Raw genomic sequence first — 57,671 nt, forward strand, 5'->3', positions numbered from 1 at the left:
AAAACATCCCAAGAACTGAAGACTGTTAATGAGGAGCTTACCCGAAAATCTCGCGAACTAGAAGCTTTGACGCATCAACTCAAAGAGGCCAATGACAAACTTAGGGTATCAGAGCAGCAAAAGGATGATTTTTTAGCTACCGTAACCCACGAAATCCGCACTCCGCTGACGTCGATTCGGGCTTTGTCCGAAATAATCCACGATAATCCTGACATGGAGCTTGCGCAACAGCAACATTTTCTGAATACTATCATCAAAGAATCTGATAGACTCACCCGACTCGTCAATCAGGTGTTGGATTTGGAAAGGTACGAAACAGGTCGCTATCAGCTTTCTAAAGAAGTTTTTTCGATTCAGAGCCTTATCTCCGAATCTATCAACTCAATTGAGCAGTTAGCCAAAGAAAAAGAAATCATTATCAAAACATCTTATGACGGTTCGTTGGGCAATATCTACAGCGATTACGACCGATTGATGCAAGTTTTGATTAATCTTCTATCAAATGCTATTAAGTTTTGCCCTGCCCAAAACGGTTTAATTGAAGTAGGGGCAAAAGTAGAAAATGGTATTTTACTAATAAGCGTCAAAGACAATGGCACCGGCATCAGTCCTGAACAGCAAGCCCTCATCTTCGATAAATTCTATCAAGCAGAGTCCAAACGAACTCGCAAAGTCAAAGGAAGTGGGCTTGGGCTAGCGATTTCAAAAAAAATCATCGAACTATGCGAAGGCGACATTCAAGTACAGAGCAGCTTAGGCAAAGGAGCGGTTTTTACGCTTCAAATTCCCACTAGGGTATCCTAAAAACCACCCAAAAGCACTCTGAATAAACATTTTATAAAATATTAATCCAAAGGAATCAGCATCTATACCACTTTTGCAACTTAATTTTATTTTCAAAAAATTAATTTTCTACTTTACACCATTATTGACACTGAAGCGATTGTAGGTTTTTACCGAAAATGTGATTAGCATGACACGCCAGCATATAAAAATATTAATAGTAGACGATGAACCCAATATTTTGATGTCGTTAGAGTTTTTGATGAAAAAAGAAGGGTATCGCGTATTTATTGCTCGCGATGGTGAAGAGGCTTTTGACATCATTCGTAGCGAAGTTCCCGATGTGGTTTTGTTAGACATCATGATGCCCAAAGTCAACGGTTATGAGGTATGCACTTTTATCAAAACTAGTCCAGCGTACCAGCACATCAAAGTTGTTTTTATGAGTTCAAAAAGTCGAGAAATCGATTTGCAAAAAGGATATGAGTTGGGGGCAGACTTGTATATACCCAAGCCGTTTTCGACCCGTGACATGGTAGCCAAGGTAAATTCGCTTGCGACAAGCACCTTGTAATAAGCACTTTATATTTCATAAATCATGAAATCGTCAATACAATCGTATGCTGACTTCTATGAGGCCAGTCTAGCTAGTCCTGTGGCTTTTTGGAGCCAACAAGCGGCTAAAATTGCTTGGTATGAGTCCCCCACTCAAATCCTCACCACCAATGCCCGAGGCTTTTATCGGTGGTTTGAGGGAGGCAAACTCAATACTTGCTACTTAGCAATAGACTATCATGTACAAAATGGCCGCGCTGACCAAGTAGCCCTTATTTACGATTCGCCCGTCACTCAGCAAATTCAAAAATATACTTATCGTGAGCTTCAAACTCAAGTAGCAAAACTGGCGGGAGCATTGCGCAATTTGGGAGTAACCAAGGGCGACTGCGTGATTATATATATGCCTATGGTACCAGAAGCTGCTTTTACGATGCTGGCTTGTGCCAGATTGGGGGCAGTTCATTCGGTGGTGTTTGGCGGTTTTGCGCCTCATGAATTAGCAATCCGAATCGACGATACCCGCCCTAAAGTCGTGGTATCGGCTTCGTGTGGTATTGAATTTGACCGAGTTGTACCCTACAAACCACTCCTTGATGAAGCTATCCGCCAAGCTAACTTCAAACCAACGCATTGTCTTATTCTACAACGTCCCATGACTACCGCAAGCATGGAAACCGACCGAGACATAGATTTTGAGCAAGCACTACAACAAGCCTCTCCTGCCGAATGTGCCGTATTGAATGCCCTCGACCCTCTGTATGTTTTATACACCTCCGGTACTACAGGCAAGCCCAAAGGAATCGTAAGAGACAATGGCGGTCATGCAGTAGCTATGAAATTTTCGATGGAATATGTGTATGACATAGCCCCGGGCGATATATACTGGGCGGCATCAGACTTAGGCTGGGCAGTAGGCCACTCGTATATCATATATGGGCCTCTTATTCAGGGCTGTACTACCATTTTGTTTGAAGGCAAACCTGTTCGCACTCCCGACGCTGGCACGTTTTGGCGCATCATAGCCGCGCATAAAGTCAACGTTTTTTTTACTGCGCCTACGGCTTTTAGAGCAATCAAAAAAGAAGACCCTACCGCCGAGCATCTCCAAAAATATGACCTTAGTTCTCTAAAACAAATATTTGTGGCAGGAGAGCGCTGCGACCCACCTACTTTAGAATGGCTCCAACAAATCACCAAGGTTCCTATCATCGACCATTGGTGGCAAACCGAGTCAGGCTGGCCTATGATTGCAAATATGACAGGAGTTGAAATGTCAGCAGTAAAAGCAGGCTCTGCTACCAAGCCCGTTTGTGGATTTGATGTGCAGATTTTGGACGAAGAGGGGCATCCCCTTCCTCCCAAACACGAAGGATATGTCTGTATTAAGCTTCCGCTTCCGCCAGGCTGCCTACCTACGTTGTGGAACGACGACCACCGCTTTCAGCAGTCTTATTTATCTAAATTTCCGGGCTACTACCTTTCGGGCGATGGTGGGTATAAAGATGAAGACGGGTATGTATATATCATGGGGCGCGTCGATGATGTCATCAATGTGGCAGGGCATCGCCTCTCGACAGGCGAAATGGAGGAATTTGTAGCATCACACCCAGCCGTAGCCGAATGTGCTGTGGTAGGAATTGCCGACGAGTTGCGGGGTCAACGTCCCGTGGGGTTTGTGGTACTCAAAGACAAAGTGGCAATTGAAGAAAAAACTCTTGAAACAGAGCTAGTGACCATTGTACGAGAGCAAATCGGTGCGGTAGCATTTTTTAGAAATGCACTCATCGTAAAACGTCTTCCCAAAACGCGTTCGGGCAAAATCTTGAGGAAAGTAATGCGTCAAATTGCTGATGGCGAACCATATACAATTCCCTCTACCATCGATGACCCTGCGATTTTGAGCGAAATCACCGAAGCCCTCCAAAAACGGAAGATAGGAAAAGGCTTTAGAGAATAAAAATCTCAATAGGTTTCATAATTTTCTATACTTGTTTAGCAATTTTGTGATATTTTTTTCACTCAATCGGGAAAATGTTTTGCTATTTTTAGACCCACATTTCATCACCACTCGTTCCTTACATTAACCTTAATCAATCCAAAACATCAATAAATCATGCGTATACGTACTTTTGAAGACTATCAAGCTGCCTATCAACATAGTGTGGAAGACCCTGAAGGCTTTTGGGCAGAAGTAGCACAAGAATTCAAATGGCATAAACCTTGGAAGCGGGTATTAGACTGGAATTTTGAAGAGCCTAATGTGAAGTGGTTTGTAGGTGGCAAAACCAATATTACCGAAAATGCGCTCGATAGACATCTCAGAGAATTAGGAAATCATCCTGCTATTATTTGGGAGCCCAACGACCCCTCTGATCCAAGCGTAACGCTTACTTATAAAATGCTCCATGACCAAGTGTGTCGATTTGCGAATGTACTCAAACGCAATGGAGTTCAGAAAGGAGACCGTGTGTGTATTTACCTTCCGATGGTGCCCGAAGCCGCCATAGCGATTTTGGCTTGTGCCCGCATTGGTGCCATACATTCAGTGGTTTTTGGTGGATTTTCGGCCCAATCTCTTACCGACCGTATCAATGACTCCAATTGTAAGGTCATCGTTACGTCAGACGGAGCAGCGCGGGGCAATAAAAACATCCCGATGAAAGATACTGTCGATGATGCCCTCATCGCTTGTCCTTCAGTCCAAAAAGTAATTGTACTCACCCACACTCGTACCCCTATCTCTATGATTAAAGGGCGCGACGTATGGTGGGAGAGTGAAATGAAGCAAGTCACTTCCGACTGCCCTGCTCAAGTGATGGACTCAGAAGATCCTCTCTTTATTCTTTACACTTCAGGTTCCACTGGTAAGCCCAAAGGGGTAGTTCATACCACGGGTGGCTACATGGTTTATACGGCTTATACATTCCAAAATGTATTCCAATACGAACCCGGTCAAATCCACTTTTGTACTGCCGATGTGGGCTGGATTACAGGGCATAGTTATATTGTTTATGGCCCATTGTTGAGCGGTGCTACCACGGTGATGTTTGAGGGGGTGCCTACCTATCCTGACGCAGGACGTTTTTGGGATATTGTGGATAAACACAAAGTGGATATTCTTTATACCGCCCCCACGGCCATTAGATCATTGATGGGCTTTGGCCTCAAATATGTTGAAGAAAAAGACTTAAGTTCATTGAAAGTTTTGGGTTCGGTGGGTGAGCCTATCAATGAAGAAGCGTGGAATTGGTATAACGAAAACATCGGTAAAGGCCGCTGCCCCATCGTTGATACTTGGTGGCAAACCGAGAATGGTGGTATTTTGATTTCGCCTATTGCAGGTGTTACCAAAACCAAACCTACTTATGCCACATTACCACTTCCGGGTGTACAACCTGTATTGGTAGATGAGGCCGGCAATGAAATTGAAGGAAATGGCGTGAGCGGCAACTTATGCATTAAATTCCCGTGGCCGTCTATCATTCGTACCACTTGGGGCGACCACGAGCGTTGCCGCCAAACTTACTTCTCTACTTATCCTGGAAAGTATTTTACGGGCGACGGGTGTCTCCGCGACGAAGATGGCTACTATCGCATCACAGGACGGGTAGATGATGTCCTGAACGTATCGGGACACCGTATCGGGACAGCTGAGGTCGAAAACGCCATCAATATGCACTCTGATGTGATTGAAAGTGCGGTAGTAGGTTATCCACATGATATTAAAGGACAAGGGATTTATGCTTTTGTGATTAGCGAAAATCTACTCGACGACGAGGACTTGTCAAGACGCGATATTTTGGCAACTGTAACACGTATTATTGGGCCGATTGCCAAGCCTGACAAAATTCAGTTTGTGAGGGGATTGCCCAAGACTCGCTCAGGTAAAATCATGCGCCGAATCCTGCGTAAAATAGCCGAAGGAGATACTTCCAACTTAGGCGATACTACCACCCTACTCGACCCTAGTGTAGTAGAAGACATCAAAGATGGAGCTCTGTAAAGCATTGGCAAATCACTCTTAGTATCAAAAAAGCTGCTTTTAAAAAGCAGCTTTTTTGTAAAACGCCAAACTTATGACATCTTTTTTTTATAGAAAAAATACTATTTTGTAACCCTACTTATTCAACATCAAAAACACTATACATATTCTCAAAAATTTGTCAAAACTCAGTTTTTTAGTTTAAAAAAAGAGCTATTAAAACCAAAACAACAAGATATACAAAAACATACCATTTGGATAAATAAATAAACTTTACTTTCAAAAAGCTCAAAAACAAACCAAAAAATAAATTTTTATATAAAAAAACAAACAATAAATTTAACATAACAAATAATTTTGAAAATTATTTGTTATAACACATATTTTTGTATTAGCTTTGAAACACAATAGTAATTCTAGTACGTACTTTATTACTTTTATTATACTTCATCAACAACAAAGTAAGTTTCTTTAAGTCCCTTCTTTCTGCTAAAGAAGGGACTATCTTTGAGTAACTATTCCTAAACCCTGCTTTCTGGGAGCGACATCACAGTTCCACCATTTTATGATTTTGGCAAGAAATGACGTAGCCCCCCCTCTGCAAGTATTTCTGAAGAGGGAGATGGTTATTAGCGACACTTAGGAGCAGCTCTAAAAATCGGCGCACATTATTGCCGCAGTTATGGAGTTGTTTGCCAGTTGAGTCGTATTGAATCGATCTGAGCCAAACAACCCAGTCAAATTGCTAAAATGTCATCGTATCGGACGCGGCTGCGATGCAGTAGAGACAGGTTATTAGCTCTGATTGAAAACTATCCTAATTGCCTTGACTGATCATATCTCCTCTTTGGTTGGCACTATTTTTTTGTACAATTTCTGCCGACAAACGATAATTAGCTACTTTTTCAGCCAAACCATTCCCGTCTTCAAACACTCTTGCCTGATTGATAGGGATAAGTTTTGTGTTAGTCTCGTCTCCATTTTTTTGAGTAATTGTAAAGACATACTGAAAATTTTTAATACCCGTACCCGAAATTTCACCAGAAATCACCACAAGCTGTTTAATGCTAATACCGCTTGATACCCCTGTTGTTTCTGAAAATAAGGTAAATTTGTTCCCATTTCCTGATAGGAAGGACGCCGTACCGGATTGGCTACCTGTCATATTATCTTCTTTTTCCTCATAAAATACATCCCCGTTTTTCTGGTTAGTGAGTCGAATCCGAAAGTCTCTTACTACTTTGCCTTTTTTGTAGGAGTCATTTGGTCCGTAAGGAGCTAACAACACCGTTGGATTTACCTGAAAAGCCCCTTCTACGATGGGGGGAGTATTTCCCTCATTAATAATCATTCCTTTTTCCTTCATATCGCTTAGAGCTGCTTGCGAAACAATATTTTGGATTTTTTGTGACAAACCGGGAGCCGGATCATCTTTCTTTTTGCACCCATTGAGCCATAAGGTATTGATAGCCAATAGAAACATGGCTAAAACAGAAGTGAAGATTGTTTTCATGCGTTTTCTGATTTTGTATTGAAAGAGGATTTTTTATAGTCTCCAACTGTAATTTTATTTGTCCGGATTAAATTATCCATGCTTTACGCCCTTGCTCAAAGGCATCTTTACTAAGTTCACCTGCTATGTTCCGGAGAGTAGTAGCAAGAATTTTATCGAAGCTTTTTTCACCACGGCCAGATGATTTCACAACCATTGAGCGTCCCAATTGGCGTAGTTGCTCTGCCAGTTTAGGCTGTTTTAATACACCGGCGATGTCGCGGAGTAAAAAACCTTGTGCTCGCATTAACAAAGGTTCGATTGGACTCGGACAACCAGGACATCCATCAACCCAATCAGGGTGAAAAGTGAGCAACTGAATTGCGCGATTATAAATAATCAGATTTGCCATAGTAATAAATGTTTAAAGGGGGGGATATTGTTTAAAAGGTGAAGCGAAATTCATACTGCCTGAATTACTTCTGCTCAATTGTCGAAATAATAACCCCAAATCGGCTCGACATTGTAGCTTTAATTGTATTACTGAATTGTATCTCGCCCGTTGGTAGTGATAAACTGAGTAATGGTATGCCTGTAGATGAGATAGCTAAAAAGGGCGAACCCGGTCCACCGATTCCTGTAACACTTTTGTTTCGGATGGCCCACAGCCATTTGTTTTGCATAGGGTTGTATTTCGCTACAACCATATAATATTGCGTTTCTGGGGTTTGGGCAGGCAGGGTTATATCACCGATTGTAAAAGGGTTGTTTCTAGGGCCGTCATGAACCGTATAGAGATTTCCCGAATTATCGAATGTTGCACCGTTAAGGTAGCTACCCGGCATAGTAGTTGCCCATTTAGTAGAGCCATCCTGACGAAAAACTGCCCATATAACGGGGTTAGTAGAGGTAGTAGTAGCTCCGCCAATTGAAATACCGGACAAAGCAGCTGAGTGTACCACAAACTCACCTGTTGAATAACAGGATATGTCAGTTATGTGGGGGGTTTTAGTAGTAGTGATGTTTTTGCTCCATTCTAACGAACCGCCGGAAGAGAGTTTTAAGAGAAACTCACCGGATGATGAGAGTGCTGTACCCCCGACCGATGGTACGCCATCGAATGATCGTAAACCGACATAAACATCCCCATTAGGATCCACATCGAAATAGACATCCTGCTGCCCTATCCCCGAAAATAACCGACTCCAAAGCAGTTTACCGGATGGGTCGAAACGTGCTATCACATGATCCCAACCTTCGGTACCATTGTTGAGTACCCAAGCCGGATCAGACCCAGTAACGGTGGATGTACCAATCGTAGCTTTTTGATTCCCCAAGAGTCTTTCTATGACATAACAATTACCTTGAGCATCAACATGAGTAGCTCCTAAAGAGAGGGTACTACTGCCCGCTCTTAAACCAAAGCTACGTACCCACTCTACCTTACCATCGGGGGTGATTTTTGCCATATAGGCACCAGAGTTAGACAATGTAAAAGAGCCAAATGTCGTATTACGTGTACCCGCACTTAAGGCTGCATACAAATTTCCTGCTGCATCCATATCAAGATCATACACTTCATTGCTCGAAGTACTGGTAAGTTCGATAACCCAAAGGGGTTCACCTGTAGCGTCAAGTTTGGCGACGAAGCCGCCATAGCCGGAGCCTGTCGAAAACTTCCCTATTTTCCCTGCTTTGTTGTAAGAACCTGATATGTAAAAGTTTCCGTTGGCATCGGCAAGCAGGTCTCTGGTCTGGGTAAAGTCAAAACCTTCGCCCAAAGAACGGGCTGTTTTCCATTCGGCTGCGCTCACCACCGGCGTTCCTGTCTGCGCCGTCTTCACCTGCACCGCCGTACCATAAGTCGTGCCCTTATCGTTAGTCGCATAAGCCCTTACGTTATAGGTCGTATTGGCTTTGAGGCTTTTAAGCTCCGAGGTAAACTTCAACGGAAACGGCCCGCTTGCAGCACCGAGTTCGGTTTTGGCATCGGCGGTGGTTGGAGCCGCGTTGGTTTCCGACCATACATGCCCGTGCTGACTGATAGCCGCCCCACCGTTGGCCGAGAGGGTACTGCTCACTTTGGCACTCGTAGCGGTGATATCGCTGCTGCCGGTGGCATTGGCCGCATTGTCGAGTGTAGGAGCTGTGGTAGTAACGGGATTTGTTGGTTTAGAAGGTGCAGGGTCTTCTTTTTTCTTACAGTTTAAAATCCCTACTGTCAACAAAGAAAAAAGGCTTAGAGATAGAATGAGTTGTTTTTTCATAATATTGGAAAATTTGTAAATAAGTAGCGAATCTCAAATGAGTCAAAACACCTATGAATCAATGCTTTTGAGGTTTTAGCTTCCAGCGTTTGACCAAAAAATCCTTAAATGTCCAGATAGGCCAATAAATAATGATAGCTACGACATTGCCAAAAACAATCGTCAACGGCAGTGCCCATACCCAATTTGAGGGGTTTATTAGCATGAACCAGAAAGGTGGCCATACCAATAAAAACACACCCGCAATCGCATTCCTCAGTTGTGCTTCGGAGGTAAAGCCTACCCGAATCTGTACCTGTGTATGTGTCTCAAACTGCTGAGTAGAGCCTGTTATTTGTGACCAAAAAACAGTACTCCAACGAGTAGCACGGGCTTTTTGAATCCGAAATCTAGGGTATTTGGTTTCTACTGCAAACCGAGGTTCGGGAGAGCGAAACACCGCTAGTACTTCTTTTTCTTGGGCCAAACGCTCAAGATCTTGCCAAAGAAAAGCCTCCGACTGAAGAGTTATGTAGAGTTTCATATTCGACTTTATCGTTTATTCTTTCGCTTTCTAATCCGCCGTTTTTTGGTGTTCCAAATCATTTCAAAGCGAAGTTTTTACAGTACCGTTTTTGGCTATACGTATCAATTTTACATCCGCTGTTTTGATACAGCGACTAAATGTTTTAGGGGCTTGGATTGTATTTCAAAAAAACAAGAAAATAATGCCGTGTATTTGTCCCAATACTTGTCTCATTTCTTGTATGGAAACTTCTTAGCGGCTCTTTCCTTCAACTTACCAGCAAGCTCTTCGGGCAAACGGTAGCTACTATTCCAATCATCGTTTTGATAAGTCAACACCACCCGTTTTTCGAAAGCGTTATAGAGCGCGTTAGGCTCAGCGTAGCTTCACCTTGTTTGGGGCTTAAAGAAAAATTTTCGGTTTGTCGAGCAAGTATATCTAGACCACGAGAAAGATTTGTGTTATTTGGTTGCATTGATAATAAACGCCCCATAAGACGCATCCGTAGCTGACGTAATGCGGGGAAAAGTAGTAGTTCCAAAGCCAAAAATAGCCGCCCAACCTAATGCCTCTTGTGCTCTGTCACGAGCTGTAGCACCCACGATGATGTTGTCGGACGTAAGCGTAAGGGCGTTGTTGTTGAGGGTATATGTGAAACTCACTACGTCTTCCTTGGTGCTTTGGTCGATAAATACGACTTTCTTTATGCCGTTTACTTTTTCGTTGCGATAGTTGTAGGTGGCATTGCCCATCGTAACGGTACCTGTACTAAAATCCAGTAAATCATTAGGAAAACGAGTAGTAGTACCCTTCTGATTATAGGCACCATTGGCTGTATATCTCAATTCCAGTTGGATATTGTTCATTTTGTAAGTACCCAACAAAGGCCAAGCGGCTTCCACTGCGCTCTGAAATAGACCGCAACTTGTGAGAAATGTAGTGAGGAAAATAGCCGCTAAAGCAGTGCTATAAAAGGGACGAATTTGAGATTTCATGGCCATTCGATGTTTTGATGGACTATCTTGAATTATCTTTTCTTGGACAGTTAAGAGCATGGCATTCCCATGACGCGCTTTGATGTAGCGTGTAAGTTTGGATAATGTTTTACACCTAAAAACTGAGGACTATACCTTTAATCAGGCAAATTGTAGTAAGCTTTTACCTCTTCGTATTTGGAATAATCAACGGCAGCTTTACGGCCATTACGCAAGTCGGAGGCGGGAATGATAATAATTCTTGTTGCATTGAATGTCTGACTTACGGTAGTGTTGTCCGTTCTTCTTATTGCTACTACTGAATTCGCACTAGGCCGAATAATAGTCCGGTACTCATAAGAACCATCAAAAACACCTGGTATAGGATACCAATACCCTAACGAATTTTGCAAATACAAAAGAAGGACTGACTTCCCAATCATATCCGCTGTTATACCTGTTAGTGTGTAAGTAACTTCATTATTAGCGAGTGGATTAAATACCCGTGAGCCATAGGTGAATTGTACCACATTGGCATTGCCATTCTGCCCCGCAGGACCTTGAGTACCAGTATCGCCCTTAGGCCCTTGTGGACCAGCGGGCCCTGGTTCTCCCTGTGACCCTGGGCAAGCAGTCAACAAAAATACCATAGAAACACTTATAAGTGCTAGCGAAAGGAAGCGTAGTTTTTTCATTATGAGTACGTATTGTTTACCGCCGTCGCGGTGAGATATTGAGTTTTAAAACATTTCAAAGGTCGGGCATAAATAGTCGCTACGAAATCCCCAATTTTGGTGAGCGGATATTTAGAAAAATTATTACTTTATATCTATAGATATAGATTTTTATATAAACAAACCAATCCCTTGCCACTTCTAGCTAGAAGAAGCGAATCAGGGTTTCGGTCAATCAATTCATCTACTTATAAAATACTCGTAAACGTTTATCCCTAGCTGTTGCGTGGAATAGTCTGAAAGCTTTTTGGGGAAAGGTCAAAAGAGTATTTCATAAGTAGTTAGCATCCTTTCAAGCGCCAGCTAGGCCGATTTTTGATAATTCTTGAATATATTTTTCACTTCTGTGTATCGTCGCCTTGCAATCGGCAACCTCATACCGTTGGTAAGCAGGAGCATTTTTTGGCGAGCTAGTATCTTTGCCAAATACTGCACATTGATGACGTAGGATTTATGAATCCGTATAAACTGAGGCGGAAGATTTTGATGTAGTAGCTGGATATTTTGGGTCACTACCGCAAAACGTCCATTGAGCATCACCACCCGACTATAGTTACCGTCTCCTTCAATATGGACGATTTCTTCTGTCACGGTTTTTTCTACCAGTTTTTGTGGTTTCAAAGAGGGTAAATAGGTTTCCATAAAAGATACAAGTTTAGTCTAAACTTGATACTAAGGTAGAAGCAATAGAAAACGAGTTCCATCCAACTCGGGTGAGTTGTGCGTTTTTTTGGGTGAATGAACTTGTTTAGTAGGCGAACGACCATTTTTATTTTTTATAAAAGAAGCCCTTATCCTGAGGAGGTCTATGTCTCTCCCTCACAAATCCGACCATTCGCCCTAGAGATTCAGCATTTGGGGTTCCTATTTTTTGACATCCTCTTTTTACTATCTAAATTAGAATTTGAAAAAATATTACATGTTGGCTCAACGATTCGTTTACACTGCTTTTATTTTTATTTGGACTTTCATCTATGCTAAAGCCCAACGTGTTGAGACTATATTCCTAGCTCCTTCTAAAGTGATTGTGGGAGAGCCTTATTTGAGATTTGACCCTTTTACCGTCGAAAATGATATTTTAAAGCAAGCTTTTTCCAAAGAAATGAGAATGCAAGACCGGGAAGGGTATCTGTGGTTTGTAGCCGACAATCAGACCTTGATACGCTACGACGGGCATTATTCTAAAGTTTATGATTCTCTGTCTTATTATGGTATCAATATCACACCCAAAGGTCAGGTATGGTCGCTTACCGATAAGGGCGTGGCGCTGTATTCTCCTATCAATGAAAAATTTGAGTTTTTCCACACGCCTCTCGTCCAAAATTATCAGGTGTGGGGAAGTACGTCGGCGGCCGACGGTAAAATCTATTTTTTGTTTCCTGCTACCACCAACAACGTCCGTGCTCCTGTATTTGAATTTAATCCTCAAAACAAGAAATTTAGACATATTAAGCTTCCTGCTATTCTCAATGGCTACACCCAACAATATGATTCTGATACCTCATTGGTACTCTTGAAACCTTTACATACAGATGCCAAAGGCAGGATTTGGGGGGTGGTATATACCGCATCCGACAAGCACCGTCCTCACTCTTGTCTTGGATATTATCACCCTAGCAGCAATGTACTCACCCGCTATCCATTAGGAAATGCCCATGACCCAGATTCCAAAAGCAAAACGCAAGCTTTTCAAGAGCTTGACATCAATAGTGTATTGACCGATTCGAGCGCCCAAAACGTGTGGGTAGGCGCATGGGGGCATTATGGACTCCTCCGCTTCCACCTCCCAAGCGGCACTTGGAAGCAGTATCATTTCCCCAATTTAGATGCCAACCAGATTTATCAACTTAACCCTTTCACTGACCACAAACTACTTCTTATCACTAAGCAAGGGGTGCATATATTTGATACTGTTTCTGAAACGCTCCATCTTTATCCCCACATTCCAGGAGACAAATATTCTCCACCAACTCACCCAAATTCTTCATTTATAGGCCTTCATCATACCGTGTGGATAGGCAAAGCAATCGCCAACGGCGATGCTTCGGTCGCTTATCTCAATCTCGAAAATCAGCTCTTCAAAAGAATTCCCCTCAAAATACAATATGATAAAGTACGAATACTGTGTCAACACCAAGGGTATTTGTATTTTACATACGAAACCCCACAAGGATTTGTACTCGCCCGCTACAACGAAAAAAGCGAGCAAATAACCTCCCTTTTGAAACAACCTATTCCGAAAAAACCAGAACAAATCATCAATCAGGCATATGCAGATAGTATCAATCAGGTCATTTGGTTTGTGGGTAAAATAGAGGGAGGCAGTATATGGCAGTGGGATTTAAGACAGCAACGAATGCTCAATATCAAAGTGCCTATCCAAAACACCCTATTGCATACCCATGAACTTTATCAAGTCATGAGTATTACACCCGATAAAGCAGGAAATATATGGATACCCGTCACCTACGCTACTCCCAGCACCGAAGGGTTGCTCATCAAATACAATGCTACCTCTCGTACTTTTACCAATATAAAAAGTATAGAAAAGGAAATAAATAATCAACGCCTCAGGTGCGCTATGGTCGACCACAGAGGGATAGTATGGATGGGGAGCTGGGACGACAACCTGATACGGTGGTATGACCCTAAAACCGATAAATTAATTCTCAAAGATGCTATTTACAAAAGTTCGCCTGTTACCAATATTTCTATTAATAAAATAGTAGAAGACCCCAAAAGAGGAGTAGTTTGGATTGCGGCTACTGATCACGGACTTTGGAAGTATGATTTTTCGACGGATCAGTGGAAACGTGTCGCTCTCGATCCCAAAGATGTTGTTATCAATATTCACCTTACCGATGATGGCTCCGTATGGTTAAAAAGTGCCAATGCACTCATACACTATATTCCCGAAACGGGTCAAATTAAGTATTTAGGTGCCGAATATGATTTACGGATTTTTCAGTTTGGAACGTTTGTAAAGGGAGATAAAGGTGAACTTTTTTTTGACAAGTTTAGATTTTACCCCTCCGATATTCGTCGTACAAAACAAACCCCTAAAGTCGTGTTCAGTTTTCTAAAGGTATTTGACCAACAACTACCTCTGGCAAAAAATCTTAATTTAACATCTCAAATTACCCTAGATTATAACCAAAACTTCTTTACGATTGGCTTCTCTGCTTTCTCCTACACCCAAAACCATAAAAATCAGTACGCTTATCGACTCATAGGCTTCAACAAAGAATGGGTGATGTGTGGCAACATCCCTTTGGCTACCTTCACCAATGTACCGCCAGGAAAATACACCCTCCAAATCAAAGGAGCCAATTTTGAGGGGACTTGGGGAGACATTCGCACTATTAGTATCATCATTGAGCCCCCTTTTTGGAAAACTTGGTGGTTTATATCCCTTTTAGCGGTAGCAGCAGCGGCCATTGTTTATACTCTTTATCGATATAGGCTAGCCCAACAAACCCTCAAGAGCCGCCTTGAAGCCCAAGAAGCGCTGCGTCAACAACGAGAGGCGCAATACCAACAGCACATCGCCCAAACAGAAATCGCGGCATTGAGGGCCCAGATGAACCCTCACTTTATTTTCAATTGCCTTAATTCCATTCAGTATTTTGCGGCTCGCAACGATGCCGATACGGCTTCCGAATACCTGAGCAAGTTTTCGAGACTCATCAGACTTGTGTTAGAAAATTCTCGTTCCGAAAAAGTTACTTTATTGAATGAGCTCGAAACCCTCAAGCTTTATATTGAAATGGAAGCCATGAGGTTTCAACAAAAAGTAAGGTATCAATTTGAGGTAGATGCTTCGGTAGATACCGAAAATATTCAAATTCCCCCTCTTTTGATTCAGCCGTTTGTAGAAAATGCCATTTGGCATGGGCTAATGCACAAACCCGAAGGAGGCATGGTATCTATAAATGTACAACAGCCCCACGACAACCTTCTTCGAGTGATGGTGATAGATGACGGCGTAGGAAGAGCGCAAGCTGCACAATTTAAGAGCAAGTCGGCGACTAAGCAAAAATCATTTGGCATGAAAGTAACTGCTGAGCGTATCGACCTTATCAACCAATTTTATAAGACTCACTCCAAAATTCAAATTGTGGATTTGAAAGATGCTTTTGACAAAGCACAAGGGACAAAAATCATCATCGAAATTCCGCTCTAATTTCCATTTACTCAAAATCGACACCATTCGTGTGCTATTTTAGACAATCTACCCGACCTTAATGGTAGATGCTTTTTTTCTGGTTTAACTTGCCCAACTGTTTTTTACTTACAAACACTTGAAAAATATTGCCCAAAATATCTTCTGGTCTCTACTGTTTGCGGCAGGCTTTACGAATATTATGGCGCAAGGAGTAAGCAGCCCTCGTTTGCTCAATGTAGATAAACGGTTCAATCTGAGTTATGTCGATTCTATCAAAAAGGAGCATCTCTATTACTTGACTCAGCTCCCAAAAATCCCTAGGGCCATCACGCGTGATACTTTGAAATTAAAAACGTATGTGTATTTGGCCTATTTATACACTTATACTGCTATCACCCAAAGAGACAGCTCGCTCTACTGGGCCAATCAAACTATCGAAGAAGCCTCACGTCTCAAAAACAATTTTTATAAGGCTGAAGGAATTATAAAAAAAGCGGAATTTTTGGAGAGATTTCGTTCCAATTATCAAGAATCCGTTGAGATCCTAAACAACGTCCTTTTTATTCCAAACATTACTTCTAAGCAGCGCTTTTTTGTGCGTCGTCTCATTGGGGTGATTTATGCAAAAACCGACAACCCCAACGCGACCTCTTACATCGAAACCCTCATAAATGACATAAAAAAAACGTTTGTCAATGAAAAGCAGCGCGCTCCCGACCTTTATAATTTGTACATCGCCCTGGCCGAAACCAACGAAAGGAAAAAACATTTTGCGGTTTCGTTGGAGGCTTATCTCAATGCGCTCGAAGAAGTCAAAAAATTTAACCAAGGAATTGGGCTGGCTTATTTGTATGCTTCTATTGCCCAATCTTACATTGAGCTAGAGCGATATACTGAAGCCGAAAACTCTATCAATCAAGCCAAAGCACTTTTTGATAGGCTTAAGATTCCGCTCGATGAAAGTATCAATTTTACCACTGCCCGAATGCACCTTAAAAAAAAGGAATATGACAAAGCCGCTATCAAAGGAGAAACGATCTTAGTCAATGTCGTAGCTCGGAAGTTTAAGAAATATTCTAATGTTTACAAAGAAGCTTCCAAGATTTTGTATGATTCTTACCTAGGATTGGGGAATTATGAAAAAGCCCTGTTTCATTATCAAAACTACATTTTAATCAAAGATTCGCTCGAAATTGTCAAAAAAAGCAAAGAAATAGATGAGCTTATCAAAAAGTATGACATTCAGCAAGTAAAATCTGATAACGAAAAACAAATACTCGCCAAAAACAATCAAATCCAGCGACTATCGCTTTCTCAATACAAAAATGAAATCGAGAACCAACGCCTCAAAGAAGTACTTCTGAAAGAAAAACTCGAAAAAGAACGCGTCATCAGCCAAGACCAAGCCAAAAACCTAGAACGACTCACCGAAAAACGCCGCTACGAAGACCGACTCGAAAAATTGACGATTCAGCAATTAGAAGAAAAACTCTCATTTCAAGAACAAAACCGCAATTTGTGGTTTGGGCTCACGGTGATTACCTTACTTCTTGTAGGAGCAGGTATGATAGTAATGGTGTATCAATCCAAACAAAAATATAAATTTAAACAACGAGAAGCCGAATACCAACAGCGCATTGCCCAAACCGAAATTTCGGCATTGAGAGCGCAAATGAATCCTCACTTTATCTTTAACTGCCTCAATTCCATTCAGTACTATGCCGCTCGCAATGAGGCTGATACCGCCTCCGATTATCTTACTAAGTTTTCGCGACTTATCAGGCTTGTCTTAGAAAATTCTCGTTCCGAAAAAGTAACCCTTACCAACGAACTCGAAACGCTACGTTTGTATATCGAAATGGAAGCCATGAGATTTCAGCAAAAAGTACGCTATCAAATTCAAATCGCCCCCTCAATCGACACCGACGTCATTCAGATTCCGCCGCTGTTGCTACAGCCTTTTGTCGAAAATGCTATTTGGCATGGTCTGATGCACAAAGAAGAAGGCGGCAATGTATCAATCACCGTCACCCAACCTTACGACAACCACCTTCAGGTCATTATTTGTGATGATGGCGTAGGCCGTGCCAAAGCTGCCGAATTTAAAAGCAAATCGGCCACCAAACAGAAGTCTTTTGGGATGAAAGTAACCGCCCAGCGCATCGAACTCATCAATCAAATTTACCATACCCATACCCATATCAAAATAGAAGATATTATTAATGCACAAGGTGAGGCCAAAGGCACCAAAGTAATTGTAAATATTCCTTTATAAGACACAACACCGATGAAGGAGGGTTCATGAATACAAATTCTTAATTTATCATATTTTAAAACTAACTTATGTGCCCATAACCTTACCTACTTTGAAAAAGCTTTACTTACATATCATTCTTGTTTTTGGCTTGTTCTTAAACCATCACGACGCCAAAGCTTCGGCACAAAAACTTTGGCAAAAAGTAAAGAGTCTTCAAAAACAAGCAGCTTCTTATCAGCGAGATACGAGTCTGGTAGGGGTGTATTGCCAAATTGCCCATTATTATCAATTCAAAAATGTAGATACAGTTTCAATATATGCCCGCAAAGCCCTGGAGCTTTCTCAACAAATAAAATGGGTAGAAGGCCAAATAAGAGCTTTACATGAGCAAAGCAATTATCTGGTATTTGACGGTCGATACGCCAATGTAATGGATATTTCAAAGCAGGGGCTTACGCTATCAACCTCCCTCGGGTTGCCTTTGTACGAAGCTCATGCGTTGCGATTTATGGGCGATTGTCATGCAGAGTTTAAGCAGTGGGACTCGGCCAAAGTATATTACAACAAAGCTATTTTGATTTTTAAAAAACTCAAGAACGATAGCATGGTGGTACGTTGTAAAGTAAACTTTGGAGATATATACCGAGGTCAGCAGGATTTTGCGCAGGCAACGTATTATTATCAATCTGCTTTAAAAGATTATCAACGTACCAAGTCTGACTTCGGGATAGGTCTTGTCAACTGGAGTTTGGGCTATCAAAAAGTAATGCAGAATGATTTGGACTCCGCCATTATTCATTTTCAGAAAGTAAAAGTCATTGCTGATAAATTAGAAAATGTATTTGCCCAAGGGGCGATTTTAAATGAGCTGGCAGGGCTTTATCTACGACGTGATCAATTCAAAGAAGCCATTTACTATGCCCAAGAAGCATTAAAATATTCCCAAAAATACCATTCGAGCCAACAGATTTTTTGGTCTTACTACCTATCTACTCATACCTACCGAGCATTGGGCGATTATCAAAAAGCACTAGAGTACTCTTTACTTTCTTTGGACCAAAAAGACTCTATGTTTTATGAAAACTTCGAAAGTCGTATCGAGCTTTACAAAGCCCAGTACGAAAAAGATAGGCTACTCCAAAAACAAGCCTCCGAAGCGCAAGACATCAGCCGTCTGTTTTTGATTATTGCCTTTTTTTTGGTGGCTTTTGTCATTATTTTATTATACAGAAATAGCCTGTTGACCCAAAAAAAAGAAAAACAAGAAGCCGAATATCAGCAGCGTATCGCTCAGACCGAAATCGCCGCTCTGCGCGCTCAAATGAATCCGCATTTTATTTTTAATTGTCTTAACTCCATACAATACTACGCCGCCCACAACAACTCCGATACCGCCTCCTCTTATCTGAGCAAATTTGCCAAGCTCATCAGGCTAGTTTTAGAAAACTCCCGCTCCGAAAAAGTAACCCTTTCTAATGAGCTTGAAACGCTACAGCTATACATTGAAATGGAAGCAATGAGATTCCAACAAAAATTTAGTTATAAAATCAACGTTGCCCCTTCTGTCGATACTGACACCATCCAAATCCCTCCTTTATTGATTCAGCCTTTTGTCGAAAACGCTATTTGGCATGGCCTGATGCACAAAGAAGAAGGCGGCACCGTCATAATTGATGTACAGCACCCAAGCGACCACTTACTTACCGTCACCGTGACAGATGATGGAGTAGGACGCGCCAAAGCCGCTGAGTTTAGAAGTAAATCGGCGACCAAGCATAAGTCTTTTGGGCTGAAAGTCACCGCCGAACGTATAGAGCTTATCAATCAAATTTATCATACCAATACCAACATCCAAATCGAAGATTTGATGGATACACATGGCAACGCCCTTGGTACCAAAATCGTTGTCCAAATCCCTATCTAGTATCTCTAAACCGTCTTTGTTATGTTACGAGCCGTTATTATTGATGATGAACCAAACGCTGTAAATCTACTAGCACTTAGATTATCACAACATTGCCCACATATCGAGATTGTAGCGACTTGTACCAGTAGTTTATTGGGGATAGAAGCTATCAAAACTCACCGTCCTGAGATTTTGTTTTTGGATATCGAAATGCCCCAAATGAACGGATTTCAGGTACTAGAAGAAGTGGTGGACATTCCTTTTTCGTTAGTTTTTGTAACTGCCTACGATCGTTTCGCCCTCAAGGCATTCAAATACAGTGCCCTTGACTATCTACTCAAACCCATTGATACCCAAGAGTTGATAGAGGCCATCAACAAAATTGAGAAGCAACGTCAGACCGACCCTCTCCAAATTCAGCATCTCAAACAACAAATGGCACCTAGCGCCAAAACATTGCCTGAGCGCATCGCCTTGCCTTATCAAAATGGCGTAACATTTGCTTCCATTCAAGACATACTGTATTGCGAAGCCGACGACAACTACACTCGTTTTCATCTCAAAGACGGGCAGCAATATTTAGTCACCAAAACCCTCAGGGATGTACAAGAGCTGCTCGAAGAACGTGATTTTTTGAGGGTACATCGCCAGTACCTTATCAATCTTAATCACATCAAAAAATTTGTAAAAGGCGAAGGAAGCTACATCATCATGGACAACGATCTCAGCATACCAGTGTCGAGAGGACAAAAAGATAGGCTTATGGAGCGTTTTGGGTGGTTTTAAATGCTAAAGTTGATATTTGGCCAAGCCAATTTTTAGCCTTAGGATTTTTTATTGCATTTTGAATCATTTTGATGTTTTCCAACAACCATGATTTTACGACTAAGTAGGATAGAAACATTTACTATCCTACTATCATGCAAACACTCCTGCTCCCTTTTCCAAAACAACGACTCGATGTTCCGCTAGATGATATCATTCGCTTAGAAGGTGCCCGAAATTATACAAAAGTAACATTAACTGACGGCAACGAAATCATTGTATCCAAAACCCTCAAAGCTTTAGAGCCTTTTTTGTCGGTACATTTTATCCGTATCCACCGTTCTTATGTTATCAACACTCGTCATCTTATCAAAAAAGGGCCAACGGGTTTTTTATATATGAGCGATGGTGTCAGACTTAAACCTTCGCGCCGCAAAAAGAAAGAAATCAAAAAGGCTTTAGAAAGCATTGCGCCTTCTCCACAAAATACCAATTACTATCGCTACGAGCAATCCCCCCAACCAATACCAAAGCTGCTGCGATGGTAAAGCAGCGGCACTGCCTACGAGCAGCACTCCCGCCCACTGCGAGGGGAGCTTATCAGCGGCACTGCCTTGTGCTAGCCATTCGAGTTTTGCTTTTTGGAGCGCCTCATCTTTGGGCAAGCCTTCTTGAAGAAACTTATAAAAAGACTCGGTCAGGGCATAAGTAGGGTTATCTTCGACTTGCCACAAGGTAGTAACAGTACTCAAAATACCCAATGCCGCAAATCCCCGGGCAAGGCTATAAACGCCCTCGCCGCGTTGATTATGACCAACGCCCGTCTTACAAGCAGAAAGCACCAACAAGTCGGTATTAAATCGCTCTAAGCGGCTAAGTTCGGAGAGAACCAAAGTAGAATCAACAAAATAAATTTTGGGTTCGATAGCTTCGGCACTGTCGGCATCAGCATGGGTAAAAAGCTGAATGATGCGTGATTTAGGAGCGTAGGTTAGGAAATTGGCTTTCGTAGCATCTTTGACCGAAAATAGTCTACTTCTCCAAAAATCAGCTCCAATGGCTTGTAGCGATTCTTCAGAGCCTTTCAAGGTAGCCTGTTTGTTGGAAAACGATACCGGAGCGACCCCCAAAAAGCTCTGTGTGGTCAGTACTCCTTGCCAATAAGAATGAAATTTATCAAGGATAGAAGAAGTATTTTCTATTTTTATCTCCCCCGTTTTTGCCAAAAAACGCGCCGAATAAGTATAACTTAAGGCATGATAATTCACCAAAAAATCATCTGATGAACTGGACTCCGACAATGTCTCAAATGGCAAAAATTCACCATCGGACGATACAATCACCCGACGAGTAGCTATCGAAAGGGGTTTCCAAAGCGCATTGTATAATTCAAAAGACAAAGCTCGAAAGTGTTTATATTGTACGTTGAGAGCTGTTTTGTCGGCACAAAGGCTCAAAAACGAATGGGCTTTCAAATAGTACTCCTGAGGTTTTATACTAAGTTTTAGAAGATTTGTTTTTTCCTCAAAAACAGTCAATGCATAAACCGCGCTATCGCCCACAAAATAAGACACAAACGACTGCCCTCCTTTCAATATGTCTTCTTTAAGGTCTTTTAGAGAAAGAGTACTATTATCATACTTGTAGCGATAGTAAGCTGGGTTTGTTTTTTCCAATGATTTTATAAACTCTTCCCATTCAGCTTGGTATTGGTCAAGCTGGGTTTGTGCTTTAGTATAAGCTTCAGTTTCTTTTTCCAAACTCGCTACTTTGGTCTGGAAGTCGGCAATTTGTTGCCGCAGTCTCGCTTCTTTTTCTCTTTGCTCCACACTAAGCTGCTGATTTGCTCCTAATTCATTCAACTTATCTGCTAAAAGTACCGCTTTCGATTTTTCAAAAAACCGAAAGGCTTGTTCAGTATCTTTGGCTAAAAAACAGGCTTCAATGGCTCGTTCGTAAATTGCACGCGTTTTACGACGCCAAAACAACTTTGATTGTGCTCCAGAGTGCTCCCAACGCATATAATCAATGACATTGTCGGCCAGAGCATAAGTTTTGATGGCTTGGGCAAGTTTAGAAGGATTGTTGTTGGTAGTTTTTGCATATTCAAGCCAAGCTTCGGCTTGAATCCTAACAATATCTAATAAATACGTTTTTTGAGGAATATCTTTCAAAAAAAGAGGTTCTGAGGAAGACAATTTTTCAACACCTAGCATTTGCAGCGCTTGTTGATAGGCCTCTAAACATTTGCCATATTTCTTTTGGAGCAAATAGGTGTATCCTAAATTGTCGTAAAGTCTGGCGGTTAGTTCTTTGTTTTTTGCAAACTTTAGACCTAATAAAATCCTTTTCTCGGCTTCGTTATATTGCTTCATATAATCGGCTAAACTATACCCCCAATCATTACTTACTACGGCTATTTTGTTAGAGTCTTGTTGGGCTACATACAATTGATACGCTTTTTCAAAATAGTGATTCATCTGCTCATATTTACCCCTTACGCGGTACAAGCTCGCCATTTTGGAATAAACAGAACCTAAATTTTCGTTATGCTCCGACACCTCAATCACCCTAATTTGGCTTTGAAGAGCTTGTTGGCCTTCTTCATATTTTCCTAAAGCATACAGGGATTGGTATTTTTCGTTGAGAGCCCAAATCTGCCAATAAGTATTATTAGCCTTTTTTGCTAACGCTAAAGCTTCAGAAGCCCACTGACCTGCTTGGAGATAATCGCCACTTTGACGATAACAAGCAGACAGCTGAACACTGGCTTCAGCTGCTTGAGCATATTTAGTGGGGTATTTTTTTCCAATTTCTACCGAGGACTTAAAGCTACTTATCGCTTCTTTGTATCTGCCAAGATGCTTCATGTACAGTAGCCCAAGATTCAAGTAGCTCCCCACCAGATTAGCCTCTTTGGTTTGACTATGATGGCGTTCGTTGATTTTGATTGACGTTTTTGTATAATACTCCGCTTTTGCAATCGCATCTTTAGCCTCACTCGACTGCTGTCCTAAATGCCAATAATACCTTCCAAGCAAATGCAACACACGCGCATAGGTAGAGTCTTCGGAATATCCACACGCTTTCCACTGCTTTTGAATTTGTAAAAGTTTTTGAATGTCTTCCTGACTTTGAGTAGCCTCTACTTGTTGCAAAAAAAACGAGCGACTAGGGCATTGGCCCCAGCCGCTCGTTAGAATAAAAAAGGATAATCCGAAAATTCTCAGTATACTCGTCATCGATAAATTCGATAAGTGATGCGTTTGCTCTTTAATTTGGTTGGTAAAACGTTGGGTGGGCTTACTAAAGTAGTATTAAATAACCAATTATACAAATAGTCTTTATCATAATAGTTATTTGTAAAAGTACCTTGCACTACTCTTGCTGTCATGATAGGTGTTGCAAACGACGAACCTTCTAACCAACATCTATACCTTGGCGCATTGGTAGGATAAGGCACAAAAAAATGACATAAACTATCTCCTAATACTCCAATGTCTACGTACTTTTTCCCGTAGTTTTGTCCACCACAAGCTGAGATGTCGGTTGGCGCAGGCCAGTACATAATTTTTTCATTGGCTCTAGGTCGGTCATTTTTGGGGTGACTTACGGTAGTGACCGAAAAAACGTTAGAAAGATTGCGCTCTGCCGTAAAACTAGCCGGGTAAAATTTCCAAATACGAGCATCCAGATTACGATCATCGTTACTTCCCGAATCACATTCATCCGACTTAGCCTCGTCGTTGCCGGCAGCGGCTACTACCACAATTTTATAATCTTCTAAGCGTTTTATCATTTTTTTGAGAATGATAGAAGGTGCTCCATAATATCCCCAACTTAAGTTGACAACATCTGTACGACAAGATTTTGCAGTTCTTGCTTTCACCATTTGCTGACGCGCGTATTCCATGGCACAGGCGGCATCGAAGAGCTTCCCGTTCAAATCTTTATCCAATACTTTCAGCGGCATGATTTGGTACGGCACTTGTGCCCCTTCAAGTTCTTTGGCAATAAAAGCCGTAACTGCTGACCCATGCAATTTTGGGTCAGTTTCATAATTTGGGCTCCCCTTGGAATCTGCATGGACTGTTGAAAAATCCCAACCCCTTAGGTCATTTTTCAAGCCATTATTATCATTATCTAGGACATCTGTGATTTCATCAAGATTCGTCCAACGAGACGCATTGACTTGAGGTAGTAAGCCCCCATCCAGCACTCCCACGATTGGCAATTCCAAGATTTTCTCTTTCGGATAGGAAGGAGAAGAAAGTTTTTCAACTTTTGTCACTTCAGGAAGAGCTTCTAGGCGTTTTGGCCATTGGGGAGTATAGATTCGAACGTTGGGCGAAGCATCAAAAGCAGGCAAAATATCATTTCCTGCCCCTATTACTGGCGGCGGATCGTCGGCATTGCCTGGGCTACCAAAAATATCTGAACCTGCCCCCCACAGTTGTAGGTTCTTCATACAAGGACAGGTTGCAATTGGAAATAAAGAATCTTTGCCTGTACGAAGTTTTCTTATCTCTTCTTCACGAGTTACGGAATCTTCACTCAACCAAACAATAGTTTCCTTAAAACCTGGCTCTTTTATACACTCTGTTTCTTGTGTGGTGGTTGGGGTACAATTGTACAGGGATACACTTAGTAACCCTAAAAAAACAATTAAGATTTTTCTCATAATGAGCTTTGAGTTTAGAAGTTTAGTGGGCTCATTTCATCTCTTTCCACCCTTCCAATTTATTCTCTTTTATTTCTTTGAGCAAATTCTGAGCACGAATATTATCTAGCGGTTGTTTTCTTTTCAACAACGCAATCGCCTCATAAAATTTACCCCAATTTGAGACTAAATCGGTACGGTTTCCAAGCCGATGAAAGTAACTAATCGCTTGGTCGTAATCTCCACTTCGGAGGCAAACAATGCCTAGTAATTTTTCAAGCTCAGGATTGTTTTTATCTTTTTGGTAAAGGCTTTCCCAAATTGCCTTGGCTGTTGCCAATTCACTATCATTATAGGCACTAATTCCCAACTTAAGACTATCTTGTTTTATATCTCCCATAGCAATGGGCAGCGTGCCCAGATTTTGGCTAACATACTCGGTGGCCCATTCATCCGTGGCTATCGAAAGACTAGGGGTCGGTTCGACTCCTAACCATAGATACCAACTTATACCCAGTACCAATACAATCGAAGCGGCGGCGGTCCATCCATAATATACCCGTCGCGTACGGCGTAGAGTTTGCTGTTGGCCTAAGGCGGTTAGTTCGGCCAATCTTCGCTGTCGGGCTTCTTTTTGAGCGGCCTGTTTTGCCTGAACATAAAAGGCCACTTCAGATGCAAAATGTGGATCTTGTTGGAGGCTTTTTTCAAAAACTATCTTTGCCTCATCCGAAAGTTGATTGTTATAATAATTATCAATAAGTTCTAGGTTTGTCATTTCTTTCTGATTTATTCTCAATGCTTTCCAATACGATTGAAATCGTGAGATGCTCTATGATACGGATGCAGGTCTATTATCTTAGGTTGTACTTTTCCTTGAGCCTTTCCAAGCACCTCAATCGGCTAGTTTTAGCGACGGCGGCGGTATTGTATCCCATTTGTTGAGCAATTTCTCCATCCGAAAACCCTTCTCCCCACGCCAATATTATTCCACGGCATTTTTCTCCAATGCTACGCAAGTGCTGCTGCAATAACGCTACTTCATTTTCCGAAATGAGTTTCTGAACAATCGTCCGAGATTCGTCAGGAATCCATAGCAAAGCATCCTCCAAGCCCTCCGTATGATGAACGCCTGCCTTGTTAGTCGTATTTTTTCGAATTGTGTCAACACATTTGTTCGTAAATATTTGATACAGATAGGTTTTCACTTCCGAACGTCCCTCAAATCGCCCATTCACGACATGGTCTATGACGGTCAGTATTGCATCCGAATAAGCACTCTCGGCATCATCATATGATATTTTGTGTTTAAATTGTGCTTCTCTGACTAAGTAGTGATACTTCTCATAAAGTTTGTTTTCGTACAACTGCCTTCTCGAATCGCCCTCGCGGATGCCTTGTAAAATGTCATAATCTTTGAGAGTTTTATTAAAGAAAAACATAGAAGTAATAGAATTAATAGAGGTTTAGGGCGGTAAAATGATAAACTTAGCAAAGAAAAACAACATATTCTTGCTTTTTAAGTATAAAGTCTTTGATTTGCAGAGTGTTTACTTCTGAATCCCAAAACCTCAAACCATTTTTTTATGGAAAATTCACAACTAGCTGGTGTAGGCAATCGCCTAGTCGCTCAAATTATCGACGGTATCATTCTTACCATTGCCTTTAGTGTTATTATTATTCCTTTTGGAGGATTTGCTGCTCTATTGGGAATGAGTGCCGACAACCTCAATGACTCCGAAGCATCGGCCGCTATTGCCAGTTTTGCAGGGATTAGTATCTTGGGCTTTGTATTGTTTTCACTGGTAGCGCCCTTGCTCTATGAGGCAGTAATGCTCAGTTCTAGCAAACAAGCTACGTTGGGTAAAATTATTATGAAAGTAAAAGTGGTAAATGAGACGGGCGACCGCCTTACCTTTGGGCAAGCCCTTGGCCGTTCGCTCATCAAGTACATTAGCGTCAATGTATGTTTTTTACTGTGGTTATGGCCTTTTTTCAATCCGCAAGAACAAAGTCTGCATGATTTGGTCATTAAAGGATATGTTTTAAGAAGCAACTAATGCTAAAAAAAATCACGCTAACGGTAACGGCCCTGTCCATTACCGTTTTTTATTTTTATTACAATCCTGCTATTTCTCATTTTGGTCCCCCTTGTCTTGTTCACAAAACCACCGGCTTATACTGCTGGGGATGCGGTGGGCAGCGGGCATTACATGCCTTACTGCATGGTCATTGGAGGCAAGCATTTCGTTTCAATCTTCTGATTTTTTTAGTAATTCCTATCCTAACAATTGTATTTGTAAGTGAGATTTTTGATATACCCCACCTACGGCGCCTCCTCTGGCATCGCTACATAGTCACTTTTGTCGGGATAGTGGTTATTGTTTTTACCATTGTCCGAAATTTGAAAGGATTTGAGTTTTTGATTCCCGATTGACCTCAAAATCTTTCGTATTTTTGCGACTTTCTATATTTTCACTTACTCATCAACTCAAATGCCTATTGATCTCCGCTCCGACACCGTCACCAAACCTACTCCGTCAATGCTAGAAGCGATGTTTTCGGCGGCGGTGGGTGACGATGTTTTTGGCGACGACCCCACCGTTAATGCTTTACAAGAAAAAGCTGCCCGCCTTTTTGGGATGGAAGCAGCTCTATTTTGCCCTTCTGGCACCATGACCAATCAACTCGCGATTCGGGTTCATACCCAGCCTGGTAGTGAAGTGATTTGTGATACCCTCTCTCATATCTATCTTTATGAAGGCGGCGGAATAGCCCTCAATGCGCTCAGTTCGGTGAAGCTTCTTACAGGAGACAGAGGTCGCATCAACGCCGCTCAAATCAAAGATGCTATCAACAACCCCGACGATGTACATGCGCCGGTCTCTCGTTTGGTTTCGCTCGAAAATACCATGAACAAAGGCGGTGGGTGCTATTATGATTTGAGTGCTATTGAAGCCATCAAAGAAGTATGTACCCAACATTCCCTCGCTTTGCACCTAGACGGCGCACGTCTGTTTAATGCCTTGGTTGAGACCAACGAATCTCCCTTTGACTACGGGCAGGCGTTTGATAGCATAAGCATTTGCTTATCCAAAGGTCTTGGCTGCCCCGTAGGTTCATTGTTGATAGGGAAAACTGATTTTATAAAAAAAGCCCGCCGTTTTCGCAAAGCAATGGGCGGCGGATGGCGCCAAGCGGGCTATTTAGCGGCGGCAGGTATCTATGCTTTAGATCATCATATCCAGCGCTTGCGCGACGACCACACGAGGGCGAAGGCTATTGGCCACATGCTCCAACCACTTCCTGAGGTAGAAGAAATCTACCCGATTGATACCAACATCGTCATATTTCGTTTGCCCGATTCTATCCTTGCTACTGACTACGTAGCCAAACTCGCCCAAAAAGGGATTGCAGCAGTGACTTTTGGCAAACATTTGGTACGATTTGTGACGCACTTAGATTTTACGGATATGCAGCTCGAAGAATTGGAAAAAAGTCTGAAAAAAGTTATCTAACGGTCAAAAAACACGTATTTCTACGCACTGAAAACTCAACAAAAGTTGGCACTTTTGTTGCTGTAATTTTTGTGTATTTTTTATAAACCTTTTTAGGTGTTTTACTGTATAAATAATTAAAGATAAATAAAGTTTTCAGTCCGTTTAACCCCTTCAAAATCCAAAAGAGCCATGAAAAAAGTCGTCAAATTACTCTCAGTTGCCATAGCTGTAAGTGCCGCAGTGTATACTTACAAAAAGATTCAAGCCAAAAAAGCGTGATTCTTGGTGATGAGTACAGGTTTCCAAGCCGAAAACATTGCTAAGCATGTTTTCGGCTTTTGATTTTGGGAGTATTTTTACTCTAGCCACGTACACCTTCCTCTAGTAGGTGGCTTGCCCTACCGCTTCCCAGCATGTTAGCTTTTTTCAAGTTTGAGTTAAGCTCAATTAGCAATTGACTTATTCTAGCATTTTGTTTAGAAAGGTCATTGGTTTGAATCCATTTCACTAATGTACGTTTTAGAGCTTCTCCACTAAGGCTATCCAATAAAATAGTATTGAAAGAAGTGATAAACGAATGAACTATCACCTGATCGGGGAGACTCTCTAAGAGGGCTTCCAATTCGTATAAAGCTTCAAACTGCCAGACAGGAACTATTTCGTTGGTATTATCAGAAAGCAAAAGTTCGTGGATTTCTTGCATTACCGTTCCTAAAGAATGATTTGAGGCGGCCACCGGTTGATCCAAATTCTCTTGTGCTTTACGTTTTTCATAGTCTTCTTTTACTTTATTTTGGGCCATTTCTACGAGTTTGGCCTCCGATGTTTCGGCGGGTATTACTGCCCATTTTTTGAAGCTTTCAAAATCTTTGCACTCAAAAAAATCAATACTTACCTCCAACATACGACAAAACGTATCAAGCGTAGTAGTATTGAATCTACACTCAGAGGGTATAGAACGCATCTTACGATATGCCTTTTTCAAACTCCCTACTCTTGGTACATTTTCGTAGGGGATTTTGCCATTGGCACCAAAATGTTTTGCAAACCATGCCGCTTGCTGACTTCCTGTAGGAACAACATACGGATGATCCACCACAATAGCTAAGTCCAACAACTTAGCCAACATCCCCATGTGATAGGGAGAATGGAAAGTATTCTTTTTGCGCATATCGATGAATGGTTATTATTTACATACCAACCAAAGAAGTGCGTTTACTATAGACAACTAGTTTTTCGGGGTAATTGAGAATGTAAAAATGCCAACTCTGAAGCTAATATTCAAGTCATTTCATTTCCTTTTCAGGGAAAAATATCTTTTGCTCTTTGTATACCTCTTTGGCTTTTATTAATGGAACTTCCATTTCTGAATAGCCGTTGAATATTTATCCATAAATCGTAAGCATTACCTACCTATTGTCCGTTGTTGTAAAAAATTTTACTTTCTTTCAAAATGCTTCAGAATAGCATAGTTAAACGCCTCTTAGCTTATTTTGCAAGGGGCTTGGTGCTAGTCGCACCCACCTACTTTACATTTATCATCATCAAAGAAGGTATCCGCTATTTAGATAGTATTCTGCCTATTTATATTGATACCAACGAAAAACAGCCCCTTTATTTACCAGGTCTAGGGCTACTTATCATTCTTTCCAGTATTGTATTATTGGGTTTTATTTTTTCGAGGTTTGTGCCCCAGTCTTTCTTTTCGTTTGGGGAAGGATTACTTAAAAGAATGCCACTAGTAAGTCTCATCTACTACGCTATCAAAGATCTTATCACGGCCTTTGTAGGAGACAAAAAGAAATTTAACCAGCCTGTTTTGGTTACAATCAATGTACCTTCTAATCTCAAAAAATTAGGTTTTATTACCCAAAGTGACCTTGCAGCCCTAGGTCTTAATGATTATGTGGCAGTCTACTGCCCACATTCTTATGCTTTTTCGGGAGAGTTGTTTATTGTACCAAACGAGCAGGTAGAAGTACTTGACTTATCAAGTACTGATGTAATGAAAATGATTGTTTCGGGAGGGGTATCGGTCAAGTAAAACTATAAGCCTCTAATGAAGCGACGTGCCCAAGAATACTTTCCAGGATAACGATTACTGGCTTTCCAAATATCTGACCATCCTAGGTCTTTTTTGTTTTTCATAGCCCGCACTTTAAGAAAATAGCCAGCTACTAAATACAAGCAAAAAAGCCCTACCAACACAAAAAAGGCTTGTGTGTTGGTAATGTATTTGAAGGTAAGAAAGTACCCTACCACGTTGATGATAGTCATACTCCAAAAGGTCAAGGAAGTTTGAAAGTGCGTAAGCCCATTGTCTAGCAGTACATGGTGCATGTGATTACGGTCTGCTTTGAAAGGCGAGCGCTTATTAAGAATACGTACCAAGAATACCCGAAGTGTATCAAAAATAGGGACAATTAATAGTACAACTGCCAATACAGGTGCGTTAAAAAAGGCGTTGGTATCATGAATGTAAGTGACGTTGAGTCTGATGAATTTTACGGCAAAAAAAGCCAGTAAAAAACCTACAATCAAGGAACCTGTATCACCCATAAATATTTTGCTGGTTTTGGAAAAATTAAACCGCAAAAATCCTAGTAAGGCTCCCGACATCGAAAAAGCCATACAGGCCATCGAGAAATGATGATTCATCAAAAACCAAGTTCCGAAACTCAGTCCTGCAATAAAAGCAATCCCCCCCGCTAGCCCATCGACACCATCAATGAGATTGACGGCATTGATAAGGGCAATAAAAATAAAAATAGTAAAAGGGATACTTATAATATCTGGAATATGATACCATCCAAATATCCCAAAAAAGTTGTCTACTTTCAGTCCGCCTAAAAGAATCAAAGTAGATACAGCCAATACCTGCAACAACAACTTTTTGTTGGGGTCAAGCACCAATATATCATCTTTGAGTCCTAAGAAAAACAATATTGTTAAGCCTACAACGGCCAAACTCGTAAGGTAAGCATCCGTTTGTTCGTTGGTATGAGGCCAAAGGAAATGAGCAATTAATAAAGAAGCATAGATAGCGATTCCACCAAACTCTGGCGTTTCTTGTTGGTGAGAACTTCTAAAGTTGGGCTTTTTCTTTAGCTCTAGCAATCCGCTAATGTTGATAATCACCGGAATCGATGTAACAGCCACGGCACACGCCACCAAAAAAGAGATGAAGCACTGATATACTTCGTGCTCAAGTATATTTTGGTACTGTGTTCGTAAGACGTCTATCAGTATATCTGCATTCATAATAATTATTCCATTTGCCTCAATGTCTTCATAACTTGAAGACAAAAATTATAAAAATAAGATTGCCGAACAAAAAAGGCATTCGAAATTACGATTCAATTTATTATTCGGTACGCTTTGGTTTGTCAACAAATTGTAAAACTTTTCGAATAGGTTTGAGCCAAGTTGTAAACCAATAGGGCTGTAAGTCATTTAGGTGCCACGCAAGGCGATCACTTTTGTTGGCTTCCAAGCGGTTGTTAAGAGTACTGTTGCTCACTCCTCCTACTCTCATAAGTGTGGTTACTTCAGGTAAGTAGGCCACGCTAATAGAATGTTTATAGAGCATTCTCAGCATAAGTTCATAATCAGCAGCGCTGCCAAGGTCTGTTCTATACAAACCGTACTTCTCATAAGACGCGCGTTTCACAAAAAACGTTGGATGAGGAGGCATCCATCCATACAAGAAATTTTGCCTTTTGTAGCTCCCCGATTTCCAATATCTTTTGACTTTTGTTTTATCAATCCCATCTACGTATAATAGGTCAGCGTAGATGCTTTCAGCTTGTGTTTTTTTGAGCGTATTTACGATTTTTTCGATTACAAAAGTATCTTTGTATAAATCGTCTGCATTCAGAATTCCTATCACATCTCCCGTTGCTAGCTTGATGCCCTTGTTCATTGCATCATAAATTCCAGCATCTTTTTCGGATAAAAATACAGCAATTTTCGTGCCGTAACTTCTTATGATTTCTGGAGTAGAGTCTGTCGATTTACCATCAATAATGATATACTCAATATCTTTATATGACTGATTCACAACCGATTCTATACAGTCTCTAATGGTTTTTTCTCCGTTGAATACTACTGTAATGATACTTATTTTCAAACCTTTTGGCGACGTTTAATGACTGATGGGAAATAAAACTAGTACACAACTCCTCAACTTTCGATTTTGCGTTCTCTGACATATTGAGCTGGGTTTCCTTGATAAATTCCGTAAGCTTCTAAGTCTTTTACTGCTACCGAATTTACCGCTAAAACAGCATGTGAATAACACGTGACATTTGGGCACACAATCGCTTTAGCCCCAATCCACACACCTTCTTCCAATACTATTTTTCCCACCTTCAAATCGAATTTACTATTTTTATAATCATGATTCCCGGTAAGCAACATCGCGCCTTGTGACAAACAAACATTCTTCCCCAGTACTACTTCGACCAAATTGTCTATCCACACTTCTTCTCCTATCCAGACGTAATTTTCTACAATAAGTAACCAAGGATATTTAATATTTACTTTGGGCTTAATCATTACCTTTTCTCCTATCTTTGCACCAAACATTCTCAAAATCAACAACTTAACCCCAACAGGAACGGGAAAATATGAATTTATAAAAACAGGATTTACTAAAAACCATAATAAATTTTTTAGGAAAGGGGGCTGTTTGTACCAACTGTTATCGTACTTCGACAGGTCGGTTTTGAGCCGCTGTGAGGTCTTTTCCGTATTCATTTTTAAAGAAGTCAATGATAGCTTGTTTGTCGTGTCCTACTCTGTAATAAACTTCGTATATCTTGGCATCTACCAAAAACCGATACCATAGGCCTTGTAAAAAGTGCCACATCAGGCCCTTTGTTCCATCCAAAAAGCCTAACTTCACAAAATATCTATACAAAAAATACGCAAACGGACGAGTAAAGAGGGGTAAAGAAGCATATTTATGCTTCAAGAAGCGCTTACGTTGGTCTTGGGTACCAAACAACTTAGGTATAACGCGTTCGGCGTCTCCAAAATTATATTTTATATCTAATAAATCAATGACCTCTCTGATGGCATAATTATTGTGCTTTTGGGTCCACCAGGTAAGGTTATTGAGATTGTGATCGACGATGTCGTTCTGAAACTGCACCGTTTGCCCTTCCGAAAGTTTAATGTGCTCATCCATCCAAAGCTCTTCACAAATCCCTTGCCCTTTTCTCCAAACCCGCAACAGCCATGTGGGATAATATCCGCCACGTCTTATCCACTGATTCATAAACATTACTCGCCGCTTCACATACACTCCCGAGATAGACGAATCTAAAGAAGCGATGTTGGTCTTGATTTCGTTGGCAAGTTCGGGAGTGACATATTCATCGGCATCCATACGCATCAGCCACTTAGTATCAAAAGGGATATTTTCTATCCCAAAATTAAACTGTACCGCATACGTAATCCAAGCATTATACACTACTTTAGCGCCAAGTGACTCGGCAATGCTCACGGTACGGTCGGTAGAGCCCGAATCCACAATAAAAACCTTGTCGGTAAAAGGCATCAAACTCCGAATACACCTCTCAATGTGTTTTTCTTCGTTGTATGTCAGTATAATAACCGAAATATCATTCATGGTAGATGACATAATCAAGTTGCAAATTGTACTTTTTTATGTTGAAAAGCAAAAAAATGCCTTTAACTTTGTAAAATTATCATACGAATACCACGCTAAACGGTAAGCTGTTGACACAAGGGCTTCTGTATTTTAATTGTGTTATTTTGTGTTACCTAGCGATTCTCGTCCAAAGTCACTTTTTCATGAAATCCATTACAGTTTACCCACCTTCTCAATCCATCCGTGCTGAAATTCAGTTGGCTTCTTCCAAAAGCGAAAGCAACAGAGCATTGATTATCAACGCTCTTACTGGATTTAAAGGAAACTTAGAAAATCTTTCGTCTGCTCGCGATACCCAAACCATGCTCCGCCTTCTCCAATCTCCAGAAGCCATTGCGGATGTCTTAGACGCGGGTACCACCATGCGTTTTCTAACAGCCTATTTTGCGGTAACAGGCCAACACAAAACCATGACAGGGACTCCTCGTATGTGTGAGCGCCCTATTGGAATTTTGGTAGATGCCTTGCGCACTTTAGGGGCCGATATTAGTTATCAACAAAATGAAGGATATCCTCCTACCCTCTTGAAAGGATTCAATTATACGGGTCAAAACCGAGTGAAAGTCAGAGGCGATGTAAGTAGCCAATACATCTCCGCATTGCTAATGATCGGGCCTACTCTGCCAGAAGGAATTGTATTGGAACTCACAGGCGATATAGGCTCTCGTCCTTATATCGAAATGACGCTCCAACAGATGCGCGCTTTTGGAGTAGAATCCATCGCTGATTGGGATGCTAAAACTATTACTGTCACCGCAAAGCCTTATATTCCGTGTACTTATCAGGTAGAGTCTGACTGGTCGGGAGCAAGTTATTGGTATAGCTTGGTGGCCCTTGCGCCTGACGCTGAGGTGGAATTGCTTGGCCTTAAAGAAAACTCATTACAAGGCGACAGCGCGATTGCAGCTATCATGAAGTACATGGGGGTCAAAAGTACATTTACCAACCGAGGTGTTTTACTTTCTAAAATTCCCGCCTCTGACGCTTTTGAATGGGATTTTACCGATTGTCCTGATTTAGCCCAAACGGTAGCCGCTTGCGCTGTAGCCAAGGGAATTACGGTAACGATGACGGGTATTGAAAGCCTCAAAATCAAAGAAACCGACCGCGTCAGCGCCCTTCAAGCAGAATTGCCCAAAATCGGGGGAGAATTAGTAGAAATAAAAACCAATGAGGTGTATGAAGTACGGAGACTCAATAATATTGAAAATACAGATGCTGTACCTCAGATTGACACTTACGACGACCACCGTATGGCTATGGCTTTCGCTCCCGTCGGGATGTGTTTTCCTGTGACTATTGCGGAGTCGCATGTAGTAGCCAAATCCTATCCAAGTTTTTGGGAAGATTTACAAAAAGTGACCACCCTTCAATCAACCACTGCTTTTGCTGATTAGCATAAGTAGCTGCTTTCTTCTATCTTTCCCAAGAAGATTGTTTTTGGGAAAGATAGTCTTACATTTCATCAGCCATGCAAAATCCCTACTTCTCGTTGCTTCGCACTGCTTGGCGGTATGCACGCCAGCAAAAAGGGCGCTATTTACTGATATATAGTCTATTTGTATTAGCAAATATTGTTTTTGCACTCAATCCTCTCATTTATGGGTGGTTTATTGAAGCTATTCAAAAAGAAGGCACTGGCGTCATCAGGCATGTGTGGATGTATGCAGGAAGCTATCTATTTTTGATGCTGCTTGAATGGGCTTTTCACGGGCCCGCACGCGTCATGGAGCGAGAATTGGCATTCAATCTAAGTCGTAATTTTCTGGACGAAATGTACCATCAGGCGCTTCACTTACCCGTACGGTGGCATCAAGACCACCACAGTGGTGCTACCATCAATCGTATTCGTAAAGCCTACGAAGCCCTGAAAGATTTCTTCCAAAATGGCTTCATGTTTTTACACGCTTTTTCTAAGTTTATATTCTCCTTTGTAGCCATTCTTTATTTTTCTCCTTTTTATGGAGGAATAGGAGTATTGATAGGCGGCTTTACCGTTTGGATTATTTTTAAGTTTGATAAACCTTTTATCAAAGCTCTCGACGAAACCAACGAAAAAGAACACGTCGTATCTTCTACGCTATTTGATAGCCTTTCCAATATTATCACGGTGATTACCCTACGCCTTGAAAAAAGAATGCAGCATAGTTTGTTGGGAAAAGTAGCGGAGGTATTTCCCCCTTTTCGACGTACGGTCGTCATCAACGAGTGGAAATGGTTTGTGGCGAGCGTCTTAATTGGTGTCATTTATGTGGTGGTGGCGGTAGGTTATGTATACGAACATTACGTTCCTAATGAGGTATTTCTAGTAGGCGGTTTGGTTACGCTGTTGGGATATGTCAATCAGTTTACGAGTGTATTTCAAGATGTAGCATGGCAATACACCGAAATCATTCGCTACAACACCGACGTCCAAACGGCTCGTAGCATCGGGGAGGCATATACTCAACAGCACCGTCCCGAAACCACGGACATTCTTCCTTCAAATTGGCAAGAGATACAGATACAGAATTTGAATTTTTCGCATCAACAAACCTACGACGCCCAACATAGAGCACATAGCCTTCATGACCTTCGAATTCGTATCAAGCGCGGTCACAAAATCGCTTTTATCGGTGAAAGCGGTAGTGGAAAAAGCACATTGCTTGCCTTGCTTAGGGGGCTTTACGAGCCAGAAAAAGGTGTTTTGGTGAGTATTGACGGCCAAAATTTCAATGGTCTGGAATCGCTCACAGACACCGTGACTCTTTTTCCACAAGAACCTGAAATCTTTGAAAACACCATTGAATACAATATCACGTTAGGACTTCCTTTTGAAGAATCCGACATTATGGAAGTATGCGCTACCACGCAGTTTGCTGAGGTGGTCGGTCAGCTGCCGAGTGGCCTTCAATCCAATATCCAAGAAAAAGGAGTTAATCTCTCTGGCGGACAAAAACAGCGCCTTGCTTTGGCACGGGGTGTGTTGGCGGCTCGTAGTAGTGAGATTGTATTGCTCGACGAACCTACCAGTAGTGTTGACCCAAAAACCGAAGTCTTGATTTATGACCAACTCTTTGAGGAGTTTAAAGGAAAAGCCGTACTTTCTTCATTGCACCGCTTACACTTGCTTGCTAAGTTTGATTATGTCTATATTTTACAAAATGGGCGCATTGTAGAGGAAGGGACTTTTGAAAATTTACGTCAACAAAGCCCTATTTTTCAGGATTTGTGGCGGCATCAAGAAAAATTAAAAGCCTAAAGCCTTTCCAAGTTTAAAAAAACTTAGAAAGGCTTTAGGCTTTTTTGGAGAAAATATTACTGAAGCACTACTTTGGCTACCACAGGCTGATGATCTGAAGGATAGCGTTGGTCTTTGGCATCAGTCAAAACTCCGTATTTCAGTACCGATACTTTAGGACTGGTAAAAATATAATCGATGCGATTTTTCATAGGCGCATCAAATTTGAAGGCATTAAACGTACCTTCTGGGCCATAAGGCGCTTGTTGGGATACTTTTTTAGAATCACTAAGCAAAGTCTCTATCTCCTTGATTTGTTCGGTGTCGGGAGTAGAATTAAAATCTCCTACCAAAATTGTAGTCTCATTTTTAGCGATTTCCTTGATTTTCTGAACCATCAATTTTCCTGATTGACGACGCGCCTCTACGCCTTGGTGATCAAAGTGAACGCTGAAGAAATAAAATGTTTTTTTGGTAACAACGTCTTTGAATTTAATCCACGAACAAATACGATTGCAACAAGTAGCATCCCAGCCTTTAGATGGCTTATCGGGGGTTTCACTCAACCAAAAATTGCCAGATTCCAACACATTAAAACGGTCTTTTTTGTAAAAAATAGCCGAATGCTCACCTGCCTGCTGCCCGTCGTCACGACCAGCACCAAAAAAAGCAAACTCTTTCAGCTCGGCAATATCATCAAGCTGACCTCTAAGCCCTTCTTGGGTTCCGAAAATATCAAACTCGTGATAACGTATAAGCGCTTTAACATTTTCTTTGCGGTTGGGCCAAGCATTGACACCGTCATTGGCCGTATTGTAACGTAGGTTATAAGAAGCTACTACGATAGGTGTGTTTTTTTGAGCAAAGCTAAATTCTACAAAGAAGCTCAATACTAGAAGAAAGCAAATAGATTTGTTCATAGAAATTGGGGATTGAATGATTTTTCAAAGGTAAAAGGATGAATCCAAACCATCTACCCACCAAATGTTAACTACCTTTTATTAATTCTACATAAAACATAACAACATTTTTAAAATCCTCAACACTGATTCGCTCATTGGTACCATGTGGACGTTTGAGGTCTTCTTCATTCATACGAACTGGCATAAAACGGTACAAATTGGTACACACATTCCGGTAATAACGTGCATCTGTGGCACCCAATACCAAATAAGGTGCTACAATCGCATCAGGAAAACACCCTTTGATAGTGCGATGTAAAGCCCTAAACCCTACCGTAGCAGTATCTGAAATCGGCGAAGGCTCCGAATCAAATTGGCTGATTGTCTCTACCGAAATTTTATCATTGGCTATCGTTTTCTTGACATATTCCATCACACCCTTCACAGAATCTCCCGGTAAGATTCGGAAGTTGATTTTAGCTACGGCCTCCACTGGCAATACGTTGTCTTTGACTCCACCTTGGATAACCGTAGGCGCTATACTTGTCCGAACCATCGCATTGCCTGCATTTGTTTGAGCCAAAATATCCACAATCACGGAACTCAACAACCACCGATTAGCCATCGCTAGCTTTGTAGCAAAGGGCATTTCGGGGGCTAAATAATCTTGCAAATAACTCGCTGCTCCCCCCAATTTGGCCGGAAAAGGATTTTTTTGAAGTTTATCAATCGCTTCGGCGAGCATACCAATACTCGTTTGAGCAGGAGGCATGGATGAATGTCCCCCATCGCCAAGGGATGTCAACTTTAAAGTAGTATATCCTTTTTCCGCAATTCCAATCAAAGCCACTGGTTTTGTAATCCCTGATACACCGTCTGTTTTGATAGTGCCGCCTTCGTCCATAACGTACTCAAGCTCTACTTTTTGCTTCTCGAGCAATGCCGCAATTTGCTGCGCCCCATACCTACCCGACACCTCCTCGTCGTGCCCAAACGCCAAATAAATACTCCGCTCTGGTTGGGCACCTTCTCGAAGCATGTACTCTACGGCTTCCAATATCCCAATCACGGTTACTTTATCGTCCAAAGTACCCCGACCATACACAAACCCCTCTGCCACATCGCCCGCAAAAGGCCTATGTTTCCACATCTTTTCGGTACCTTGCACCACAGGTACTACATCATAATGCCCCATCAAAAGCGCAGGCTTTAAATTTGTATTTTTTCCCTTCCAGTAATATAAAAGCCCATAGGTATTGACCCGCTCCAAGCTAAGATGCTGATGAACTTGAGGATAGGTATAAGCCAAAAATGCTATGAACTTCTCAAATTGGGTACTATCCATCAGCGATACATCTTCGTAAGAGACCGTGCGAAATTGGATCGCTTGCGACAAATGCGTAATCACCGAATCGTTCACACTCAACGATTTCATAGGAACCACATCTGTCATTTGTTTGGAAGAAATCCGAAACGTATTGAAGAGCAAAACCACTATCAATAGCAGCAAAGCAATCCCCAGCAAGCGTACAATTTTTTTCATAAAATGTGGTACGGACAACCTGTCCGTCGTTATATTCAATTATCCCTTTCCACCCTGTCCGTTGTTATATTCAAACCTTATTACACTCTCTTAATCTGGGCTATAGTTAAAACTTATTAGCTACCTCAGCTTCAATAGCATAACGCTATTTACGAACTAATTCCACAAAATCAAACCCTACGGCATGTTTTTCATCTGGTAAATAGGAAACGCGATTTATCTCTTTCCAATCGTTTTTTTGGGGAATCTCAAAATAAGCATCACCTTCAAAATCGGCTCTTACTTCGGTCAAGTAAATTTTATGAGCATAAGGCGTAAACAAACGATAAATCTCCGCCCCACCAATGACAAAAGCCTCGTCTGCGCCTGTATTTTGAGCGGCAATGATAGCCTCTTCAACCGAACTCACCACAATGACACCCTCAAAATACCAGTCAGTATTTCTGGTAATTACGATAGAAGTTCGGTTAGGTAAAGGCTTGCCAATGGATTCAAAAGTCTTGCGACCCATCATAATCGGGTGCCCTGTTGTGAGTTTTTTAAATTGTTTGAGGTCATTGGGCAAATGCCATATCAATTGATTGTCACGACCAATCACGCCGTTTTGTGCCACGGCCACGATGAAAGAAATCTGCATAAGAAAAGTTGTAAATCTATAGAATACTACGAGTTTATTTTTGTCGCTGTTAGTCTTTTAAACCTGTTTCTCCATAATCATAATCTTTTAATAATTGTTAGTTCATTGATAAAAGCGCCAACAATGGCATAATATTTCTACTATTAAGCCCTTAGCGGTAGAGTTTATCCAGCGCAATAAACATCAACGCCCGCGATTTGCCCGAAGCAGGAGGAGCTTTCAACAGTAAGTAGGAGACATCTCAGGCGGCATAAGCTTTTTCTTGCATCTCGCGCATCCTGAGGGGATTGGTTTTGGCACTTTGGTCCGTTTGGGAATAACTGACGTGGACAATATCGGACATTTTCTATGACTCTCTGGTTTTGTATTTTTGATTGGGGTGATTGTCATGGTATAATTTAACCAAACGCTCCATTTCAATCATTCTCGGAATAATTCTATTGATTAAGTGTCGAGTTGATTTTCCAACTCTTTTAGCAATTTCCTCTAATGACATGTATTCATGTGCACACACTTGTTCAATAAAAGCGATTAATTCTTCATTTGTAAGTCGTTTTTTAGTAGAACTATCCTCATTAGAACTATCCTCACTTGAACTATCCTCATTAGAACTATCCTCACTTGAACTATCCTCACTTGAACTATCATTAGCTCTGTACTGCTTATTCAAATGATAGGTAGTCCAGCGGCCTTTGTTATCGGATACCAGTAAACCCCTCTTACAAAGATCTTGTAACAATTTTGTAATTTCTGTTTTATGTTTATCCACCAAGTATTGTAAACGCTGATTTGTAATATCACCCTCAATTTGACAGGTGGCTAACACAGTTAGTTCATCTCCTCCCAACACATCTATCTCATCTCCAAATAGAATTCTCAATTCAATAAGTGTATCATCTGGAATCGTACTCAACATAGGCAAATGCAACTCCAGTCTATCAGGTTTTGACTCAATGTACAAAAAGGGCCGTCGCCAATGAGCATTTTTCCACCCTGCCAAAATTTTACCCACTCCACTGCCTGCTTTTTCTGCACTACCTATCATCATAAACATCTTTTGGAGATTGTTATTTCTACATTCGCTGACTCCTCCCTGATAATACTGATCTAAAGACACTAATAAAGTCCCAGGATTGACAAACAAAAACGTCTCTAATCGACTCTCAATCACTATATTACCTGAGGCAGTATAGTCAGTATGGACTAAACTATTGATAAAAGCCTCACGTAGAGCTTCATGGGCTAGTGTCTCGTCTACGCGCCGACCTTCATAAAGTTGAAAAGGTTTCGGTAGTTTAGAAGAAAGTTTTGGCCAAACTTGGCGGTAAAATTGAAATAAATTTGCCTCCCATGTGCCATCGGGATATACTCGATCTGTCCATCTATCGGCAGGGTTATCAGAAAAATACTCTCGGTAATCAGGGAAAAATTTTGGGCAACAATCGTCGTCGACGATACTCAATGTTTTTCCAAACATCAACATCCCAGCTACCGTAGGGCCTTCTTTTCGAGTTTTACGGTCTATGGTATAAGCCCCTAACTGTATCAAAAACTCCTTGTCAGTCAGAGTAAGCCATGGGTGGTCTGGTTTTGAAGCTGATAAAAGTTGCTTGTATTGCCGTATAGAAGTCGCATCAAAATCTTCAAAATTATGATATGCAAGCATTCGCCCATCAGGCTTTAGAGTTAAATCAGCATCTGCCAACATTCGCCGTACTTCATCGTCTGTGCAATGATAATCGCCTTCGTGATTACGCTTATAAGTATTGCCAAATGGGTTTGTTGTCAAAAAAACAGGCTTTTGCGTTCGGGTAGCTACGGGTACATTGATAGCCAAAACCTCTTTCCCTTCTAATAAGCATACTTTAACATCTTGATTTTCGAGAATATTTTTTGAAACGGCTTTTCGATTATTGATTTGATTCCAAAAATCTCGCTGAAGTTTTTCGATGTGCTCCTTTCCTAACCCTTCAATCGTGAATACATTCTTTTTTTCGACAATACCCAAAGCAATTATACCACCTTGTGAATTAGCAAAAGCCGAATAGGTTTTCCAAAGGTCTTGTGGTAGACCTCCTAATGCCGACTTGAATTCTACCTCAAACGATTCAACCTCGGGAAATACCTCATTCTGTAGTACAAAAATTGGCTGGTTTTCAAAGTCAAAAAGGCTTAACTGTCTGTTATCTTGTACCATTTCCTTATTCTAATTAACCGAACCGTCAAAACGGCAAAAAATCACTGTATATCAGCACATTAATAAAAATTCCCTTTTTCTAATTAAGCAAAACTACCTCTCATTTCTTCCGCGCTTTTTTCTCTTTTTTAGCCGTTGTTGGTATTTTCACCACCGACCTTCTTTCAGCGTCGCAAAACACCACCAAAGACATCAACCATAATCTTTTAATAATTGTTAGTTCATTGATAAAAGCGCCAACAATGGCATAATATTTCTACCATTTCCTTTTTCTAATTAAGCAAAAACCACCTCTATATCAACATTTTAACAAATTATTCCTTTTCCTAATTAAGCAAAATAGACGTGGCAAAACGACTTTTATTCTTACCAAAGATAACAAAAAGTTCTTGTCGAAGAATCCTTTCACTATCTCTACCCCGTTCATCTACCCATACATTATCGCATCATGAATGCTTTCTTTCCTCCAAAACTAAACAAAAAATAAAAGCGTAGCCCTGTATCAAACAAGACTACGCTTTGGAAAATGATGAAAGTTCTTGCCTAAGGCTTAGGAGCCGACTTAGGCGCGAGGGAGTTGATCCAAGCCGCAATTTTGAGGGCTTCATCACGCGGCACCTGTGGCATAGGAGCCATAGGGGTAGCATAATCAGGCCAGTTTTGAGGCTTAGGATTATAGATAAGTTCTACGATTTTTTCGTTTGAATATTTGCGCTTAGCCACTTCAGTATAGGCCGGGCCTACTTGGCGTTTGTCGACCGCATGACAGGCCAAACAAGTATTTTTAGCCAACAAAGGTTTTACTTCTTCAAAAGTAGGTACTTTACCCGTAGCTGCTTTAGCGATGGTTTTAGTCTCAGTAGTTTTGGTAGGAACAGCGGTAGATTTAGTGCTTACTTCTGTCAGTTTCAGTTTCTCGCCATCTGGGATTTGATTGAGGGTGTAGTAAGCCGTAGGGTGTACCAATGACCAATACAAACCTGCCGAACGAAGTCCATCTAATTTGATTTCGTGCAAGTATGTTTCGCGGAGATTATCTACGATGATGCGTGCCTTCAACCCATCTTCTGATACTTTTACCCCTTTCACAGCGCACTTGGCTTCATTGACAGTAGGACTTCCGTACACAGGATGGTATTTGTAAGTAAAACTACGAATAGCGTATGAAGCTAAGTTTTGAGCTGATTTTTTATCAACTGGCAACGTAAATTCCACTTCAAAACCGTCGGGCATTGCTCTTACCGCCTTCATCTCAAAGGGTGTTTTACCAGTCCATACCAATCTTTGCAAGCCTTGATTGGCATCACCTGCCGAGCCCCAGCCACGGTTGGTTTCACCGATGTACAATGAGCCACCGTCGTTGGCCCAAGCCATCCGCAATACACCCGATTGGAATCCCGAACGGAAATCAAACGCCGCTCCTTGATATTCTCCTTTAACTTTTTCTAAGAAAACGCGCATTACTTTGCTTTGCCCTTGGTCTCCTACAAAAAGCTGCCCGTTGAAAGGCCCGAAGTTGCCATTGGTTTGGTCGGCAATGATTTCAGCGTTAGAAACCCCCAAGATTCCGTGAGGAAGCCATACGGCAGGTAGTTGGGTTTCGGGGTATTTCTTTTTCATATCTGCCAACGTCAAAAACTTCTCATTTTGAACGTTTTCGGGCTTGATAGCATTGCCGTTTTTATCGCGAGTTTTGCGGGGGTCAACCGTCGCATATACTTGTTCTTGGGTAATTTTGATAGGCGAGCCAGGCAGCGCATTAGCCCATTTCAAACCAGCGGGGTGGCCCATAAAAGCCCCTTTTTTGGCGTGCCAAATACCACCAGACCCAATCCAGTCGCCTTGGTTATCATCATAAAACAACTCCCCGTCAATCATCCCAAGTCCGCAGGGAGAGCGTACACCCGTAGCCCAAGGCTCCATTTGGCCTTCAGGAGAGATTTTAAAAATCCATCCACGCAAAGGCCGACGGCTTTCGCCTGCCCACCATTCTTCGTCTCCAAAGGCCACATTTCCCGATACAAAAAATGAACCATCAGGAGCGATTTTAGGCCCGAAGCTATATTCGTGATAGTGCGCCGATAGTGGCCAAGCATAGATAGTCTCATAAGTATCAGCTTTGCCATCATGGTCTTTATCAATAAGCTTTGTAAGCTCACCACGTTGGGCACAGATTAATGCACCATTTTGATAAGCCAAGCCCAAAATTTCGTGTAAGCCAGAAGCAAATTTGCGAAAGTAGGGTTTTGGGCCACTAGGATTGTCGAGCATCCATACATCACCCCGACGAGTTGCTACGGCCAAACGACCATCGGGTAGTGTCACCATTCCTCCAACTTCCAGTAACACGCCTTCGGGGACAGGTGGCGTTACAATTTTATAAAAGTCTTCTTCCGAAGGAGATTCTTGACCAAAAGCCAGCGAAAGACTCAAAGCAAGAGTGGTAAGGGTGCTAAAAACGCGTTTTTTCATTATTACTCTATTTCTAATATATTGGTTAATACTACTTCAAAATCGACAAGTACATCTTCGCCTGTTAGCTTTTCTGAGAAAGGAATGATCGTAACTGTACAGTCGGCCCGATAAACATAAGTTTGTTGCTCACTCATCGCAATCAGCCAAGCCAAACGCACTCCATTTTTTATCCAGTGTTCCATTTTATATTTTAGCTCTTGCAGATGATTCGTATCTGATTCAAGCTCTAATACAAAATCGGGTGCAAGATAAGGAAACGATTTCTTTTCTGCGGAAGAGAGTTGTTGCCATTTTTCTGATCGAATCCAAGCTACATCAGGAGCACGCATTGAGCGGTCGGCCAAAAAAAAACCACCGTTAGAATCAATCACCTTTCCAGCTTTGGTACGACGATTCCAAATTACAAATTCCGCATTGAGTTCACTATTGTTTGAACTCGTAAGAAGATGAGTTGGGGACATATCAATAAATATTTGACCATTCTCATCGCGCTCTACCCGAAGTTCTGGGTTGGCTTGGCAAAACACCACCAATTCTTCGTCGGTCAACTGCTCACGGGTCGGTATGTTTAGTGGAATTACCATCAATACACTGCTGATTGTCGAATAGTTGAACAAAGATATAGAATGATTCTGTAATTTTGCTTCATGCTTGCTTTCAGATATTTGTTCAAACACACTTTTCATACGCTACGCAGCCGAGCGGGGCGGGCCTTGTTGCTTTTGTTTTGGAAATACGGACACCGTCCTCGTTATCAGACTACTAAGGTACGTTTTGGGCGTTATGAATTTGAAGTTCCAGATGCCTTTTCGTGGCTTTGGCAATATGAAGAAATCTACGTGGAAGAATTTTACAAATTTCAATCTTCCTCCTCAACCCCCGTTATTTACGATTGTGGTGCCAATGTAGGCATGAGTGTTTTGTATTTTAAAGAACTTTATCCGCAAGCTCGTATCAAGGCCTTTGAAGCAGAACCTTCGATTGCGAATTATTTAACCCAAAATCTCAAAACAAACGGCATCACTGATGTAGAGATTATTCAAAAAGCCGTTTGGAAAGATACTCATGGCGTATGGTTTGGAGAAGGTCAAGCCGACGACGCCTCTATTTACGGCGAAGGCACAAAAAAACACATCCCTTCCGTGAGGTTGCGCGACCAGCTAGCCACCGAAACCAAAGTAGATTTCTTAAAAATCGACATCGAAGGAGCCGAAATCGAAGTCATTCCCGACTGTGCCGATGTACTCGACCGTGTACAACATCTTTTTGTCGAATTTCACGCTTATTTAGGTCAGCCTCAGGCATTGACAAAAGTAATAGAGGTAATCGAACAAGCCGGATTTCGTTATTATATTGATACCAATCAGCACCGCCGCTCGCCTTTTGTGAATCATCGCTACCGCAACAATGACGTCATGGATTTGCAACTGAATATTTCGGCTTGGCGGCCTCATGTCTAGCTTTTTATTCTAATCATCACCGCTTTGAAAGTCGTTCATGTAAGCACATATCATCGGTTTGGAGGAGCCGCTATCGCCGCTTTACGCTTGCATCACGCCCTGCGCTTAGAGGGCGTAGATTCGGCGCTACTCGTCCAAGACTCTGACCGTCCCGAAAGCCACGTAGCCGCAGTTGCTGATGGATTTTTGTCTAAAAAAATCGCTTTTGGACGCTTCGTCGCTGAGCGTCTTTACTTTTCGTTGAAAGAAAAAAACAAAAGTCTGCGTTTTCATTTCTCTCCTCTGTGGACGGGGACTGATATATCTACTCACCCTCTTATTCAAGCAGCCGACATCATCCATTTGCATTGGATTAACTTTGGATTTTTATCTCTTCGCTCCCTAGAAAAACTATTTTCTTTAGATAAACCCGTCGTTTGGACCATGCACGATATGTCCACTTTTACGGGGGGTTGCCATTATAGTCGCGAGTGTCAGCATTATCTTACGCATTGTCGTCACTGTCCTTATCTTAAGCATCCAAGTGCTACGGATTTGTCGTACCGGGTTTTTGAAAAAAAATCACAGTTATTCCAAAAAGCCAATCTTACGCTTGTGTCGCCAAGTGAATGGTTGGCGGATTTGGCACGGCACGCCGCCTCCACTCGGCATTTACCAGCATATGCTATTCCAAATCCTATTGACACCCAAATCTTTAAACCTAAAAATACGAAAGGTGAGTTGGGAGTAGCTCCTCACAAAAAATGGATTCTTTTTGCGGGAGTCAATACCCAAGACCCACGCAAAGGCTTTGCTTATTTCAAAGCGGCCACTCATCTCCTCGCTGACCGTGCGCACGAATGGGGCGTTGTGGTATTTGGCAAAACCTCACCTGAAGCCCTGAATGATTTGGGACTAGAAGTAAAATCGCTCGGAAGCTTGCCTGCCCACGAAGTTGTGAAAGTGTATCAGGCCGCCGATGTAATGGTAGTTCCTTCGCTAGAAGACAATTACCCCAATACGGTCATAGAAGCAATGGCTTGCGGCACGCCCGTGGTAGGTTTTGATACGGGTGGAATTCCAGAACAGATTCTTCATCTTCGTACGGGCTATGTGGCGCAACTTCATTCAGCAGAAGATTTAGCGCGCGGGATTCGGTTTGTGTTAGAAAACAACAACTATGCCTCTCTCAGTGAAGAGAATGTAAAAATAGTGACCCAACGCAACGCTTTTGAAGTAGTAGCACGACAGTATCAAAGGCTCTACGACAGCTGTGTCTGATGATTGATTTATCCTGTAAACTTAAAGTCAGAGACTTTATCCCTTTTTTGTCCCGACAGAATGTCGAGACTAGTAGTAGCTTGCCCCAAACTATCATTTGGGGCAAAAAATGGTGAGGCGGCTCCGACGCACAATACCTCATTTTATACCAATGTAAAGGGATTAATATTATATCTGTGCCAATTGATAACACGTCGATACAAACTCGGACTAAAATAACGATACACATTTCGAATCACTGCTTGGTCGGGCAAGATAGTATCAGGAAAAACCACTGCCGTTTCATAGATTTCTCCTCCTCTTAAACTATGCTCGTTGGTACCACTACCATCGTAGCCAATGTGCGTGATTTTGGATTTAGTGGGGTGTAAGCAGTAAGTTCCTGTTTTGTAATGATGATAAGTCCATCGTACGGCCCATGAATGTATCAAGCCTCGGCGCTGCTTGATGAGCATCGGTAGTAAGTCAGGCCCTGCTTTGGTAAATTCTCGTTTTTGGTCAGGAGACTCCAAAAAATTTGCAAAGTCCTGCACCTCCCAATCCGTTTGTTGCCAACGGTCTTTCCAAGTACCCCACCCCCAAGAACTTCCTCTCGGAATCAACAACACATCTTTGGTATAAGAAGTTGGAATCGGAAAAGGGTAAATATAGCCCGTCACGGAGCAAATGAGCGGGTCGTTGGTATAGCGTGTAAGTGCCTGATTCATAAACAATAGAAAATCAGAACTGCACAGCAAATCATCTTCCATTACGATGGCTTTATCATAACTCTCAAACACCTGCGACACCCCCGAAATCACTGATTTGGCTAGCCCCGAATTAGTCGTTGATTCATGAATAATAAGGTGTTTGAAACCCGTAATTTGTTTTACAAAATCCCTGACTGCTTGTACTTTTGGTAAGTCGTCATTAGTACTTTTAGGGCCATCTACAAACACAATCAGCGTACTATCAGCCGCCAAGGGGTTTTGTTGAAGACAAGTGACGGTCTGTTGCAGGAGCGAGAGTCGATTATAACAAAAAAGGACAACGGGTGCGAGTTCCATTAGAATACGATTGAGGCGCAAAGCCTATTGGTCGGTAGTTTTGATGGTATAGTTTTTGGTAAGCTGCCACAACAACGCCGGCGCAAAACGTTTTAGATATGTACCTAAAGTCTCCTTAAATCCTGCTATTACAATTTCGTTTTTACCTGATTTTAGGGCATTTACCATTTTGTGAGCACATACTTCTGCCGAAATTCCATTGGCCTGATTTTGATCCATTTTACCAAAAGGCTTGCCATCTTTACCAATGGCATTAATCGAAATGTTGGTTCTGATATAACCCGGACAAGCCACCGTTACTTGGATACCTTCCCGCCACACTTCGCCACGCAGCGCATCGAAAAAGCCTTGAATAGCATGTTTGGAAGCACTATAATAAGTGCGATAAGCGGTGCCGATTTTACCACTTACGCTACTTGTTACGAGAATTCCTCCTGATTTTTGGGCAAGCATATGAGGCAATACTTCCCGCGTCAGCAATACCACACTTGTAAAATTAGTATCCATCAATTTCTGAAAATCAGAAGGAGCAATGTCCAGAAATTTCTCTCTTTGGCTGATTCCGGCATTGGGTACAAGTATGTCTATTTTTCCAAAATGCTGAAGTACAAGTTGAGTATATCCTTTAAAAGTATCGGGTTGGAGCATATCTATCGGCAGAAGTAAGACCCTATCTTCGGCCAAATGAAGATCTTTTTTCACGCGTTCTAGTTCTTCTTTCCGACGAGCAGATAATACCAATTTGGCTCCTTCTTTCGCAAATTCATGCGCTAAGGCCTCCCCTATTCCCGACGAAGCACCTGTTATCCACACTACTTTGTGGGTAAGGTCATTTATTTTGCTCATTATTCGATTGACTTGTTGGGTGTTTGAATAATTTTTGTGCAATATCGCGCATTTTTGCGCGTTAATTCCACCAAATACATTTTTTATGGCCACTTCACGTCTGTGCGTTCCTCTTTTATTGATTGTTTTTGTATCTCAAGTTAAGGCTCAGCATTTTGCATTAAGCCGCCTTTTTTACCCCAATGTTACGCTACGTGCCGATTATATGCCCAGTGCCAACATGGGAAACAATCAAAGTTATGGCCTCAGTCGTACTTCGTTCAACGCTCTCATTCCCCTCAGAAGTGAAGTGGATGTGTCTTTTAGTTTACGAAAAAAGTTCGATTTGCGGGCGCGGCATTTTCTGATGCTTGCCAATGCTTCCCAAATCAATCCCACTATCAACAATACCATCTCGCCCGCCAATGGCTACAAAACCGCTTCTGTGGGTGTTTTGATGCTCCAAGCAAGCCTACGCGACCGCCTGTGGATTTATGGCGGAGGCTTGGGAATTACCGAAACCAACGAAACATTTTTTACGCCCCAACCTTTCTTTTGGGCAGGAGGTGCACGCATGAGGATATTGGGCCTACATACCCAAATCGCCTACGGGACAGCTCTGATTTTTAACCAGAAAGTAAGGTTAATTCCTATTTTTGGATTCAACAAACGTATCAATAAACAGTGGCGTGCATCGGGTCTATTGCCTTTCAGAGTAGATGTAAATCACCGCATCAACGAATGGTTTAACATCGATATGATAGGGTCATTTGACGGCTATAGTGCTGGATTTCAACATGTAACGAGCTTAGAAAAATCCCTACGCCGCAGCAATTACCAACACGTAAAGTTTTCGGTAGCTGCCAATGCTCACTTGTTTACGGTCTTCAATGTATCATTAGAAGCCGGATTGGGTACTTTTAGACAACTTCGCACCTTCAACTCGGCCCGCGAAAACCTCGGCACCGAGCGCCCCAACATCGCACCTTTTGTAGGCGCAAGTGTGAGGTATATTTCTAGCAAATCAAAATTATCGTCGCAGTTTACCCGCAAATTAGGTCTTGGCGAAAACGGTATTAATTGGTAAGCTCTAATTTCTATTGAGTTTTATTCCTAAAAAGCGAGGTGCCAGCAGAAGGTAAAGCCCGACAGCAACTACCCACTGTATCATCATGAGTGAAAAGTTGAACTCTGTAAGCATCCAAATCGTGGAGCTAGGTGCGGAGCTGCTAGGGTAGCCTACAATCAAAAATGCGTACAAGTTGTTGGTGGCATGAATCCCTAACGGCAATTCGAGCGATTCGTCGTTGAGCGTTAGTAAGGCAAAAAATAGCCCTACTCCTATGTAGTAAATCATAGCAATGCCAAGCGAGCCTACTGCTTCTATCTCGTCGTTGAAGCTATGCGCTAGACCAAACAATACCGACGTAATCACCACGCCTGCCCACAAATTCCAAGAGCCAATGCCCTGCATCAAATAGCCTCTAAAAAACAATTCTTCAAAAGAAGTTTGAAGCGGAATCAATAATATCCCGACCACTACGCAAGGCAAAAACTCGGCCCAATTGAGACTCAAAGTATATTTTTCGGGAAAACTAAGATAAGTCACCATCTCCACCGCTGCCGTACAGGCTACCCAAAGCCCGCCTGATTTGGCCACTCTTCCCCAATCCACGGCTGCAGTAGGGCGAATCATTGTCAAAGGATTTCGCTTATGAATGTGCTGCACAGAAAGCCATAAGGCAATAACCGACGTCACAAAACCCAAAAGCATCATTGCCAACACTGCATACACTGGCAGACTGTCGGGCGATGATTTCCATTCTATCAAAGCCCACCCTCCCGGAATAGACCCTAAAACATTGGCTATGATGACGAGCAAAAAAACTGCCACATAAATCCCTAATTTATTATTGCCTTGCCAAGCGGCATTTATATAAGGGTTTGGATTTTTAAACATAAGGCAAGATTCGGTTGGTTAATGATTGAGTTGTGAATGACAAAAATAACAGCATAGCAGACATTTTGTCATTTTAAAATTTTGAAACATTTTCAAAATAAGACATTTTGTCGTTTTATTTTTTTCTTATAAAAATCTTCAAAAAATCGACAAATCACTGATTATCAACAAAATAACAACACTTATCTCCAGTTTTCTTTATTTTTTATTGATTTCATGGTACAGAAGTTGAAGAAATAGATACGTCGCCGACAATGGCGAGAAAAAATTAAGAACTTAATCAAAACATTAAAATAACAACAACCATGGCAACTTTAGTAAAAACCAACGGAAACTTTCCTACTCTTTTCGGCAACGTATTTGGCAAAGACTTCAATGATCTTTTTGCTCCTGCTACCTTGAGCAACTACGGCGTTCCGGCTGTTAATATTGTAGAACACAACAACGGTTTTCGTCTTGAAGTAGCAGCTCCTGGCTTGAAAAAAGAAGATTTTAAAATCAACTTAGAAAACAACGTGTTGACTATTTCGGCACAGCAAGAGCAAAAAAACGAAGAAACCACCGAAAAATACACCCGTAAGGAATTTAGCTTTGCGAGCTTCCGCAGGTCATTCACTTTGCCCAATACCGTAGATGCAGAGCAAGTAAATGCTACTTATGCCGACGGAGTCCTCAAAATTGAACTTCCTAAAAAAGATGAAGCCAAGAAAACACCTCGTGTTATCGAAATTGGCTAATTCTTAAAAATGATTCCCTTCTTATCTAAAAAGGCCGCTTCAACTTCTGAAGCGGCCTTTTTAACTTTTTACAAAAGCACTATATCGTTGGCATTGGCGACTTCAAAATTTTGCTTTTTCAAATTGAGAAGTATCACCACCGACGATTCTTTGGCCTTGCCCACGGCCACGGTATTGCGGTTTTCATCCACAATCTCTACGGCTTCTCCTGCTTCAAACTCCCCTTCTACTTCCGTGATTCCGACGGCCAATAAACTTTTTCGGTTTTGCAGTGCTACGGCTGCGCCAGCGTCGATTTTGAGCTTTCCTGCCACCAAGCTACCACTACCAAGCCATCGGTTGCGCGATGAAAGGGTGCTTTCTTGAGCGGCAAAGACAGTGCCCGTTTTTTCTTCAAAAGCCCGCAAAATGCCGTCCTTTTCTTTCATCCCAAAAATGATGGTTCGGATTCCCATGCGCATGGCGAGCTTGGCGAAAGTGAGCTTAGAAGTCATTCCGCCTAAACCCACACTCGATTTGTCGGTACGCGCATATTTAAACACATCCTTGACCTGCTCTACTTGAGGGATAATCTGCCCTTGGTCGTCCATCAATCCTCCCACCGACGTACAAAGCATGAGCGTATCGGCCCCAAACCCTACGGCAATGAGTGTCGCAAGTTCGTCATTGTCCGAAAATTTAAGCTCAAGACTGCTCACTACATCGTTTTCGTTGACAATGGGGATAATGCCGTTTTCCCACAATTCTTGAAATGTTTCTTTCATTTGCAAAAATTGGTCACGATTGGCAAAATGCCCACGTTCACAAAGGCTTTGTGCCACGGGGATTTCGTAGGGGGCAAAAAATTGGGCGTATTTGTTGAGCAAAAGTAAATTACCAATCGCAGCTGCTGCTTTTCGTTGGGCTATTTCGCCCGCATAATTGCGGATATACTGTTTTCCTGCCGCCACTGCCCCCGACGACACTATCACTACATGGTAATCATTGTAAAGCTGCGCCACTTGACGCGCTATCTCGACCATTACCAAGGGGTTGAGTTCACCGTTGGGTTTGGTAATAGCCGCACTTCCAAATTTAATAACTAAGATGGGTTTTGACATGTATCATAATCTTTGCGGCAAAGTTACAAAGGCAAGGGGCATCGACAAATTTCCCTTGCTTTGAACAAAAAAATACCTCGGTCATTCAGAAGTTAAACCTGAATGCCGAGGTATTTTATTGTTCTTACTTTCTCCTATTTATCAAACCATTGTGGAGCATCGAGTGTCAAGCCGGAAGGGGTGTTGGGATTGGAGTTTACCTCCTCACTACGATACAGCAAACGGCGTATCAATCCCGCTACAGGTGCGCCTGTGGGAGTAGTCATAGTGGGAATTTCCTGTCCTACGGCTCCCGAACGGCGATGCTGTACCCAACCTTCGATGGGGCGCATAAACAAATCCAAGTATTGTTGCTGGGCCAAAACCGTTTTGTAATTAGCAGTAGTAAGCACTGGTAAACCCGCCGCATAAGCATCAGCTTGGGCAGTGGGCACCCCAAAAGAAACCAATGATTCTTTCACACCCGCCCGCATTTTGGTAGTAGCGGCGTCGAACCCTCCCGGAGCGAAACCACGAGCGATGGCTTCAGCCTCAAACAAAAGCTGCTCTGAATACGAAAATGATACTTCCGGCAAATCAGCTTTGAGAAGGTTCATATTGACCAACGCCGATTTGGTAGTATAAGTCTCTACGGAATTGAGTGCAATAAATTCGTTGGCCGCCGCATCAGGGCCGGGCTGGAAAAAGTACGGAATACGCGGATCTTTGAGTGAAACCAATAAATCATAGACGGGTTTTGAACAATACCAATCCGACTGCACACCTCCCCTAAAAATAGCAGTAAAAGAGAAGCGGGGATTTTGACGACCCGGCTGATTGAAATATTTATACAACATCGCATCGGCTGAGGAAGAAATCATGTTTCCGCCTGCTATCAGTTGCCCGATCGCCGCACCTTTGGAGGCATCAGCATCTACCATAGAAAACAAAATTCTCATTTTCAATGAATTAGCAAATTTTCTCCATTTTGCCATATCTCCGCCGTAATACAAGTCATTGGGAGCTACGATACCTTTGCTGTTGACATCAATCAGCCCAAGAGCTTCGTCAAGCATAGCCACACAGCCGTTCAATACGTCTTGTTGTTTGTCAAATTTCGGGAAATCTACTTTTCCCGTGGCAGCTTCTGTAAAAGGAATATCTCCCCAAAGTAAAGAGGTCTGGGCATAAGCAAACGCCATCAAAATCTTGCACTGAGCCACTGCATTTTTATTAACGGGTTGGCTACTTTGGGCAATATCTACCGCCACATTAAGATTTTTGAGCACATCAGTGTAAGTACGCCCCCAAGCACTACGGATACGGGTTTGGTCATACTGCGCTTGCGACAATCCCCAACGCCCTCCCGAAGCCCACATTTGATTCATAAGGGCAACAGGCCAAGTAAGTTCGGCAACGCGCAAAAGCGAAAACTGCGTGGCGGCTCCCGAAAACAACAAAGCCGGGTCGACAGAAGTAGAGCGATTGGGATCGACATTGATGTCACTATCTTTGAAACAAGCCGTTGTTGAAAGTGCCAACAGAGCGACTATAATCAGCTTTTTCATATGGATAATCGATTATGATAGTTCTAAAACAAAAATGAAAATGAAATGTTAGAATGTGAATCTTAAATTGCCTCCTATGGTACGGCTACTCGGAATACTGCCCCTTTCTAAGCCTTCTCCGATGAGTCCTGTTCCTAAGACGTTTGCTTCGGGGTCAATATGTGGTACTTTAGAACTGATAATCCACAAATTACGACCTTCCACTCCCAATGAAATATTTCCAAAAGGAGTCTTGCTAATCCAAGATTTGGGCAAATTGTAGGCAACTCTCACTTCGCGTAGCTTGGTATAAGAGCCGTCAAACACGTTGTTTTCGGGACTTACGGAATTGTCTAACTGACTCCAATACTGTTGTACGCTCGCCACGGGAGTGGTATTCGGACTAAAACTTCCGTCGGCATTACGAATTACGCCGGGGTCCACAAAAGGCGTGCGATTATTGACCGCCGTTTCGGCAGCCAATCCGCTTCCTCTTACGATACTCACCGTTTGGGAGTTAATCACGCCGCCTTTGCGTACATCTATCAAGAAGTTAAAATCAATCCCTTTATAAGAAAAAGAGTTGTTGATACCCAATGTCCAATCGGGATAAATCGACCCCAACACTTTACGTGGCCCTGGCGTACGCAAGCCTGTAGTAGGATTGATGATGATATTTCCTTGAGGATCTCTCAGCCATCCTACGCCTTGAATACTAAAAGTCTCTCCCGGACGCGCTACGATAAATATCCCAAATCCATCCCCTGAGGTAGTGATAAATTCTGAAAGACCAGGCGCTAAAGACTCCACACGGTTGATATTACGATTGAAATTGAAGGCCGCATCCCAGCGCAATCCCGAACGGGTTTTGAGCGGGGTTACGGTTAGCATGGCTTCGAGACCTCGGTTCGAGATTTCGCCCACGTTGAGCCGACGCGCAGAGTAACCCGTAGTTTGCGGAACCGCAATCGAAATAATCTGGTCGTAATTAAGGGTTTTGTAATAAGTCATATCCAACCCAATGCGTCCTCCCAAAAACTTCAATTCTGCCCCAAATTCATAAGAGGTTTGTTGCTGAGGTTTGAGATTGGTAGGAGGCAAGATGTTGGTCGCTCCAAATGCCGAAGCGCCTCCAATAGGATACAAGATATTGAAAGTATAAATGTCGCTTGCTTGTGTTAGCGGATTATACGTAAATGACAACTGATAAGGGTCTTCGTCCGAACCTACATTGGCGTAGTTGGCGCGGAGCTTGGCATAACTCAATATGTCGTTTTTGACAATCCCCAAATTAGGGAAAGCCTCGGTCAACACAAACGAAACACTAGCCGATGGATAAAAATAAGAGTTGTTGTTGACAGGTAGCGTAGAAGACCAATCGTTTCGACCTGTTACGTTTAAGAACAAATAATTTTTGTAGTCAAAACTGAAGTCACCATATACCCCAAAGATTTCACGTCGACTAAAGAAATTGGAAGGTACATTAGATTGTGCATTAGCAAAAGTGTAAAGTTGGTCAATATTAAGCCCTTCAGACAACAACCGCGACCGACGAATGGTACGCTGATTGAACTGATGCCCTACGATTCCTTTGAAAGACCAGCTATCGGTTATTTTACGAGAAACTGTTCCCAAGATATCAGTCTGTAGCTCGCGTTCAAAAATGTCATTGGTTTCAAATTGACCATTCAAGCGCCCCCGTGTACCTTTGCGGGTTACAGAACGGCGATTTTCGGTAAAAAAATCGGTACCGACACGCCCCGTTACATTGAACCAAGGAGCTACGTCGTAGCTGAGGCTCGTTCCACCATAGACTCTATCTACTGAGTTAGAGAAACGATTGAACGTAGTTACAAAATAAGGATTATTTTGTACACCATTGAGGTCAATAGACCGTGCCAAGTCGCCCGTCCATCCTGCCGGAACAGCCTGAGTAGCGGGAGCAAAAAGATTGTTTTTCAGCTCATTAATATCTACCGTTACGGGTAGCCCTGCCAAAATCGTAGCGATGATGTTGGTGGTATTTGAACCTTGTTGGGGTCGCCCGTCGCTGGTGGTACGCACGTAGTTTACCCAAGCCCTTGAAGTAAGTTTATCCGTAATTTTCTTACCAGCATTGATAGCAAAGGTATTTCGGTTGAGTTCCGACCCTGGCACTGTACCCGTTTGGCGAAGATTTGTATAACCAATCCGGTAGTCGCCTTGCTCAGTGGCACCGTCAAGCGACACGCTGTTAATCATCGTATGCCCTGTTACAAAGAAGTTTTTCCAATTTTGTGGATAAGCTTGCAGGCTTTGAACAGTTTCACCTTTATAGTCTCTAACAGGCCCCGTAATACTCGAAATCTTAGGTCCCCAGCCGTTTCCTAGTTGGGGATTATAGACGCCTAAGTTACCTTGGGCGTACTCGGTTTGTAACTCAGGGACGCGCAAAACATTATCGGTACGATACGAAGAGTTGACGGTCACGTTCATTTTTTTTGCCCCTTCTTTACCTCTTTTTGTGGTAATCACAATCACACCATTCCGCGCTCTCGAACCATACAAAGCTGATGCGG

The 57,671-nt window shown here is 42.0% G+C and carries 47 protein-coding genes (2 of these 47 cut by a window edge); 19 read left to right on the forward strand and 28 right to left on the reverse strand.

Annotation, left to right across the window (positions count from 1 at the left end; translation table 11 throughout):
* The 4 genes from G563_RS0121175 to acs all read left to right on the forward strand — a co-directional run.
* Positions 1-804, forward strand: the final stretch of a protein-coding gene (locus G563_RS0121175; RefSeq protein ID WP_028667063.1) for a sensor histidine kinase. The gene continues 1,902 nt to the left of window position 1, outside the view; 804 of the gene's 2,706 nt are visible here — the last part of the coding sequence; its start codon lies off the left edge, out of view; the stop codon is at positions 802-804.
* A gap of 169 nt (positions 805-973) precedes the next feature.
* Positions 974-1,357, forward strand: a complete 384-nt coding sequence (locus G563_RS0121180; protein ID WP_037327757.1) for a response regulator — start codon at positions 974-976, stop codon at positions 1,355-1,357.
* Positions 1,358-1,381: 24 nt separating this feature from the next.
* The gene (locus tag G563_RS0121185) at positions 1,382-3,298 is read left to right on the forward strand and encodes a propionyl-CoA synthetase (protein WP_028667065.1); all 1,917 of its coding nucleotides are present in this window, start codon (positions 1,382-1,384) and stop codon (positions 3,296-3,298) included.
* 156 nt (positions 3,299-3,454) lie between these two features.
* Positions 3,455-5,344 (forward strand): acetate--CoA ligase, encoded by a 1,890-nt coding sequence (gene acs, locus G563_RS0121190; protein ID WP_028667066.1) that lies wholly within the window; start codon positions 3,455-3,457, stop codon positions 5,342-5,344.
* A gap of 796 nt (positions 5,345-6,140) precedes the next feature.
* Here the strand turns inward: acs and G563_RS0121200 are convergent.
* From G563_RS0121200 to G563_RS0121230, 7 genes are all read right to left on the reverse strand, one after another.
* Positions 6,141-6,836 carry a hypothetical protein gene (locus G563_RS0121200; protein WP_157585532.1) on the reverse strand — a complete coding sequence of 232 codons (696 nt, stop codon included), beginning with the start codon at positions 6,834-6,836 and terminating at the stop codon, positions 6,141-6,143.
* Positions 6,837-6,903: 67 nt separating this feature from the next.
* Positions 6,904-7,227 (reverse strand): hypothetical protein, encoded by a 324-nt coding sequence (locus tag G563_RS0121205; protein WP_028667068.1) that lies wholly within the window; start codon positions 7,225-7,227, stop codon positions 6,904-6,906.
* Positions 7,228-7,291: 64 nt separating this feature from the next.
* On the reverse strand, positions 7,292-9,082 hold the full coding sequence (locus G563_RS0121210) for an NHL repeat-containing protein (RefSeq protein WP_028667069.1): 1,791 nt from the start codon (positions 9,080-9,082) through the stop codon (positions 7,292-7,294).
* A gap of 58 nt (positions 9,083-9,140) precedes the next feature.
* Positions 9,141-9,605: a hypothetical protein gene (locus G563_RS0121215; protein ID WP_028667070.1), complete on the reverse strand. Its 465-nt coding sequence runs from the start codon at positions 9,603-9,605 to the stop codon at positions 9,141-9,143.
* Between the two features lie 443 nt (positions 9,606-10,048).
* Entirely contained in the window at positions 10,049-10,582 is a 534-nt protein-coding gene (locus G563_RS0121220; RefSeq protein ID WP_157585534.1) for a hypothetical protein, read from the reverse strand.
* A 137-nt stretch (positions 10,583-10,719) separates the two neighbouring features.
* Positions 10,720-11,256 (reverse strand): collagen-like triple helix repeat-containing protein, encoded by a 537-nt coding sequence (locus G563_RS0121225; protein WP_037327769.1) that lies wholly within the window; start codon positions 11,254-11,256, stop codon positions 10,720-10,722.
* Positions 11,257-11,598: 342 nt separating this feature from the next.
* Entirely contained in the window at positions 11,599-11,937 is a 339-nt protein-coding gene (locus G563_RS0121230; RefSeq protein WP_028667073.1) for a LytR/AlgR family response regulator transcription factor, read from the reverse strand.
* A gap of 262 nt (positions 11,938-12,199) precedes the next feature.
* Between G563_RS0121230 and G563_RS37165 the strand changes: the two genes are divergently transcribed.
* The 5 genes from G563_RS37165 to G563_RS37740 all read left to right on the forward strand — a co-directional run bounded on the left by G563_RS37165 (position 12,200) and on the right by G563_RS37740 (position 20,936).
* Positions 12,200-15,478, forward strand: a complete 3,279-nt coding sequence (locus G563_RS37165) for a histidine kinase (RefSeq protein ID WP_157585536.1) — start codon at positions 12,200-12,202, stop codon at positions 15,476-15,478.
* A 118-nt stretch (positions 15,479-15,596) separates the two neighbouring features.
* Positions 15,597-17,735, forward strand: coding sequence for a histidine kinase (locus tag G563_RS37170; RefSeq protein WP_028667074.1), 2,139 nt, complete (start codon positions 15,597-15,599; stop codon positions 17,733-17,735).
* 91 nt (positions 17,736-17,826) lie between these two features.
* Positions 17,827-19,641, forward strand: a complete 1,815-nt coding sequence (locus G563_RS0121245) for a tetratricopeptide repeat-containing sensor histidine kinase (RefSeq protein ID WP_028667075.1) — start codon at positions 17,827-17,829, stop codon at positions 19,639-19,641.
* Positions 19,642-19,662: 21 nt separating this feature from the next.
* The gene (locus tag G563_RS0121250) at positions 19,663-20,409 is read left to right on the forward strand and encodes a LytR/AlgR family response regulator transcription factor (RefSeq protein ID WP_028667076.1); all 747 of its coding nucleotides are present in this window, start codon (positions 19,663-19,665) and stop codon (positions 20,407-20,409) included.
* 134 nt (positions 20,410-20,543) lie between these two features.
* Positions 20,544-20,936 (forward strand): LytR/AlgR family response regulator transcription factor, encoded by a 393-nt coding sequence (locus tag G563_RS37740; RefSeq protein ID WP_028667077.1) that lies wholly within the window; start codon positions 20,544-20,546, stop codon positions 20,934-20,936.
* On the opposite strand, the gene G563_RS35505 is transcribed toward G563_RS37740, so the two are convergent.
* The 4 genes from G563_RS35505 to G563_RS0121275 form a co-directional block, all read right to left on the reverse strand.
* The gene (locus G563_RS35505) at positions 20,847-23,546 is read right to left on the reverse strand and encodes a CHAT domain-containing protein (RefSeq protein WP_169579796.1); all 2,700 of its coding nucleotides are present in this window, start codon (positions 23,544-23,546) and stop codon (positions 20,847-20,849) included. The genes G563_RS37740 and G563_RS35505 overlap by 90 nt on opposite strands.
* Before the next feature lie 80 nt (positions 23,547-23,626).
* Complete coding sequence (locus G563_RS0121265) at positions 23,627-24,856, reverse strand: S8 family serine peptidase (protein WP_028667078.1); 1,230 nt, start codon at positions 24,854-24,856, stop codon at positions 23,627-23,629.
* 244 nt (positions 24,857-25,100) lie between these two features.
* The gene (locus G563_RS0121270) at positions 25,101-25,826 is read right to left on the reverse strand and encodes a hypothetical protein (protein ID WP_028667079.1); all 726 of its coding nucleotides are present in this window, start codon (positions 25,824-25,826) and stop codon (positions 25,101-25,103) included.
* A 76-nt stretch (positions 25,827-25,902) separates the two neighbouring features.
* The gene (locus G563_RS0121275) at positions 25,903-26,490 is read right to left on the reverse strand and encodes an RNA polymerase sigma factor (RefSeq protein ID WP_028667080.1); all 588 of its coding nucleotides are present in this window, start codon (positions 26,488-26,490) and stop codon (positions 25,903-25,905) included.
* A 144-nt stretch (positions 26,491-26,634) separates the two neighbouring features.
* On the opposite strand from G563_RS0121275, the gene G563_RS0121280 reads away from it, so the two are divergent.
* The 3 genes from G563_RS0121280 to G563_RS0121290 are packed head-to-tail and all read left to right on the forward strand — an operon-like array spanning position 26,635 to position 28,566.
* The gene (locus G563_RS0121280; protein ID WP_028667081.1) at positions 26,635-27,108 is read left to right on the forward strand and encodes an RDD family protein; all 474 of its coding nucleotides are present in this window, start codon (positions 26,635-26,637) and stop codon (positions 27,106-27,108) included.
* Entirely contained in the window at positions 27,108-27,485 is a 378-nt protein-coding gene (locus G563_RS0121285; RefSeq protein WP_028667082.1) for a DUF2752 domain-containing protein, read from the forward strand. Before G563_RS0121280 ends, G563_RS0121285 begins: the two co-directional genes overlap by 1 nt.
* Positions 27,486-27,543: 58 nt before the next feature.
* Positions 27,544-28,566, forward strand: a complete 1,023-nt coding sequence (locus tag G563_RS0121290; protein WP_028667083.1) for a threonine aldolase family protein — start codon at positions 27,544-27,546, stop codon at positions 28,564-28,566.
* 343 nt (positions 28,567-28,909) lie between these two features.
* Here G563_RS0121290 and G563_RS0121300 read toward each other — a convergent pair whose 3' ends face one another.
* Positions 28,910-29,719, reverse strand: coding sequence for a hypothetical protein (locus G563_RS0121300; RefSeq protein ID WP_028667084.1), 810 nt, complete (start codon positions 29,717-29,719; stop codon positions 28,910-28,912).
* A 282-nt stretch (positions 29,720-30,001) separates the two neighbouring features.
* Between G563_RS0121300 and G563_RS0121305 the strand changes: the two genes are divergently transcribed.
* Positions 30,002-30,592, forward strand: a complete 591-nt coding sequence (locus G563_RS0121305; RefSeq protein WP_028667085.1) for a DUF502 domain-containing protein — start codon at positions 30,002-30,004, stop codon at positions 30,590-30,592.
* Positions 30,593-30,594: 2 nt separating this feature from the next.
* Here the strand turns inward: G563_RS0121305 and G563_RS0121310 are convergent, their stop codons facing one another.
* From G563_RS0121310 to G563_RS0121325, 4 genes are all read right to left on the reverse strand, one after another.
* Complete coding sequence (locus G563_RS0121310; protein ID WP_028667086.1) at positions 30,595-31,809, reverse strand: MraY family glycosyltransferase; 1,215 nt, start codon at positions 31,807-31,809, stop codon at positions 30,595-30,597.
* 103 nt (positions 31,810-31,912) lie between these two features.
* Positions 31,913-32,677, reverse strand: a complete 765-nt coding sequence (locus tag G563_RS0121315; RefSeq protein WP_028667087.1) for a glycosyltransferase family 2 protein — start codon at positions 32,675-32,677, stop codon at positions 31,913-31,915.
* Positions 32,678-32,730: 53 nt separating this feature from the next.
* A complete protein-coding gene (locus G563_RS0121320; protein WP_028667088.1) occupies positions 32,731-33,306 on the reverse strand; it encodes a WcaF family extracellular polysaccharide biosynthesis acetyltransferase in 576 nt (191 codons plus the stop codon).
* Positions 33,251-34,183 (reverse strand): glycosyltransferase family 2 protein, encoded by a 933-nt coding sequence (locus tag G563_RS0121325; RefSeq protein WP_028667089.1) that lies wholly within the window; start codon positions 34,181-34,183, stop codon positions 33,251-33,253. The genes G563_RS0121320 and G563_RS0121325 overlap by 56 nt, the downstream gene beginning before the upstream one ends.
* A gap of 185 nt (positions 34,184-34,368) precedes the next feature.
* Here G563_RS0121325 and G563_RS0121335 point away from each other — a divergent pair, with 185 nt between their 5' ends.
* Positions 34,369-35,622, forward strand: coding sequence for a 3-phosphoshikimate 1-carboxyvinyltransferase (locus G563_RS0121335; protein WP_028667090.1), 1,254 nt, complete (start codon positions 34,369-34,371; stop codon positions 35,620-35,622).
* 74 nt (positions 35,623-35,696) lie between these two features.
* Positions 35,697-37,466 (forward strand): ABC transporter ATP-binding protein, encoded by a 1,770-nt coding sequence (locus G563_RS0121340; RefSeq protein ID WP_028667091.1) that lies wholly within the window; start codon positions 35,697-35,699, stop codon positions 37,464-37,466.
* A 56-nt stretch (positions 37,467-37,522) separates the two neighbouring features.
* Here G563_RS0121340 and G563_RS0121345 read toward each other — a convergent pair whose 3' ends face one another.
* From G563_RS0121345 to G563_RS0121370, 6 genes are all read right to left on the reverse strand, one after another.
* Positions 37,523-38,365, reverse strand: coding sequence for an endonuclease/exonuclease/phosphatase family protein (locus tag G563_RS0121345; protein ID WP_028667092.1), 843 nt, complete (start codon positions 38,363-38,365; stop codon positions 37,523-37,525).
* Positions 38,366-38,432: 67 nt separating this feature from the next.
* Positions 38,433-39,890, reverse strand: a complete 1,458-nt coding sequence (locus tag G563_RS0121350) for a M20 family peptidase (protein WP_028667093.1) — start codon at positions 39,888-39,890, stop codon at positions 38,433-38,435.
* Between the two features lie 145 nt (positions 39,891-40,035).
* Positions 40,036-40,527 carry a dihydrofolate reductase gene (locus G563_RS0121355; RefSeq protein WP_028667094.1) on the reverse strand — a complete coding sequence of 164 codons (492 nt, stop codon included), beginning with the start codon at positions 40,525-40,527 and terminating at the stop codon, positions 40,036-40,038.
* A 346-nt stretch (positions 40,528-40,873) separates the two neighbouring features.
* Entirely contained in the window at positions 40,874-42,724 is a 1,851-nt protein-coding gene (locus G563_RS0121360; protein WP_028667095.1) for a DUF8451 domain-containing protein, read from the reverse strand.
* 543 nt (positions 42,725-43,267) lie between these two features.
* Positions 43,268-45,196 carry a c-type cytochrome gene (locus tag G563_RS0121365; RefSeq protein WP_028667096.1) on the reverse strand — a complete coding sequence of 643 codons (1,929 nt, stop codon included), beginning with the start codon at positions 45,194-45,196 and terminating at the stop codon, positions 43,268-43,270.
* Positions 45,197-45,198: 2 nt separating this feature from the next.
* Positions 45,199-45,783 carry a Uma2 family endonuclease gene (locus G563_RS0121370; RefSeq protein WP_028667097.1) on the reverse strand — a complete coding sequence of 195 codons (585 nt, stop codon included), beginning with the start codon at positions 45,781-45,783 and terminating at the stop codon, positions 45,199-45,201.
* Between the two features lie 63 nt (positions 45,784-45,846).
* On the opposite strand from G563_RS0121370, the gene G563_RS0121375 reads away from it, so the two are divergent.
* The gene (locus G563_RS0121375) at positions 45,847-46,659 is read left to right on the forward strand and encodes an FkbM family methyltransferase (RefSeq protein WP_028667098.1); all 813 of its coding nucleotides are present in this window, start codon (positions 45,847-45,849) and stop codon (positions 46,657-46,659) included.
* 24 nt (positions 46,660-46,683) lie between these two features.
* On the forward strand, positions 46,684-47,919 hold the full coding sequence (locus tag G563_RS0121380) for a glycosyltransferase family 4 protein (protein ID WP_028667099.1): 1,236 nt from the start codon (positions 46,684-46,686) through the stop codon (positions 47,917-47,919).
* A gap of 143 nt (positions 47,920-48,062) precedes the next feature.
* On the opposite strand, the gene G563_RS0121385 is transcribed toward G563_RS0121380, so the two are convergent.
* Positions 48,063-48,965, reverse strand: a complete 903-nt coding sequence (locus tag G563_RS0121385; RefSeq protein ID WP_037327773.1) for a glycosyltransferase family protein — start codon at positions 48,963-48,965, stop codon at positions 48,063-48,065.
* A gap of 24 nt (positions 48,966-48,989) precedes the next feature.
* Positions 48,990-49,811, reverse strand: coding sequence for an SDR family oxidoreductase (locus G563_RS0121390; protein WP_037327775.1), 822 nt, complete (start codon positions 49,809-49,811; stop codon positions 48,990-48,992).
* Between the two features lie 85 nt (positions 49,812-49,896).
* Here G563_RS0121390 and G563_RS0121395 point away from each other — a divergent pair, with 85 nt between their 5' ends.
* Entirely contained in the window at positions 49,897-50,877 is a 981-nt protein-coding gene (locus tag G563_RS0121395; protein WP_028667102.1) for a hypothetical protein, read from the forward strand.
* 3 nt (positions 50,878-50,880) lie between these two features.
* Here G563_RS0121395 and G563_RS37175 read toward each other — a convergent pair whose 3' ends face one another.
* On the reverse strand, positions 50,881-51,750 hold the full coding sequence (locus G563_RS37175) for a CPBP family intramembrane glutamic endopeptidase (protein WP_051211119.1): 870 nt from the start codon (positions 51,748-51,750) through the stop codon (positions 50,881-50,883).
* Positions 51,751-52,055: 305 nt separating this feature from the next.
* Here G563_RS37175 and G563_RS0121405 point away from each other — a divergent pair, with 305 nt between their 5' ends.
* Complete coding sequence (locus G563_RS0121405; RefSeq protein ID WP_028667103.1) at positions 52,056-52,487, forward strand: Hsp20/alpha crystallin family protein; 432 nt, start codon at positions 52,056-52,058, stop codon at positions 52,485-52,487.
* A 68-nt stretch (positions 52,488-52,555) separates the two neighbouring features.
* Here G563_RS0121405 and proB read toward each other — a convergent pair whose 3' ends face one another.
* From proB to G563_RS0121420, 3 genes are all read right to left on the reverse strand, one after another.
* Positions 52,556-53,587, reverse strand: coding sequence for a glutamate 5-kinase (gene proB / locus G563_RS0121410; protein WP_028667104.1), 1,032 nt, complete (start codon positions 53,585-53,587; stop codon positions 52,556-52,558).
* A 134-nt stretch (positions 53,588-53,721) separates the two neighbouring features.
* Complete coding sequence (locus G563_RS0121415; RefSeq protein ID WP_028667105.1) at positions 53,722-55,134, reverse strand: SusD/RagB family nutrient-binding outer membrane lipoprotein; 1,413 nt, start codon at positions 55,132-55,134, stop codon at positions 53,722-53,724.
* Between the two features lie 48 nt (positions 55,135-55,182).
* Positions 55,183-57,671: the 3' portion of a SusC/RagA family TonB-linked outer membrane protein gene (locus G563_RS0121420; RefSeq protein WP_037327778.1), read on the reverse strand. 679 nt of this gene lie beyond the right edge of the window; only the last 2,489 of its 3,168 coding nucleotides appear in the window; its start codon lies off the right edge, out of view; it ends in the stop codon at positions 55,183-55,185.

The organism is Runella zeae DSM 19591 (assembly GCF_000423565.1).
In the GTDB taxonomy this organism is placed as follows: Bacteria; Bacteroidota; Bacteroidia; order Cytophagales; family Spirosomataceae; genus Runella; species Runella zeae.

Excerpts from the sequence above, each read along its gene's own strand:
- G563_RS0121180 (WP_037327757.1), top strand. The coding sequence starts at position 974 with ATGACACGCCAGCATATAAAAATATTAATAGTAGACGATGAACCCAAT.
- G563_RS0121185 (WP_028667065.1), top strand. The coding sequence starts at position 1,382 with ATGAAATCGTCAATACAATCGTATGCTGACTTCTATGAGGCCAGTCTA.
- acs (WP_028667066.1), top strand. The coding sequence starts at position 3,455 with ATGCGTATACGTACTTTTGAAGACTATCAAGCTGCCTATCAACATAGT.
- G563_RS0121200 (WP_157585532.1), bottom strand. The coding sequence starts at position 6,836 with ATGAAAACAATCTTCACTTCTGTTTTAGCCATGTTTCTATTGGCTATC.
- G563_RS0121205 (WP_028667068.1), bottom strand. The coding sequence starts at position 7,227 with ATGGCAAATCTGATTATTTATAATCGCGCAATTCAGTTGCTCACTTTT.
- G563_RS0121210 (WP_028667069.1), bottom strand. The coding sequence starts at position 9,082 with ATGAAAAAACAACTCATTCTATCTCTAAGCCTTTTTTCTTTGTTGACA.
- G563_RS0121215 (WP_028667070.1), bottom strand. The coding sequence starts at position 9,605 with ATGAAACTCTACATAACTCTTCAGTCGGAGGCTTTTCTTTGGCAAGAT.
- G563_RS0121220 (WP_157585534.1), bottom strand. The coding sequence starts at position 10,582 with ATGAAATCTCAAATTCGTCCCTTTTATAGCACTGCTTTAGCGGCTATT.
- G563_RS0121225 (WP_037327769.1), bottom strand. The coding sequence starts at position 11,256 with ATGAAAAAACTACGCTTCCTTTCGCTAGCACTTATAAGTGTTTCTATG.
- G563_RS0121230 (WP_028667073.1), bottom strand. The coding sequence starts at position 11,937 with ATGGAAACCTATTTACCCTCTTTGAAACCACAAAAACTGGTAGAAAAA.
- G563_RS0121250 (WP_028667076.1), top strand. The coding sequence starts at position 19,663 with ATGTTACGAGCCGTTATTATTGATGATGAACCAAACGCTGTAAATCTA.
- G563_RS37740 (WP_028667077.1), top strand. The coding sequence starts at position 20,544 with ATGCAAACACTCCTGCTCCCTTTTCCAAAACAACGACTCGATGTTCCG.
- G563_RS0121265 (WP_028667078.1), bottom strand. The coding sequence starts at position 24,856 with ATGAAGAACCTACAACTGTGGGGGGCAGGTTCAGATATTTTTGGTAGC.
- G563_RS0121270 (WP_028667079.1), bottom strand. The coding sequence starts at position 25,826 with ATGACAAACCTAGAACTTATTGATAATTATTATAACAATCAACTTTCG.
- G563_RS0121275 (WP_028667080.1), bottom strand. The coding sequence starts at position 26,490 with ATGTTTTTCTTTAATAAAACTCTCAAAGATTATGACATTTTACAAGGC.
- G563_RS0121280 (WP_028667081.1), top strand. The coding sequence starts at position 26,635 with ATGGAAAATTCACAACTAGCTGGTGTAGGCAATCGCCTAGTCGCTCAA.
- G563_RS0121285 (WP_028667082.1), top strand. The coding sequence starts at position 27,108 with ATGCTAAAAAAAATCACGCTAACGGTAACGGCCCTGTCCATTACCGTT.
- G563_RS0121290 (WP_028667083.1), top strand. The coding sequence starts at position 27,544 with ATGCCTATTGATCTCCGCTCCGACACCGTCACCAAACCTACTCCGTCA.
- G563_RS0121300 (WP_028667084.1), bottom strand. The coding sequence starts at position 29,719 with ATGCGCAAAAAGAATACTTTCCATTCTCCCTATCACATGGGGATGTTG.
- G563_RS0121305 (WP_028667085.1), top strand. The coding sequence starts at position 30,002 with ATGCTTCAGAATAGCATAGTTAAACGCCTCTTAGCTTATTTTGCAAGG.
- G563_RS0121310 (WP_028667086.1), bottom strand. The coding sequence starts at position 31,809 with ATGAATGCAGATATACTGATAGACGTCTTACGAACACAGTACCAAAAT.
- G563_RS0121320 (WP_028667088.1), bottom strand. The coding sequence starts at position 33,306 with ATGAATACGGAAAAGACCTCACAGCGGCTCAAAACCGACCTGTCGAAG.
- G563_RS0121325 (WP_028667089.1), bottom strand. The coding sequence starts at position 34,183 with ATGAATGATATTTCGGTTATTATACTGACATACAACGAAGAAAAACAC.
- G563_RS0121335 (WP_028667090.1), top strand. The coding sequence starts at position 34,369 with ATGAAATCCATTACAGTTTACCCACCTTCTCAATCCATCCGTGCTGAA.
- G563_RS0121340 (WP_028667091.1), top strand. The coding sequence starts at position 35,697 with ATGCAAAATCCCTACTTCTCGTTGCTTCGCACTGCTTGGCGGTATGCA.
- G563_RS0121345 (WP_028667092.1), bottom strand. The coding sequence starts at position 38,365 with ATGAACAAATCTATTTGCTTTCTTCTAGTATTGAGCTTCTTTGTAGAA.
- G563_RS0121350 (WP_028667093.1), bottom strand. The coding sequence starts at position 39,890 with ATGAAAAAAATTGTACGCTTGCTGGGGATTGCTTTGCTGCTATTGATA.
- G563_RS0121355 (WP_028667094.1), bottom strand. The coding sequence starts at position 40,527 with ATGCAGATTTCTTTCATCGTGGCCGTGGCACAAAACGGCGTGATTGGT.
- G563_RS0121360 (WP_028667095.1), bottom strand. The coding sequence starts at position 42,724 with ATGGTACAAGATAACAGACAGTTAAGCCTTTTTGACTTTGAAAACCAG.
- G563_RS0121365 (WP_028667096.1), bottom strand. The coding sequence starts at position 45,196 with ATGAAAAAACGCGTTTTTAGCACCCTTACCACTCTTGCTTTGAGTCTT.
- G563_RS0121370 (WP_028667097.1), bottom strand. The coding sequence starts at position 45,783 with ATGGTAATTCCACTAAACATACCGACCCGTGAGCAGTTGACCGACGAA.
- G563_RS0121375 (WP_028667098.1), top strand. The coding sequence starts at position 45,847 with ATGCTTGCTTTCAGATATTTGTTCAAACACACTTTTCATACGCTACGC.
- G563_RS0121385 (WP_037327773.1), bottom strand. The coding sequence starts at position 48,965 with ATGGAACTCGCACCCGTTGTCCTTTTTTGTTATAATCGACTCTCGCTC.
- G563_RS0121390 (WP_037327775.1), bottom strand. The coding sequence starts at position 49,811 with ATGAGCAAAATAAATGACCTTACCCACAAAGTAGTGTGGATAACAGGT.
- G563_RS0121395 (WP_028667102.1), top strand. The coding sequence starts at position 49,897 with ATGGCCACTTCACGTCTGTGCGTTCCTCTTTTATTGATTGTTTTTGTA.
- G563_RS37175 (WP_051211119.1), bottom strand. The coding sequence starts at position 51,750 with ATGTTTAAAAATCCAAACCCTTATATAAATGCCGCTTGGCAAGGCAAT.
- G563_RS0121405 (WP_028667103.1), top strand. The coding sequence starts at position 52,056 with ATGGCAACTTTAGTAAAAACCAACGGAAACTTTCCTACTCTTTTCGGC.
- proB (WP_028667104.1), bottom strand. The coding sequence starts at position 53,587 with ATGTCAAAACCCATCTTAGTTATTAAATTTGGAAGTGCGGCTATTACC.
- G563_RS0121415 (WP_028667105.1), bottom strand. The coding sequence starts at position 55,134 with ATGAAAAAGCTGATTATAGTCGCTCTGTTGGCACTTTCAACAACGGCT.